This window comes from Arcicella sp. GW458-12-2-14-TSB2 (genome assembly GCF_059423785.1).
In genome coordinates, this window is record NZ_JBWKYN010000018.1 from 1 (window position 1) to 45946 (window position 45946).

Here is a 45946-nt window from a genome sequence, read left to right on the forward strand (position 1 = left end):
GGAAAAAAAGATTCTTTGATGATTCTCTAATGAAATTCCCTTATTTTTATAAGAATCAAATTTCATCAAAATCCCTCATCATGAACAAACTATACGTTACCTTTATTGCCTTACTTTTTTCTATCCATTCCCTTTTTGCTCAGGATATTCCTAAAATTTTAGCGTTAAAAGATAGAGCCGTTTTGCAAGACCAATTGTTGGAAGAACGTTTTAAAACCTTGTTGCCTTCATTAATGCGAAAACAAGGTATTGATATGTGGTTAATCATTGCTCGTGAATATAATGAAGACCCTATTATTAAAACGATGTTGCCATCTACTTGGCTGAATGCTCGCCGAAGAACGATTTTGTTAATTTACGATAAAGGTGAAAAAGAAGGCTTGGAATGTTTGGCCGTTGCTCGCTATAATGTTGGGACAATTTTTAAATCTGCTTGGAAACCCGATGAAGAACCTAATCAATGGAAACGTCTTTCTGCGTTGATTGAGGAACGAAACCCTAAGAAAATTGCGATTGATGTTTCAGAACAATATGCACATTCTGATGGTTTATCACATTCTGAACATGAGGGTTTGGTACAAAGTCTATCCAAAAAAAGTCAAGACAAATTGGTTTCTAGTGAAAAACTCGCTGTTGGTTGGCTAGAAAGCAGAACGCCTCGTGAGATAGCTCTTTACGAAACCCTTGACCGCATTACACATCAAATTATAGCAGAGGCATTCTCTGAGAAAGTAATCGTTCCAGGAGTTACTACTACTGAAGATGTAGTTTGGTATCTCCGTGAAAGAGTAGCCGAATTAAAACTAGATACTTGGTTTCATCCAACGGTGGATGTTCAGCGACCCGACCCTGACAAAACTAATTGGCCTTACGACCGTCGCCCAGCGGAGGATGTAATACTGCCAGGAGATTTATTACATTGTGATTTTGGCATTACTTATCTTCGGTTGAATACTGATGTTCAAGAATTAGCTTATGTATTACGTCCTGAAGAGGTAGAACTTCCTGAATATTTAAGAAAAGCTTTGGTGGCTGGAAATCATTTACAGGATATTATGACGGGCTTCTTTAAAGTGGGCATGACAGGCAATCAAATTCTAGCATTATCCCTCCGCAAAGCAGAACAAGATGGTCTGGTGGCTCAAATATATTCTCACCCAGTAGGCTATCACGGTCATGCAGCAGGAACAACTATTGGTATGTGGGATATGCAAGGGGGCGTTCCGGGGAATGGTGAATATCCTTTGAATGAAAACACTGCTTATGCCATAGAGCTAAACGCTAAAGTAAAAATTCCAGAATGGGGAAATAAAGAAGTGAGAGTAATGCTAGAGGAACAAGGGATTTTTATCAATGGAAAAGTACATTATATCGACGGGCGACAAAAACAAATTCTGACAATTCCTCGAAGAGATAAAATTCAACATTTAGGACAGTGAATTATTGAGTGATTGAGTGAGTTGCGAATTAGTGATTGTTTTCAATTGTTAGTTAGCGAGTTGTGAATTAGTGATTATTTCCAATTGTTAGTTAGTAAGTTGAGAGTTAGTGATTATTCTTAATTGTTAGTTAGTGAGTTTCGAGTTAGTGATTATTTTCTAGTGATTAGTTAGGGTGTTAGCGATTGCTCTTAAAAATAAATAGCTAAGCTTTAACCGAAAGCTGACATCCGACATCTGAAAGCCGAAGTCTAAAAGCAAAAAAAGCCTACAGCTTATAGCCTAAAGCATATAGCTGCATAAAAACCAAAACTGTCTGATTACCGACATCTACCATTTCCACAATATGCGTAAGTTTGTGATATGAATAAAATACAATTACCCCTTTGGCTCATTAAACTTACGAATTTTGAATATTGGACATGGTGGATGTTTTATATTCCACTACTCCCTTATTGGCTTTACCAAGCTACTCGTACTCGCTCGCTTACTTTTTTTACCAATGCCGACCCTTGTATTGACTATGGGGGTTTCTTTGGTGAAAGCAAAATTGAGATTCTTAACCAAATTCCTGCGGAATTTCTGCCTACTTATTTCTTTGTATCAAAAGGGACTTCATTAGCCAGTATTCAACAACAATTGATAGCAAATAAGCTTGAGTTTCCCATCATTTGCAAGCCAAACGTAGGAGAAAGAGGGTCGCAGGTAGAAAAAATAGCTGATGTTACATCACTTGAAAAATACCTGCAATCTGTTCAAGAAGATTTCATTATTCAAGAATTTATCACTTTTGATATTGAATTAGGAGTGCTCTATTATCGTTATCCCAACCAACCCAAAGGTCAAGTAAGCTCTATTACCCGAAAAGAATTTCTTTCAGTAACAGGAGATGGTGAATCAAGCATTGAAGAATTGATGCAAGCAAATACACGTGCCAGATTTCAATTAGAAAATATGCGTATACGTTTGGGCGAAAAAATAAAAGAGGTAATCCCAGCAGGACAAAAACGTTTACTAGAGCCAATTGGCAACCATTGTAGAGGTACAAAGTTTTTAGATAACAACTTCTTGATTAATGAAAAAATTAACCAAGTTTTTGATAAAATTGCCTTACCCATTGATGGCTTTCATTACGGTCGTTTTGATATGAAAGTAAAATCCATTGAAGACTTATACGAAGGACAAAATATCAAAATTATGGAGTTAAATGGTGTCAGCTCAGAACCTGGACATATCTATGACCCCACTAATACAGTTTGGAATGCCTACCGTGATTTAGCCAAACACTGGAAAATTATCGCAGATATTTCTATTCAACAGCAAGCTAATGGAATTATGCCTGTTCCAACTAAAATTATTTGGCGTGTGGCTCGTGACCATTTTGCTTAGAGTAATTTATTCACCAAATAATATTTTGATGCTCTACCTGTCTTTAATCCTTAAAGGATACTGCTTGGTTCTTCAAAAGCTATTTTAAGCTTTATCTTCAATAATCCACTAAGCCCAATTAAACAGATATTTTGTTTTACCTTTGTGGTATGGAAACCAATCAGACAACACAACAAATTCTTCAAAACTTGGGGATTGAAGCTTTGAATCCGATGCAAGAAGCGGCTCAAAAAGCTATCGTTGAAGACAATAATGTACTTTTAATATCACCTACAGGTTCTGGAAAAACCATTGGTTTTTTAATGCCTATTTTGCAATTATTAAAGCCTGATGTTCCTTCTGTACAGTGTTTAATTCTTACTCCATCACGTGAATTAGCTTTACAAATCGAACAGGTTTGGAAGAAAATGTCAACGGGCTATAAAGTAAATGTTTGCTATGGCGGACATGATGTTGGTACTGAAATTAAAAATTTAAGTAATCCGCCAGCAGTATTAATTGGTACTCCTGGGCGAATTGCCGACCATATAACACGTAGGTCTTTTAACCTAGACGGTATCAAAACGTTAGTATTAGATGAATTTGATAAATCGCTAGACCTTGGCTTTCATGAGCAAATGTCTTTTATCATTGGTGGTTTACGAAAACTCAATAAAAGAGTATTGGTATCGGCTACTAAAGGCATCAAAATTCCTGAGTTTACAGGCGTTTCTTCTCCTACTTTATTGAATTTTATCCCAGAGGATAAAGTAGCCGAGGGCTTAGTAATGAAAGTGGTTATTTCAGAACAAAAAGATAAAATTGATGCATTATTCAATCTCCTTTGTTCAATTAATTCTGAATCTGCCTTGATTTTTTTAAATCATAGAGATGCCGCTGAACGTACTTGTGAGCTACTCCAAGATATGGGGATTTATGCTATTTTTTATCATGGTGGAATGGACCAAGACGACCGTGAGCGTGCTTTGATTCAATTTAGAAATGGTAGTGTTCGTTATTTAGTTACGACCGACTTAGCGGCTAGAGGCTTGGATATTCCTGAGATGAAACACGTAATTCATTATCATCTGCCCTTACAGGCTCATGAGTTTATTCATAGAAACGGAAGAACGGCACGTATGAATGCGGAAGGTACGGCCTATTTAATTTTCTCTCGTAATGAACATCGTCCGAGCTATGTAGATGATTCTTTAGAAGAATTAGAAGTGCCAGAAAATAACCCTCTACCCCAAGCTCCTGAGTTTCTGACAATTTATATTAGTGGAGGCAAGAAGAACAAACTCAACAAGGTTGACATCGTCGGGTTTTTCTCTCAAAAAGGCAAATTAGAAAAAGGTGATTTAGGGCTCATCGAAGTAAAAGATTTTACTTCTTTTGCTGCCGTGAAAAAAGATAAGGTAAAAGAATTATTACAAACCGTTCGTGATGAAAAAATGAAAGGTAAGAAGTATAAGATTGAAGTGGCTAGATGATATTGATGGATTTGTAGACTTTAGGACTGGAGGACTTTAAGAAAAAGATTTCCTATCTCTGTTAATCTTTACAAACAAATATTTTGAAATTATTTACTTGTACTTTTAGTCTTCAAGTCCCAAAGTCTTTTAGTCATTTTTCAAAAACTATTCAACATTGAACAATCCTAAAGTTTTTTTAATAACCCCTCCTTTTACGCAATTGAATACGCCGTATCCAGCTACCGCGTATATAAAGGGTTTTTTGAATACTAAACATATTATTTCTAATCAGGCTGATTTAGGAATTGAAGTCATATTAAGCCTTTTTTCAAAAGAAGGGTTATTGAATCTGTTTGCCCAAATTGAAAGTCAAACACTACCATTATCAGACAATTCTCAACGTATTATAGCTCTTAAAGATCACTATATCCATACTATTGATGCAGTAATCCTTTTTTTACAAGGAAAGAATCCTACTTTATCTCATTTAATTTGCCAAGAAGATTTTTTGCCCGAAGCCAGTCGCTTTGCTCAATTAGAAGAACTAGATTGGGCTTTTGGAACAATGGGAACCCAAGATAAAGCAAAGCATTTTGCTACACTTTACCTTGAAGATATTTCTGATATTATTGTTGAATGCGTTGATGCACATTTTGGCTTTAGCCGTTATGCCGAACGGTTAGGTCGCTCTGCCAATAGTTTTGATGAATTATATGAGGCATTATCGCAAGAATACACTTACATAGATGAATTGCTGATTAAGATTTTAGCGACTAGAATGGTCGATTTTAATCCTAATTTGGTAGCGATTACAGTACCTTTTCCGGGTAATTTATACAGTGCTTTTCGTTGTGGGCAATGGATTAAGAAACATTTTCCATCAGTAAAAATTGCCATGGGCGGAGGTTTCCCGAATACAGAATTACGTTCGCTTTCTGATAAAAGGGTATTCGAGTTTTTTGATTTTATTACCTTAGACGACGGTGAAGCACCTTTGGATAATTTAATAGAACACTTAGAAGGCAAGCGAAAACAAGAAGATTTAAAAAGGACTTTTACTTTAGTAGATGGTGAAGTAAAATATATTAATAATAGCCATACACATGATTACAAACAGTCGGCTGTGGGTACGCCAGACTATGCTGATTTACCTTTAGATAAATACATTTCAGTCATAGAAATTGTTAATCCTATGCACCGAATGTGGAGTGATGGCAGATGGAATAAACTCACGATGGCACATGGTTGCTATTGGGGTAAATGTACTTTCTGCGATATTTCACTGGATTATATCAAGCTTTACGAACCAATCTCTGCCAAAATACTCTGTGATAGAATGGAGGAAATGATGGCTCAGACAGGACAAAATGGTTTTCACTTTGTCGATGAAGCCGCCCCTCCTGCCCTGATGCGTTCTTTGGCTTTAGAGATTATCAGGCGAAAACTGACCGTTACTTGGTGGACAAATATACGTTTTGAGAAAAGCTTTACAGCCGATTTATGTCTATTGTTAAAAGCATCTGGTTGTATAGCCGTTTCGGGTGGTTTAGAAGTAGCCTCTGATAGATTACTAGCATTGATTCAAAAAGGTGTGACAGTAGCCCAAGTTGCCAGAGTAACTCGTAATTTTACCGAAGCAGGCATTATGGTGCATTCATATTTGATGTACGGATTCCCTACTCAGACGGCACAAGAAACCATTGACTCACTAGAAATGGTACGTCAGATGTTTGAATTGGGCATTTTACAATCTGGCTTTTGGCATCAATTTGCTATGACGGCTCATAGCCCTGTCGGAATGTATCCAGAACAATTCAAGGTTCAGAAAGAGAGTGCTAAAATTGGTAGTTTTGCCAATAACGATATTTTTCATATTGACCCTACTGGCACAGACCACAGCCTATTTAGCGACGGATTGAAAAAATCTCTGTTCAATTTTATGCATGGTATTGGTTTTGACTTAAACCTTAGTCAGTGGTTTGATTTTAAAATACCTAAAACCAAAATACCCAAAAATTATATTGAGCATGCCGTCAATCAAGAGGAGGAGGTTTCTTTAAAACCTAGTAGTAAAATTGTTTGGCTAGGCACAAAACCAACGATTAAGTATATCACTAAAAATCAAAAAGGTAGGCTCTTGAATCTGGCTAGTTTATCTTTTCATGATAAAAAGGAAAGCTTTAATATTGCTGTCGAACAAAAGCAAGGGGAATGGCTAGTTGAAATATTACCATTGATTTCTGTTTCTAATCCAAAAGTTTATACGTTTCAAGAAGTAAAAACACATTACGAAGCGTATGGGCTAGAAGATTTTGAATTATTTTGGTTCAATAAGCCTGTCAATAATCTCCAGAATTTTGGATTATTAACTTTATAATCGTTTTATTAAAACGCCGATAATTTTCAAAACATTGAAGATTTTTAATTTCTTAATAAACTCCAATATTTACATTTCGTTGGCGGCAGTAGCACTAACGGTAGAAACTCAATTGCAATTGGGGATGGCTCCCCAGTGGCACCCTTATTTGTTCATTATCTTTTTTGCTACCTTATTTGATTACAATTTACACCGCCTTGTTACTTTACTGACCAATAAAGAGGCTTTAAATGATGATAAACACAAATGGCTGAAAGAATACTTAAACCTCTTTTATGCCTTAGTAGTATTTTCTGTAATAGGATTTTTAATTGCCGTATTACTTGCTAAAAAAGAGGTTTTAATCACCTTAGCTCCTTTTGCTTTAATTACTTTTTTTTATTCATTACCGATATTCAAAAATCAAAAATACCTTTTCCGATTAAGGGAAATACCTTTCCTAAAAATATTTCTTATATCAATAGTCTGGTCAGCAACTACTATATTATTACCCATCATTCAATCAGGAAGACATTTTGATTCACAGCACGTTAGCATTATGCTTATCGAGCGGTTTTTGTTTGTTTTTGCCATCACTATTCCCTTTGACATTAGAGATATCCATGCCGATATTCAGTCGGGATTAACTACTATTCCGAATTTTATCGGTAGCAAAAAATCATTAGGAATAGCCAATTTCTTAATGATTTCTTTCTTGTTGATTAGTTGTTTTCATTACTCAAATGCACCTTTTCAGTTTATCCTTCCTGCCTTTATCATTTCTGGAATCAGCACTATCTTTTTTTTAAACATTAAATCTATCCAAAATCTTACTTTTTATCATTATGGTATTTTAGATGGAACTATGCTTTTGCAAGGTATTTTAGTTTGGCTCGCACATACAATACTTGTTTAAAACACAAAAGGCTAGATTCAGATGATTGAATCTAGCCTTTTGTGAAAATATTATTTTATGATTAGTCTACTGTACGAATCAAATCTTTTTTAACAGCGGTTTTGGTTTTGCTGATGGTATATGGGATACATCTAGCAACACCGCAGTCACAAGTTACTTTTTGGATGGTTACAGTATGGTCTGAAAAACAATCATTTGCATTAAATACTCGCACGGTATATTGCTGAACAACCGTTGTTGGATTTGGCACATCAGACCTTAACACTCCGTCAGTTGGTATAGCCGTCGAAGTAGCATATAGTTTTCCTCCTGTATAAGTTGCACCTGCACTAATATCATATCTCAAATTTGTACTAAATCCAGTAAGCTTTATCGTTCCATCATTTTTTACAAGGTCTTGGTCACAAGTTGAATTGGTAGACGTGGCAGTAATACCCAGTGCCCTATCAAAAACAACTAAATTAATCATCGTAGTATTAGAGCATAGTCCATTGCTTACTTCTACACTATAAATTCCACCTTGGCTAACTTGAACATTATTAAGCTGTGGACTTTGAATAGAAGAAGTAAAACCATTAGGACCCGTCCAAACATACGTAGAAGTAGCTGGCGTAACCGAAAGAATAACATTTGTACCTGCACAAACTGGTGAAGTCGAAGTTGATATCACAGGGTCAGGAATAGGGCTAAATGTAGCGACAACTGGTGTTCTACTACCTGCTGGCGATTCACAACCACTCACTAAATCTTTACAAGCAACAAAATATGTTTTTGATGCAGTGACTGGTACAGTGAACGGACTACCTCCTCCTAAGATAACTACTGAACTTTGTGAATCATACCAAATAGGGGTATAACTAGGTGCACAAGTAGCTTTTAAATCAAGGCTTCCAGCACCACATATTAATCCTCCTGCCACCGTCGCTGGTAATGGAGCAGCTGGAGTGCTACTCACAGAAATTGTCAATTGTGTTCTATTAGCCGTTGCCACTCCACAATGATTATCATTTGCTTTACAACCCACAAAGAATGAAATGGTTGAGGTAGCATTAAAAATAAAAGTATTCCCCGTACCCAACACAGTTGTTGAAGTTGCCGAATTATACCATTGTGGGATTAAACCAACTGGACAAGTAGCATTCAAGGTGCCAATACCAGGATTACAAAGAACCGACCCGCTTGACGTTGTTACCTTCGAACTAAAATCTAATGTTTTAAATGTCACATCGTTGTAACAAGCATCGCTACCCGACCAAATACGAACAGTATATTTAGTTCCCGGCTTTAAACCAGTAAATGTAAATGATGTTTGTCCAACACTTAACGTTTGGTTAGCCCCTGCGCCAAAAATTGGTGTTGTACCAAAAGTTTCGCCTTCTTTAATACTAGCTTCAATAACCTTTGATGCATTATAAACAAGGTTAGAAATAGTAGCAGTACCGTTGTTGTTAGGCACAAACCCCGTACAAGTTCCAAGCGTAAAGCTAATATCATTTGCAAGGACAGTAGGTGCATCACAACCAGCACATTTTAAGTTACCACATACGAAGGCAATAGATTTACCTTGTTCCCCAGGTTGATAAGCAATCTCAGTCGTAAATGTGTTAGTCGTAACATTAAATTTTGATACACAGTCACCATAAAATGTAGTAATATATAAATTACCATCAGGTCCAAAAGCTAAATCGTACGCCTCTACATCTCCTACTGTTCCAGTGATAGAAGGAGTTATAAAATCGAATGAAGCAATCAAAGCCCCAGTTGTTCCATTATAATGGAATAGTTTGTCTGGACCCGTAGTTCCTGAGGCAACTGCCCAAAGAGTACCATCCGCACCAAAATTTAAACCACGATAGTTATATCCACTTGGAGCAGTAGTAAACAATGACGAAGGCCCTGCATAGCTTGAATCTACAGATTCAATTGTACTTAAACCACCTCCTGAAAAATAGTTTGTAGCTACAAATACTCTCCCGTTTGCAGGATTAACAGCTACACCCCACAATCCCACATCTTTATTTGTTAAACGGTTAGTGCTATAAATACCTACTACTGTGTTTGTAGTTGTACTAACCTTTGATACACCTTGATAGCTAGTTACATACAAATATTTTCTATCTGTAGACAATACCACATCTAGTAAATCTTGTCCTGGCACTGGTATAGGTGCCAAGTAGGCTCCTTTGGCTAAATCATACACTAAAATTTCTGATCTAAAACAGCAGGTAGCGATATAGGCTACGTTTTTAGTCGGGTCTACTACGATACCTTCTCCACCTCCGCTAATTGAACAACCCACTGGCCCTGCACCAGTTCCACCAAAAGGGTATATCTCTGAACGACTACCCTGTGTAGCATTTGGCAATTCACTAACAATCATGTAGTATTTATCACATCCGAGAGGTGCATTCTGAGCTTTTAAATAAAAAGAAGAGAGCATCGAACACAACAATATTACCAATGAAGTGATGTTGTTTGGAAAACGAGAGGATTGTATTCTCTCATAAGAAAGTAAAGGTTTTATCACAATATTACGATGAATGTTTTGTTGGAAAAATACGCCTACCTTGGTTATCGGTAAGAAAAGGTCGAATAAAGTCTGATTGACTTTACTTAGCCATAATTTAAAATTGTTCATCATTTTATATTTGTATTTTTTCAAGTAATATATTTATCAAATTAGATTAAGCTTATTTTTGAACTTTATTCCAAGGTAATGAATTGATATTCTTTCCTACCTTTTTACCTTCTGCTAAACCGACTTCATTATCTTGTCGGGTATGAATTCCTCCATATAAACGCGACATAGCAGATTCTTCGGCGGCAGCCCAAAAGGATTTAAAACTTCTTGCTTTATAGTCTGTATTCCTCTCTGCATCTCTAGGTCTTCCTACGTGCGAATCATCAACGAAACTAAAATTTGGTCCATATAAATCTGTCAAAATAGTGGCCGTTGATGCACTTTGAACAGCATGCCCAGAATAATAAGCTGGGAAAGGGGGTTCAGGCCAATATAAATCCCAAAGGGTATCAATGTTGAAATAAATAAAAGAATATGGCCGTTGAGCATTATAAATATATTTTGTTTTCCAACAATTAATAAATGAATCAGCCACACCCATTCCAACTCTAGCATACGTTTCAGCCGCTTTAAATAAATCTGGTTTTGCCCCTTGTACAGCAAAATTAGCAATGTTATATGAATGTCCGGGTGGCGAAAATGTTTCCGAAGGGTCGTCTCCCCACCAGTTGGCTATTTCTTTTTCCTCCTGCGTCAATGTCTTCCGTTTCATATAAACCTCATACATATAAGCATAGTATTTTGAATCAGGCCTATAGTCGTAACCAATCATTGTTGGAATTGGCAATACGCCATTTAATGGTGCAAAGGTTCTGTTTTTGCCCCAATATGGATGTAAAGGAAGAGGAATCTTTGATTGCCCTTTAACGGGCGCTTTCCATAAGCCTTTACCTACAGGCACTTTATAAGATGTATCAAAATTCCTTTTATATCCTTCATGACCTCCGTCTGATTTCGACCATTCGAAAATTGCCTGAGCCACAGATAAACCAAAAGCTTTTGAACGTTCAGCTACTTTTTCATCAGTTGTTTTAAGCTCATTGTTATAAATAGCAGTCTCTAAAGAATCTATTGCATTAATGTTTTTCTTAGCAGATTGTTGATATAATTGTTTCAAAAGAAAGGCTTGCCCTGCATTTAGTGATAATACCCAATTGTAAGTCTGCCCAATTGTAGGTTTAGGTAAGTTATTTAATCCTTGTAATTTCCCTGCTAATGAATTTTTCCCAACTGCCCCTGCCACTACACATTCATACATGGTTAAACCTAAATACCCCAAAGAACGTGAGCCATAAGTAGGCGAACCTCCGGGTGTATTTTTCATCGTTGTCAAAGCCATTTTTCCCCATAGAAGAGCTACTTCAGAAGAGACAACTTTTTTTACAGGCTCACTTGTTTGCACTTTATTTTTTGTTGCTTGACCTTGAACACTCGAATAGGACAAACAAAGAATCGACACAAATATAAAAGCTTTTATTAGTCTCTTGTCATAGAATATTTCTTGCTTAATAGGCAAGCACAATGAATTAGTATTAACGTATATATGCTTATTAATTAGGTAAAAAATCATATTTTAAATTATCAACAGAAGAATTTCCAACAAAACAGCATTAGCTAACTGCTAATACAAACTCATTTAAATCATCAAAAGTTATTAAAGTAACGTAGAATTTATTTATCAATTGATAAAAAGCAACTAAAACCATGCCAAATTATTGGCAAATTCGCAATAAAACCTATTCAATTCTTCATTTTAGTGTTTTATTATTAAAATACCCTAAGCATTTATAGAATTATCTATTCAATTTGAGAATTCTAAGACCCACTGATAAAAAAAAGTCCCTTTACTTATTCAGTAAAGGGACTTGCAATATTAATATAATGGATTTTGAATCAGATTGCTATTTTTATTCAGCTCTTCTAACTTTATAGGCAAAAAGTAAGCCCTATCTTTCCAGTTCCTATCTTGTATATCTATCACTTTATAGTTAGGAGTACTTGATGTTGTTTTATCTGGATTTAATGGATACCTAATCTCTATCCCTTTGGCATTATCAAAAGTAGTAGGCGCTATCATCCATCGGCGAACATCAAAGAAACGATGATCTTCAAAAGCCAACTCTACCCTCCTTTCATTTCTATAACGCTCTGACAACGCTTGCCCGCTTTCAGTTATATCTGGCATCCCTGCTCTTTTACGAATCATATTCAAGTATTGGCGAGCTTCGGCATCTTGCCCTAAACCGATACAAGCTTCTACATAATTCAAAATCACTTCGGTATATCTAATATATCTCCAAGGATAATCTTGTTTTACGTATTGAGCATCAATCGTCTGATCAATAAACTTTCGAAGATAATATCCAGAATAAGTACCATTCCAGTCTTCAATAGGGCCTTTCCGCGTATCTAGGCCAGCCACAACATCCACAGCATTAGACGTCGCGTTCCATTTTTCCCAAAAACCCACCTGTATTACTCCTTTAGGGTCTGATGCTGTTACATCTGAGGGACGTTTACGCCACTGAACGCCTTCATAAAGGATAGTAGCATAAAAACGTGGATCACGATTTTTGTATGGATTTTTAGCCTGTGTTGTATTTAACCAACTAAACTTAGAGCCGTCTTTCATTTCATAGGCATCTACCAGTTGCTGTAATGGCGTATTGCTTCCCCAACCATGATAACCATTAGGATTATTAAACAAACCGGGGTTATACCCATCCCAACTATCTTCTGTTTTAGGCAAAAAGAATCTTACGAAAATATCTTCTACGTTTTCTTTCATCAAAAACATTTCTCCATAGTTTTTTGCAGTGGAGTCACCTGCTGAGGGGTTGCCTTTGTAAATACTATACGCACCTAAATCGATTACAGCTTTCGCTGCGTTCTTAGCAGCTAACCATCTTGCATTGCGGTCACCACCAACATAACCAATCAATTCTGGATGTGTATAACTTCCTGCCCAAGTAGGTGCTTTATTGTACAAATCACTTGCTGCATGCAATAATACTCTGGCTTTTAGTGCCAAAGCAGCCCCTTTGGTAGCCCTGCCTTTATCGGCTCCAGTGTTTGCCAATAATAAGTTTTGTGCTGCTTTATCGCAATCGTCAACAATAAATTTGATACAATTTTCATAGGTATCTCTAGGGGGAGTAAAATCATCAGACAATTTGTAAGCTTTCGTAATAATAGGCACACCACCGTAAACTGATACAAGATTATGATATAAATAGGCTCTTAGGAAATATACTTCTCCTATCAATCTTTTCTTTGTATCAGCGTTATCAAAGGGTGTACTTTCTATTTTTTCAAGAAAAAGATTGCAGGCACGTATATACTTGTATACGTTTGCCCAAATCATCCCTTTGTAGCGATTGCCCGACCAGAAATCCCAAACCGAATAGTCACTGGCTGTGACTAAACATTTAGTAACGTTGCTACTTCCAAAATCAGCATTATACATCGACTCATCGCTCAATGATGCCATCATCATATTACTGAAACCATGCGGAATGCCTAAATAAATATTATTGACGAAAGTAGTTACCAAGGCTTGGTCTTTCCAAACGGCATCTTCTGAAAACTGATCTAAAGGCTGAAGATCAAGGTCAGTTTTACACGAAATAGTGTTAAGAAGCACTAAGGCAGTTGTAAGTAAAATATATATTGTTTTTTTCATCTGATTAAATGTTTATGTAATTCCTGCAATGAGTGTTGATTAATCAGCACTCACCAAGAATTATTTGATCTTCAAGAATCAAAATTTAGAATGTAAACGAAAGCCCTGTATTAAGCACTTTTTGAAGTGGATAACCTTGTCCGCTTCCGCTTCCCATTTCTGGGTCAAAGTCTTTATAGTCTGGACTGAACGTCCATAAGTTAAGACCACTCACATAAATTCTCGCTCCTTCTAAACCTAGTTTTTGACTTAGTTTTTTTGGAAGAGAATATCCAAATTGAATGTTTTTCAAACGGATATAATCAGTGTTTTTCAAGAAATAGGTATTTCTATTACTTACCCAATATTCATTACTACGGTTGAAAGTTCTTGGGCCACTAGCATTTGGATTCTCGGGCGTCCAACGTTCGTTATAAAAACTTTTCAAGAAATTACCAATTTCACCCGACTCTGTAGAGATATAATTCACTGCCCCAAAAGCTCCTTGAAACAAAATGCTCAGGTCAAATTGCTTATAGCGAAGATTAGCCGAAAAGCCCGTTGTAAAGCGTGGAATATTACTTTTAGTATTTCTTATACGGTCGTTTCCATCAATTTTACCATCTTTGTTCACATCCTCAAAAATCACATCACCCGGTCTGGCATTATCCCAATGTGGGTAAGCATCCACCGATGCCTGATCTTTAAAAATACCAATAGCATTATAATACAAATCTGCCGTAGGATTTTTGGGGTCAGTAGGAATAGGATATCCTGTAGTTTTTTGATAGTCTGGCGCACCGGGTGCTTCATCCCAGAATACAATTTTATTTTTTGAATACCCTCCGTTAAAACCAAGCTGATAACTGAAATCTCTTGATTTGTTATGATAATTAATATCAAACTCAAAACCTGTATTCGCTACCTTACCAATATTTTCGCTTGGCAATGTTAGTCCCGTTGATGTTGGTACTGAGGCATTTCTTGGCCACAAAATTTGCGAACGAGTATTGTAGAAGTAATCAGCAGAAAACGATAGTTTATCTTTTAACAATTGCATATCAAACCCTACATTGGCCTGATTGGCTACCTCCCATGTTACGTTTAAGTTAGGAATACGTGTTTCATAAAGGGTTTTGTTTTCTTGGTCTATGCCCAAAATAAGTGGCTGAGGAACCCCTCCGCTATTGGCAAAGAAACCATAAGAAGAAAGATATTGCCATTCTGCGATACGGTCGTTACCAGTTTGTCCCCACGATGCCCTCAACTTCATGTTATCAATAAATGACACCTTATCTTTCCAGAATTCTTCTTCTGATAATCTCCATCCTAAAGAAACACCAGGGAAGAAACCATATCGTTTGTCGGCAGGAAAAATGTATGAGCCATCATAACGCCATACAAATTCGGCTAAATATTTTTCTTTATAGTTGTAGTTTACACGACCAAAAAAGTTTCTACGTGCATTCTGTGAAGCTGACCCATTATTGTCTTTCTGTAAATCTCCTCCTGCAAAAAGTTGGTCAATTGCCGTCGAAACAAAGTATCTACGGTAGGCAGAAAATTTGTCCATTTGTCCAGAACGCGTCTCAGTACCAACCATAAACTTCATATAATGATGACTCCCAATCTGTCTTTCATAGTTCAGAATTGAGTTCATCAAAATACTATGATTATCCTCCATTTGTTCTGTTAAACGAGCATCATCAAAGCCTTTTTTACCTTTTACTAACACAGGTTTACCACTAGCATCAACCGTCTGACCATCCCAAGAATACAAATACCAAGGAGTTTCAAATCTCTTATCAAAACGTAGCCCTTTGTCTATACTGGCAGTAGTCAAGAAAGATAAACCTTTCACCCAAGGAATCTGAATATTCAGTTTCATATTACTATTTAGGTAATACCACTTATCTCTATCATATCCTGTAGCATCAGTACTTACTACTGCTGGATTATCACCATATTCAATATCTGGACCAGGGGTTCCGTCTGGCCAATAAGCAGGCAAATTAGGTTTGCCACGCATCACCATTCTAAAAATACTTCCAGCATTACGTGTAGGATAATTTCTATCTTCCATTCTTCCAGAAACATCAAACCCAAAACTTATATTTTTACTAATTTTGGCATCTATATTACTCCTAAAATCATATTGATTGTATTTTGTACCACTGTTTTTATAGTAACCGTCTTGGCTTTTAGCACCGAACGACACAAAGTATTTAAAGTTATCACTCCCACCAGCAATACCAATGTTGGCATAGTTTTGTGAAGAAGATGGTTTTAATACAGCCCCAAACCAATCAGTATTAGGATAACGCCAAGGGTCAGAACCATCTCTAAATTTTTGCACTTCTTGTGCCGTGAATCTACCTGTTCTATTTGCATAAGCATCTATTTCATTGAGCATAGTAGCATACTCTGCTGCATTTGCCATCGCTGGCAAGCGGGTAGGCTGTCCAAAACCTTGATTAAGGTTAAAAGTAATCGTTGGCTTACCACTTGCTCCCCTTTTAGTAGTTACTAAAATAACGCCATTGGCAGCCTGAGCACCATAAATTGCCGCAGAGGCATCTTTCAAGATGGTTATACTTTCTATCGTACTTGGGTCTAATCTTTCAAGCGAACGACCAGGTACACCATCTACTACCACCAACGGACTGCTATCTCCTAGTGTGTTTACGCCCCTGATACGTAATGTTGCACCATCGTATCCTGGTTCACCACTTGATGTTACAGCGACTAGCCCTGGCAAACGCCCAACTAAGCTATTACTGACATTCATAGAGGGAGATTGTACTACCTCTGAACCTTTTACAGATACTACAGAGCCAGTTACGGTTACTTTTTTCTCAGTACCATACCCCACGACTACTACTTCATCAAGCGACTGTGCATCAGTCGACAACGTGATATTTAGTATTGATTTACCACCTACCACTACTTCTCTCTTTTGAAAACCAATTGAGCTGAAAATCAAGACGGCGTTATTATCAGGTACAGATATTTTGTATTGCCCTTTAGCATCGGTAATGGCTCCTCGCTGGGTACCTTTAATTAGGATGTTAACACCCGGCAATACCTGCCCCGTTTCGTCAGTAACGGTTCCTGTTATAGTTTGCTCTAAAATCTCAATACTCAATATATCATCATTTTCTTGGAGCGTATTGGTTGTAGAGGAGCTCCCAGTAGAACGATTGATGATAACCATTTTACCAGAAATCTCATAAGTTAGATGAAGAGGTTTAAACAGATTATCAAAAATTTTTGATAATTGAGCATTTTGAAAATCAACACTAATTTTTCTGTTTGATTGGATAAGCTTTGAGCTAAAAACAAACTTTACATCTGTTTGTTTTTCAATTTGGGTTAGTACACTTCTCATGCCTAACTCCTGAGCTTGCAATGTTACTCGTTGACTTAGAACATTTTGGGCATTAGTATTACTCGCAAAAGTGGAGCTCATAAGCCCGATTGCAAGAAAAACTTGAGTGAGTGTAATTTTCATAGCCGTAAGTAGTAACTTATGGATTTGTAATGTTTTTTTCATACATTTGGAGATGTTTTGTTTAGGTTGAATTTGAGCAAAACAATTCCCGCACTTTACCTAGTAAAGTGTTCATTGGCTGTAACCAAAAAGGGAATTTCAAGGTCGGTAATGCGGGAACATTACCGACTTTTTTTGTGGAGTCGGTTTTTAGTGTTTCATCTAGTTAAATAGTCTTGGTTTAATTAAAATTCAATATTTAGTTTAAGGTTTACTTTATTTGCAGCCTTTGCTATAAATTACAATCTGACCATCCAGAATTTCGTAACGAGCCTCTACGCCTTTACAGATAATATCTAGTTTGTCGAATAGTTGTAAGTCGGTTAACGAAGCTGTCAATGGGCAATTGGATAATAGTTCTTCATCAAAAACGATATCAATACTATAAGCTTTTTCTAGGGTTTGTAATACTTCGCTTACAGGCGTATCTTCAAATTCAAATTGTGGTTTTGTATTCTTTTTGATGGTAATTTTAGGTAGTTCAACCAACAATTTATCCATTCTTACTTCTTCGCGAGCATAAACAATCTTTTGATTAGGGGTCAACACTACGCCTTTCAATTCTCTACTTGTAGCTTTTTCTTCAACCCTCGTATCTGATTGGGCAAAGACTGATACTTTCCCTGTTTTTACTTCTACGGTCACTTCCTTTTCTTTGTCATAAGCACGAACAGTAAAACTTGTACCCAACACTTTGGTAATTAAACCATTCGCATACACTAAAAATGGTTTCTCTGGATTCTTAGTTACTTCAAAAAAAGCCTCTCCCGAAAGGTATATTTCACGATTGTTACCCTCAAATTGCTTTAAATAACTAATCTTACTTCCTTTCTTCAGTAGGACTAAACTTCCATCTACTAGCTGAATTGGCAAAGGGCTTTCATGATCGTTCTTTACTTCTATTAGTTTCTCAGGATTAGCAGCAACGTATTTTTCATAAATTCCTTTTGGCTCGTTTATCTGATTCAATAATTGATGATAAGTAATGCCTAAGCCAATGATTATGGCTATTAAAGCAGCTACTTTAAGCCATTGATTTTTGCTCGTGGTGAACCATCTTATTTTTTTAGTCGTATTATTCTCTTGCTCATCAATTTTTGAAACAGTATTTTTTACTAATTCTTCTACCTCTGTTTTTTCTAATGATAGGTCTTTAATAACCAATGCTTTTACAATTGACTTTGCTTTTTCTACTTGAGGTTTTTTTTCTGGATTTGCCTCTAACCATTTTTCCCAAAAGGCATTCACTTCTCTGTTTGGACTTAATACCCAATTTCGGAAATTAACATCCCACACAAAGTCTTCTGTATTGAAGTCACGATAATTTTTCATATAGCTTAATAATACCTTTCTATATAGCGTTAGACATCAATGGTACACAGATACCATAAATTATTAAAAAAAATATAAAAAAAGTTAAATTAATTATTTTGAGATGTATCCAGAACGAAAAAGTCTTTGTCTTCGTCACTTTGAATTAATAGCAATTCTGCGACTAAGCCTACTATTCCTACTCCTAAATCACTTTCATTAATAGCTAGTAAGTCTAAAATTTTCCCAACACATCCTAAGAGCTGATGGTAAGCTTATATCCTTTGCCACGGATATTAAGAATTTTAACCTCTGGGTCAAATTCCAATTTTTTTCTAAGTTTTGATATGAACATATCCAGACTACGCCCCACAATAACACCTTCATCTTCCCATATCTCTTTTTGCAGTCGGCTTCTCTCTATAGTCTCGTTGGGAGACAATGCAAAAATAAGCAATACACGGGTTTCTGTTGCGGTCAGGTCTATTGTCTTTCCATTTATGATGAGCTTACGATTCTTAGCATCGAACAGCACCGAACCTAAAGTTAACAAGTCTGTATTCTGACCGTCAGGTAATGTTCTCTGAGGCTTAGCAGATTTCAAAAAAATAAAACCAACAAGTACTAAAAAGGGCAAACCGCCTAGCAGAAATTCATTCTTAACTGTATTTATGCTCGACGATTTAAATTTAATGTTGATTATGTAACTTGCTCTGGGTTGCTTTCTCCCTATACAGGCTACAATATCGTCTTTTTTATTTTTGGATATAGCATATCCATAGGCTACACTTGAGTTGCTACTGTTCAGAACTTTGACAACATAATCATCTGCGAGCGGGTCTTTGGCCAACAAACGCTGGGTAGTATTTACCAAGGAGTCCGTTTGGAAAGTTAGATCATTTTCAAAGCTGATTTGATATTCATATTCTGCAATCTTTTTTATCGGAAGCACCCTTGACGTACTGTCGCCCGACTGTAAAAGTAGTTCATGTCCGATTCTGCGGAGCAAAATTTCCCTTCTTTCGATAGCAAAGTCGTCACTATCAGTCATACTGAAAGCTACGCAGATTGCAGAAGTAAACAAAAGCAGTATCAATCCAAAGAGGTACTTGCCTTTCCCAGACAGGAGATTTCGGCTATCAAGCATAGTGTCATTTTTTTATTTACAAAGTTTACATTTTTATTTACAATCCAAATCTCTCAATCCGAAAAATATCCAAGTAGATTCGCTGAACCAATTTTGATGGAATATGAAGATGAAAAAACGTCTTAGTAGTTACCAAAAATGAAATAAGGGAGCCGCATTGACTGCTATTAGAACCGTGCCGCTGTCACCAATATTAAAACAAATAAATTATGAAATACATACACATATAAGCTTTGATGTTAATCTCTGTTTTTTACGCCTCTTGTGGACAAAAGCAAAATGAACCACATAAAGATAATATCAATTACGACATCAAAGACACAGTCACTACCTACGGGCCTAACAGAATGGTTCGTAATGTAAAACAAGGCCGAAATGGCACTATTCTGATTGCTGCATCATTTGCTGGTGTTTTTCGATACGATGGAAAAACATTCACTAATCTCGCAAGTAAAATAGGTTCGCGCAGATACTGGAATGTTCTGGAAGATCGACACGGAAACCTTTGGGTCGCTACTTCTGATTCAGGTGTTTATCATTACAATCCCAAGCGGGAATCCTTTCAACATTTTACAACTAGGGAGGGACTTGTCAATAATGGGGTTTTGTCTATTTATGAAGATAGAGCCGGTAATATTTGGTTCGGCACCGGAGGTGGAGCAAGCCGTTATGATGGGAAATTATTTCAAAATTTTACAACGAAAGAAGGACTTTCTAATAATGGCATTCATACTATCCTTGAAGACAGAACTGGGAAATTATGGTTTGGCACAGGTGGCGATGCTTGTTTTTATGATGGAAAAGCATTTACTGTTTTCAGAAATAAAGACGGTAAGGCATTTCACAACGTTTGGTCGATAATAGAAGATAGAAAAGGTAATATTTGGTTCGGTGCGTCGATAATCGAAGATAAAAAAGGCGATACGTTGGTGATTTCTAATGGTCTTTGGCGGTATGACGGCAATAGCTTTACTAAGGTAACGAAAAGGAGTGCTTCTGCCATCATCGAAGATAAAAAAGGAAACATCTGGACTACTGGTCCAGTCAATCCTAATGGGGTTGGTGACTGGACACTTTCCCGTTATGATCAAAAGTCCTTGTACAATAAAAACCCCGCTGTAACCGAGATAATGTCGTTAAATAAAATGCTTTGTGGAATTTTGGAAGCTAACGATGGCAGTATATGGTTTGGCTCTATGAACGGAGTGTATCGTTATGACGGCAAGACCATCAAGGACTTTAGAAGTAAAAAGGATTAGCAATAATCTGTATTGCTGATTTGTAAAATCATTTGTCAATTATTATTAATCAATATAATTACTGTAGTATGAACAACAAGATATCAATCACTTACTTAATTTTAATAATTGCTCCTTTGGTCTTCGGTTGCCGTGGAACTGTAAAAGAGGAAAACGAAAATGTATCGGCAAGCTCCGTATCCTTACATGTTGGGAATGATAAATACATCATGATAGATACGAAAGAAAGTGTTGTAACATGGAAAGGTTCTAATCTAAATGGTTTAAACACTCAAACAGGGTACGTATATATATCAAAAGGAGAATTGATGATTGACAACGGTCAGCTTATGGGTGGTACAGTTGAAATCGACATGAATACAATTGAAGATAAAAACCATGGGAGTGATAATAACCTTGTTAATCACTTAAAAGATCCTGATTTTTTTGAGGTTAAAAAATTCCCCTTTGCTACAATCGTAATTACCAAGGTTGCATTAATAAATGGGGAGAATAAAAATGTTACAGGGAATCTAACGATTAAAGGTATAACACACTCAGTTACTTTCCCAGCCAAAATGGAAGTAAAGGACGGAATTGTCAAAGCGAATGGCAAGATTGTCATTGATAGGACTCTATGGGATGTTCGATATAAATCAGCAAAGTTCTATGATAATTTAGCTAATCAAACTATGTCGGATTCCATTGAATTCTATATTAATATCGTAGCAAAAAAATAAATATCTCTATAGTTTAAGATGAATTGGTTTGGCCCCCCACTAGTTCAAGTGTTAAGCAAAGCGTCATTTGGACTAAATAAGATTCCCGTTTGAAACTGAAATCAGGAAAAGCCACAATCCAAGCTTTAGTCAGTATATGTCTTATACTTAGCAGTCGGAGACTGCAATTTTATTTGTCGTTTTAAGTCGAATAAAGACTTAGAATAGTAAGTTTTCTATGATTTATGGTAGACATAAATACAAAAATATATATTGAAAATAAGCAAAAATTTATGTAGCTTTAAAAAATAAAACAGAACATCAATGTACGAGATAATGAAGTATTGTATTATTATTTGCTCTTTTTTACTAACATTTTCAATAGTTTCAAATAAGAATAAGCAATGGGAAAAATGTGGAAAGATAGAATATTCTTTAACGAAAAGTTCATGGAATGAAGCAGATACCTTTCAATACGGTTATATCAAATATCATATAGTTGATATAGATAAAGATACGCCTTATTCACTAAGGTATAAGATTTTACCTGACCTGAGCAGAGATGTTGTAAAAATACATTCTGGTACATGGATGTGCAACAATAAAATTTATAAAACAAAATGTGAATTAGTTAAAGATTTATCTTTTCGTAAGGAAGATTATTAGAAAATTGACAGATCCTCTCAAATCATCCACAATCCCCACACCTTTAAAATAAGACAGCTCAATGTTTTGTACTTGCTCAGCGATAAAACTTTGGCTCCGTTTAAGTTGATAGCCTGTTCTTGTCCGTGGTCTGTGGCACACAGAACACGGACAAGGAATTAGTAAGTGATGTAGAAAACCCCTACCCACAATCCACATCCACCACAATCCCCACCCCCTTAAAATCCTTAGACAATTCTATATTTTGTACTTGCTCTGCAATAAATGTTTTGGCTCCTTTTAGGTTGATGGCCTTTTCTAATTTTATCAAAATCTCATACAAATACTGATTGCGGACTCTTTCAACTAATGGCTTTTCGGGACCTAAAACTCTTTGTGTCCCTAGTTTTTCGATTAGCTGTAACGCTAATGCCTTCGCCGCTTTTTCAGCATTTGGTTGGTCGATGTGTTTTAATGTAATCTTGATGATGCGCGTAAACGGTGGATATTGAAAATCTTCTCGCTCTTTAATTTCATCTTGATACAAACCTTCATAATCATTTTCAATGATTTGCTTGAGTATCTTTTGTGTTGGGTTATTCGTCTGTATCAACACTTTTCCCTGCGTTCCTCTTCGTCCTGCTCGCCCTGCTACTTGTGTTAACATTTGGAAGGCTCTTTCAGAGGAACGAAAGTCTGGGAAATGAATCATTCGGTCGGCATCAAAAACACAGACAAGACTAACCTTTTCAAAGTCAAGACCTTTAGATACCATTTGTGTACCTACTAATATATCTACTTCTCCACTTTCTACTTCATTAATTAGTGTCTGGAATGCCGTTTTTGTACGGGTCGTATCCAAATCCATGCGGGCAATTTTGGCAGTTGGAAAAAATAATTGTAATTCCTCTTCTAGCTTTTCAGTCCCATAACCTCTGGTTTTCAATTTAGCAGAACCACAAGCCTGACAAGTCTTCGACATTGGTTCGTGATGTCCGCAATAATGGCAACGTAATTCTTGATTACTGTAATGATAGGTTAGGCTAACATCACAATTAGGACAAGCCACAATTGTATCACAATCTTCGCATTGAATATAAGGTGAATATCCACGACGATTCTGGAATAATATGGTTTGTTGTTTCTTTTCAAAATTTAGCCCCATCGTATCCAACATCATGTTAGAAAAATCGCCTTTCGTCAGCTTCTGTTTACGGGCAGTCTTGATGTCAATCAGTTCAATATCGGGCAACTGAGTATTACCAAAACGCTCTTTCATTTCTACAAAACCATAACGCGCTATTTTAGCATTATAAAAACTTTCGATAGAGGGCGTAGCAGAACCCAACAGCACTTTAGCTTTTTGTCGGTGAGCTATTACTACAGCCACATCTCTGGCATGATAGCGAGGAGCAGGGTCAAATTGTTTATAAGAAGTCTCGTGTTCTTCATCTACAATGATAAGTCCTAAATTATCAAAAGGCAGAAATACGGCTGAACGTACACCCACGATAAATTGAAACTTCCCAGATACTACTCCTTTCCATACCTCAACACGTTCATTATCAGAAAAACGAGAATGATAAATGCCCATTTTATCCCCAAATACTTTTCTAAGTCGCACCACAATTTGGGTAGTCAAAGCAATTTCTGGTAATAAATACAATACCTGCGAACCACTTTCTAATACCTGTTCTATCAGTTTGATATAAACTTCCGTCTTGCCACTACCCGTGATACCATGCAAAAGAGTAGTGTCTTTTTCCTGAAAACTTTGCATGATTTCTGTAAAGGCACTTTCTTGTGCTGAAGACAAAATAGGAGTAGGGGCTTCTACAAAATCAAGGTCTTCCTCGAAGCGACTAACAATTACTTCAAATTGCTCAAGGATGCCATTTTTCAAGAGGGTATTCAATGAACTTTCCGACACTTTAGCTTTAGTCAAGGCACTTTTCTCTAACCCTTTTTTATTTAATGCTGGGGTGCGTAATACGGGGACATATTTTAAATAATTCAGAATGACATCCAACTGCTTGGGTGTTTTTTCTAATTCACCAATGAGTGCTGTTAGATAGTTAGTATCTTCATAAAATGCATTGAGCCTGATTTTTTTTAGAATTTTAGGGGAATATTTTTCACGTACTTCTTCAAAAACAATAATTGCTTTTTTCTGAATTAATGACTTGATGATATGATAAACATTTTTGACTTCAGCAAAACGGGCGAGTTCATCATAATTTAAGGATTGATGTTTTTTGAGTTCTTCAATGATTTCTCCTTCACGTTCAGTCAATAATTCAGGCTTGTCAAATTCAGGATTAAACTGCACTTTCGATAAGCTAGAAATCTTTAAACCCGAGGGCAAAGCGATGTTCATCACTTCTCCTACAGTACACATATAATAGTCGGCTACCCAATAAAATAGTTCTATTTGCTTAGTATTTACCAAAGGTGCGTCGTCTAATACTTCTAAAATATACTTGGCATGATATTTTTCTGGAGGTTTATTATGAATGCGAGCAATAACAGCAGTTACTACTTTGGTTTTGCCAAATTGCACAATTACTCTAAGACCAGTAGTGATACTGGTAGCATATTCACGTGGTACACGATATGTAAAAGTATTAGGTACTGCTACGGGAACAATTACATCGGCAAAAAGGGTGATTTCTTCTGTATAGGATGATGTTTGATTATTTTCTGAGGATTGCATTTGCTTGATTGATGCCTTCTTGTTATTCAAACAGGAATAAAATGGATGCTAATATTAAGCTCGGTGTTGCCGATATTATATGCAATTTACGGGAAATAATGTTTTGGTAATACAGCCGACAAACCCGAAGTAAAGAAATATAGTAGTTTTGTTTAATAACAATTTAAATAATCTAAACGTATTACTGTCTTATGAAAGCACTTATTATTTTCTCCGTCACTACTATCATTAGTTTTTTAGGTTCTTTTCACCCTGGCCCATTGAATATGTCGGTGATTCAAGCTACCCTCAGAAAAAGCCTAATAGCAGGTCTATGGATGACTGTCGGAGGTGTGCTTCCTGAAATAATTTATGGTTATTTAGCCGTAGAGGGCTTAAAAGTATTTGATAAATACCCGCAGGTTTTTGAAATTATGCAATGGGCTATATTACCTGTTTTACTATTGATAGGGTGGAAGTATTTAAAACCAAAACAAATGCAGGAAGAGCTTTCTAAGTCTGAAGAAATAAATGTAGATATTGAAGTAACTTCTTATTGGGGCGATTTTATTAAAGGATTTTTATTGTCATTTCTTAATCCTCCGATAATGGCTTTCTGGTTAGTTATCTTAATCAATTATCAAAACTACGAATACTTAAAAGTTGAATTTTTATTGGATAAAATTGCTTTTGTGTTAGGTGCAAGTACTGGTGCTTTTATACTAAATTATTTATGTGCTTTGGTTGCCATCAAAAAGAAGGGAGCGATTTTTCAATATTTATCGCAGAATATGTTTGATAAGATTATGGGTTGGACTTTTTTTTTAATTGCTTTTGTTCAAGTGATAAAATTGTTGGTATTTTAATAAAAAAAAAGTTTCATAATATTTTTTGAGAGTTTTAATATTATGAGTAACTATGCTATAATTTATTAAGCCACGAACAAATTTAACTCTTACATGTCACCTATTTTTACACCTCACAAGTGTATCCTGTTTATCGCTTGTGTTCTACTAAGTTTTTGTATTAATGCCCAAACGCCAGCTATCCCAATCACCTTTGGGAGTATCGATTTGAAAGATCTTCAGATGAAGACTTACGAAAAAGACACGTCCGCTGAAGCCGTTGTATTATGTGACTATGGCGAATATTCCTATTATTTTGGGAATGATTTGCCCAAAGTACATTACAAAAGACATATCCGAATTAAAATCTTAAAAAAGGCTGGCTTTGGTTTTGCAAGCCAAAAAATCCCTTTTTATATATCTTCTGATGGAAACAAATCAGAATCGGTAACTGACCTAAAAGCTATTACTTGGAACCTTGAAAATGGCTCACTAGTGAGCTATACAATGTCTGAGGAGGATTTTTTTGAAGAGAAAGGAAGTAGTAATACGTACTATAAAAAATTTACGTTCCCACAAGTTCGCGAAGGCTCTGTGCTAGAATTCATTTATGAATTAGAATCTGGCATGTGGTATAACCTTCGTCCGTGGAATTTTCAGACAAACATCCCTACTATCTGGAGTGAAATAAGGGCTGAGATTCCTGCTTATTTTGATTTCAAAATAACATTGCTAAGCTTTATCCCCCTAAAAGTAAAGGAAACAAAACAAGATTCCCGCAATTTTATACGTAGTAATATTCGTGACCCTTATCTTTCATACAGGTTTGCTTTGGCAGATGCGCCAGCCCTCAAACCTGAACCTTTTATAACGACCATTGAAAATTATCGGTCTAAACTAGAATTTGAATTAGCCTCTACTTTTTTCCCTAATCAGGGAAAAATAGATTACTCTCAGACTTGGGAAGCTCTTAATGAAACACTTTTAACGAGTGACTATTTCGGAAAGCAAATCAAGAAATATGATGAAGCCCAAAAGATAGCTGAAACCTTAAAAAGCCAAACCAAGGATTCATTGTCGTTATTAACAGCCGCTTATCAGTATATCCAAAATTCGATGCAATGGGATGGTGATAATAGAGTGTTCACGTCAGGTACTAACCTCAATAAAGTAGCAGAGAAAAAAATAGGTAACTCGGCCGAGATTAATTTGATGTTGGTAAGATTGCTCAGAGAGTGCGGTTTTGAGGCTAATCCTGTTATTTTAAGTACACGTGAAAATGGCTTTCCTACAGATTTAGTATTATTAGATAGGTTTGATTTTACTATTGCTCATGTGGTACTAAACGGGAAAGATTTGTTATTGGATGCTACTAGTAAACTCACCAAAGTTGGACAATTACCCTTACGTTGTTTGAATGATAAAGGGAGGTTGATTGTTCGGAAAAATAGTCGTTGGATACCTATGCCTGTACCACAAACAAGTAGAAAGGTAGTTTTAATGGAAATGGATATTCTGCCTGACCAGCAACTCAAAGGGAATGTTGATATATCATACTTAGGGCATGAAGCTATCTATTTCAAATCGGCGGTGCTTGCAAAAGGAAAAGATGCTTATTTAGTTGACTATAAAAAGAATAAACCTAATTATGATTTTAGTAAAATAGCGATAACTGGTGTTGACTCAGCTGAAACGATGCCTCTGTTAAAACTAACAGCTAGCGTGAATGAAGCCTATTCGATAGCTGGCGACCGAATCTACCTGTCACCCATGCTTGGAATGGGCGAAGATACCAATCCATTTAAAACGCCTAATAGAAGTTATCCAGTGGAATTTGGAATACCTCAAGAAGAAATATTTAGTGCACTTTATAAACTTCCAGCAGATTATACAGTAGAAGAATTACCTAAATCAGAGAGTATCGCTTTGCCTGATAATGGAGGACGCTTTGACTTTAGATTGACTGTATTAGAAGGGGGCTTTAAAATAGATAGTAAAATAGTCTTGAAAAAGCCCATATATTCTAGTGAAGAATATGGAGCGTTAAGAGAGTTTTACAATAGAATTGTTTTTAAGCATGCAGAAAAAATTATTTTGAAGAAAAAGTAAAGAATTATCCTACCAGCTATTTAAACTACTACAAACAAATATACCCACATGATTAACCAACACTTAAAAGTTGTGAGAAAACCACTATTTTTTTTATTGCTGCTATTAACTTTTGCTAGCTATGCCCAAAACAGTCCCATCAAATTTGGTAAAGTAGAGATTGCAGATTTACAAAGTAAAAGCTATGATAAAGATACTGCTGCTGAAGCCGTAGTCCTTTGTGATTTCGGAACCCATGATTATACCTTTCAAGGGGAAAATTTGAAAGTAATTTTTACAAGACATAGAAGAATTAAAATCCTCAAGAAATCAGGCTATGATTGGGCTACCCATTCATTCGGACTAAGTAGTGCTAAAAATAGTAGTGCTAAAGAGTACGCCACTAATATTAAAGGAGCTACCTATAATCTTGTCAATGGTAAAATTGAAGTGACAAAGCTAGAGAAAGAATCTATCTTTCTAGAAAAGAAAAATGAATATTATAGTATTAAAAAGATTACATTACCGAATGTAAAAGAAGGGTCTATTATAGAGTTTTCTTATATCATTGAATCTGATTTTGACACCGAAGTTCGTCCTTGGGAATTTCAAAGAAGTATTCCTACAGTTTGGAGTGAATACCAAGTAAAGGTGCCTGAATTTTATCAATTTCAAGTAATAACGCAAGGATATCAGCCCTTCCTTGTTGCAAGCAATACGCAAGAATCAATAAATCTTGGTGCGGGCATAGGAACAATCAACGCCACATATTACAGATTTGTTCAAAAAGATGTGCCAGCATTAAGAGAAGAACCTTATATCACGACCATTGATGACTACCGAACACAAGTAGAGTTTGAGATTTCGGCATATACGCCAAGAGGTGGAATTCACAAGAATTTTTCATCAACATGGAATGACTTTTCTAAAACTTTAAATGAATATGAACGCTTCGGCAGATTATTAAATAAAGGAGGTTTTTTGAAGGATGTTGCAGCTACTATAAAGTTGACTGCTAAGGATAGCCTATCAAAAATACAAGCAGCATATGACTATGTTTCAAAAAATATGACATGGAACCAAAACGAAAGCTTTTTGGCTACAAGTAACTTGAAAAAAGCCTTTGAAACGAAAACAGGTAATGTTGCTGATATAAATTTGATGCTGATTGTTTTATTGAGAGAATTAGACATAGAAGCTGACCCTGTTGTGATGAGTACTAGAACTAATGGGAGAGTCTTGGACCATTATGTACTAGAACGAAAATTCAATTATGTGATTGCTGCGATTGCTTATCAAGGAAAATGGCTACTAATAGATGCTACTGAACCAATGATGTCTTTGGGTATTTTACCAATACGTTGTTTGAATGGACAAGGGCGTTTAATTCATGGTGATTCGGGTGATTGGGTGAAGTTGGAAAGTAATGATAAACTAGCCAAAACTGTGATAGCCAATTTGGAGATTACCCCTGAGGGACAATTACAGGGACAGTTAAGCATAAACCACATGGGATATTTAGCACATGATGAAAGGGTAAGTGTTGTAAAAGATACTAAAGCAAAGTACATAGAAAATCTAAAGAAAAAACATTCAGCTTGGGAGATAAAGACTGTTGATATTGAAGATGAAAAAGATATTACCAGACCCCTACAAATAAAATTAGACCTGAATATTACTGAAGGTGTAGGGGTAGCTGGGGAAAGAATTTACATTAGTCCAATGATTGGACAAGGAGAAGATAAGAATCCTTTTACTACGCTTGAGCGGAAATATCCAGTGGATTTTGCTGCCTTGATTGAAGATAATTTTATTGCTACCTATCAAATCCCGAAAGGATATGTCGTTGAAGAAGTGCCTAAAAGTATGAAAGTGAATTTACCAGAAGACTCAGGGAGATTTACGTTTTTAGTGGGCAAAGCCGACGACAGGATTTCTATTTCTAGTAAAATACAATTAAAGAAGACTATGTATTATGCTGAAGAATATGAATTGTTGAAGAGGTTCTTCGACCAAATTATTGCAAAACACGCCGAACAAATTGTTTTAAAGAAAGCTCAATAAAATGATGAAATCATTCATAATAAGTTCGCTACTATTCATTGCTACGCTGAGTAATTCTTTTGCTCAGAATACTTGGACGGTGGCCAGTATTCCTGCTGAATTAAAGGAAAAGGCTCATGCTGTTATCAGAAATAGTGAAACAGTTTTTATCGTAAAAAACTTAGGTGAAGCCATAGAAAAACAGCATACAATTATTACAATCCTTGATGAACAAGGATTGCAGTATGCCTCTATGAATTTATTTTATAATAAACTTCAAAAAGTAAACAATTTTGAAGGGGTATTGTATGATAGTAATGGAGAGAAAGTAAAGAAACTCAAGAAAGATGATATTCAAGACGGAAGTGCGAACGGTAACGGAACACTTTTTGGCGATAATCGTTATAAACACGCTGAATTTCGATATGCTCTTTACCCTTTTACAGTAGAGTTTATTACTGAGACACTTAACAAAAATTTGCTCTTTTATCCAATGTGGTTCCCGCAAGAAGATGAGGAAAATGTGACAGTTGAACAATCTTCATTGAAAATACAAATGCCAACAGGTATGCCATTGCGTTATAAAAGCATTAATGGGATGGCTGAACCTACTGTGGAAAACAAGCCAGAAGGTACTACTTATAATTGGCAAGTAAAGGGGATGAAAGTTTATGAAAATGAAACATATTCCCCTAAATGGACACGCTATGGAAAAGGAGTATTAACTGCTCCGAATGAATTTGAGGTGGAGGGCTTTAAGGGAAGTTTGAAAACTTGGAAAGACATCGGTTTGTTTGATAACACTTTGTGCGAAGGAAGAGATATTTTACCTGAAAATATTCAACAGGAAGTAAAACAATTGGTAGCCAATATTACAGACCCAAAGCTAAAGGTTAAGAAAATATATGAATATTTACAGTCTAAAACGAGATATATTTCTATCCAATTGGGTATTGGAGGGTGGCAACCATTTGAAGCTAGCTATGTAGCTGAAAAAGGCTATGGCGATTGTAAGGCACTCTCCAACTATACAAAGGCATTATTGAAAAATGTAGGAATAGAATCATTTTATGCTTCTATTAGAGGAGGTAGTAATGAAAGAGATATTCAGACAGACTTCCCTTCTCAGCAATTCAATCATGTAATTGTTTGTGTACCTATGAAAACGGATACTATATGGTTGGAGTGTACTTCACAGGATAATGCCTTTGGCTATTTGTCTGATTTTACCAGTGATAGATACGCTTTGTTGGCAACACCAGAAGGAGGAAAGTTAGTCCACACCCCTGTTTATAAAGCAAAAGATAACCAGCAAAATAGAAATATAAAGGTAACTTTAGCTGAAGATGGCAATGCTACTGCCGAGGCAATTTCAGAATATACTGGGCTGTTATCGGATGATTATGTGGAGATTAAAAATCTATCCAGTCGGGATGAACAACAAAAACAGCTTTATAAAAGTATTAGCATACCAAGTTTTGAATTGAATGATTTTTCTATACAAGATAAAAAAAGCATGATACCTGTGGCAACAGTAAAGCTAAATTTGAATGTTAGAAAATGTGCTTCTAAAAGTGGAACAAGGTTGTTTTTAACACCAAACTTGATGTCGATTACTCATATTATTCCACCCGCCCTAGATAAGCCACGTCAAACAGAAATAGTACTAAAAACGGCCTATACTGAAACAGATTCAGTATTATATCAATTACCTAAAAATGTAGCCCTAGAGTTTAAGCCAGAAGGGGTAAAGTTTGAAAATAAATTTGGTTCTTACCAATCAGAATTTCAAATGAAAGATGGAAGCTTATTATATATTAGAAGGTTTGTTAGAAATCATGGAAAGTTTCCTGCTGAGAGTTACGCTGAATTTGTTGAATTCTACAAGAAAGTAAGCAAAGCCGATAGAACACAGGTGGTGTTGAAGCTTTAAATTTTTACTTAGAATATAAGTGGGAAAAATAACGAATTCAATCTTAAGCTATTACTCAATAATCTAAGATTGAATTCGTTGTATGTTCTGCCAAATCAAACTTTATTTTATATGCTTCACAAAACTAAAAACATAGCAATTGTTGGATTGCTTTTTACGATTGCTTGGTTCTCTTCCTGCAAGAAAACAGAGGACAATGTCATTAGTAATGCTACAAAAGATGTAAGGGATAGCGTTTATGCTATTTCACAGGAATTGTACCTCTGGAATACGAATTTACCCGGTTCAGCTATATTTAACCCGACGAGCTATCCAACCGCTGATTCGGTAATGAGAAAGATAAGAACATATAGTCCTTTTGTAAATGGTAAATATCAAGATAGATGGAGCTTTGCCATTGAAAAATCTGTATGGGATAATTACGTAAGTGGTAATAGTACTGATACTGGCATACAGTATGCCTTTGTGAGTGCTACAGACTTAAGAGTTAAATTAGTCTATTCACAGTCTCCAGGGGGATTATTGGGTATAAAACGTGGGTGGCAGGTATTAAAAATTAATGGAATTGATGCCATTAGTGCTAATATTAATCAATTAAATACAGAGCTTGCCAAAAGTACTCAAACGACAGTTTTCCTTAAACCAGATGGTACACAACAAACACTAACGCTTACTGCGGCGGCTTATAAATCAGACTACGTAATAAACCCGAAAGTGTTTTCTGTAAATGGTGTAAATATAGGTTATTTTAATTTTGATTCATTTTTAGGAGATGCAATCAATGGTAAAACGGCGCAATCTACGCTTAATGTATTAGACCAAACATTTGCTGATTTCAAGTCAAAAAATGTAACAGAATTAATTTTAGATTTGAGATACAATGGAGGAGGCTATGGGTTAGTGTCTAATTATTTAGGAAATTTAATTGCTCCAGCCTCTGCAATTGGGAAGGTATTTGCCAAAACGGAACATAATAGCAATTATACACAATACAACAGCACTGATTATTTTACTAATGCTACTAATGGCTTGAAATTAAGTAGAATAGTAATCATTGTGAATAAAGGAACGGCGTCGGCAAGTGAAGAATTAATAAATGCTTTAAAACCAGTCATGACTGTTAAATTGATAGGAAATGCTACTCATGGCAAACCGGTAGGCTATTATGCTATTCCTACGATGGACTATTATGCTTTTCCTGTCGCTTTCAGAAATGTTAATTCAGCAGGTACGGGTGATTTTTACGAAGGTTTTGCGGTAGATAAAGTTCAAACAGATGATTTTACCAAAGACTTAGGTGATGCAGATGAAGCGTGCTTGAAATCTGCTTTAGAATATTACAGAACAGGTGTGTTACAATCTACTCCGCAATCAGCCAGAGTCAGTGCTGAAGTAGAGCTATTGAATACTAAAATAACAAAAGAGCGCCTAAAACTAACAGTTTATGATTTACCTAAAAAGTAAAATCATACGTGTTTTCAGGTCTTCATAATAAAAATCTTTACCCCACAAGATGCAAGCAATCTTGTGGGGTTTATTTATGTCTTCTATTTTTTGTTTAACTTTGCATTTCCGAGAAATTTTTAAAAGAAAACAATTCTCAATCACGAAATCTTACATTGCATTTAGAATGAAAATCTCCCTTAATTGGCTTAAACAATTTGTAGAAATAACAGAGTCGGCTCAAGAATTAGATAGTCTCTTAACTGGAACGGGCTTAGAAGTAGAATCCATCGAGCGTCACGAAGCAATTTTGGGCGGTTTAGAAGGTTTTGTAGTAGGTGAAGTACTTACTTGCGAACGATTTATGGTGAAAGAAAAGCAACTAAGTTTAACCACTGTTGATATTGGTGCTGAAACACCTTCGCAAATTGTTTGTGGGGCGGCTAATGTAGATGCTGGACAAAAAGTAATTGTAGCAACAGTTGGTACTACACTTTATGACCATGCCAAAGGAGTAGAGATTTTTAAAATCACTAGTAAAAAAACCTACGGACATCTTTCAGAAGGGATGATTTGTGCAGAAGATGAACTAGGAATTGGTACTTCGCATGATGGTATTTTGATATTGGATACTGATTTACCAAACGGTACGCCCGCTACTCAATACTTTAATTTAGAAGCAGATTTATTAATCGAAATTGGACTAACACCCAACCGTGCAGACGCTGCATCGCACTGGGGAGTAGCACGTGATATTAAAGCTAAAACGGGTCGTGCTATTACTTTGCCTTCCATAGAAGCTTTTAAAGTAGATAATACTAATTTCCCGATAGAATTAATCGTAGAAGACCCAGAGGCTTGTCCACGTTTTTGTGGTGTTACGATTGATGGCGTAAAAGTGCAGGAGTCACCAGAATGGTTGCGTAAATCATTAGAAACAATAGGCTTGCGTTCAATTAATAATATTGTAGATATTACCAATTACATCTGTCATGGCTTGGGGCAACCAATGCATGCTTATGATTGGAATGCTATTGCTGGTCAGCAAGTAATTGTAAAAACACTTCCAGCAGGTACTAAATTTACCACGCTTGATGAGGTAGAACGTACTTTAGGCGAAACCGATTTGATGGTTTGTAATGGCGATGAACCAATGGGTATCGCAGGTGTTTTTGGCGGAACAAAGTCTGGTATTAAGCCTGAAACTACTCGTGTATATTTAGAAGTAGCCTATTTCAACCCAGCTTCTGTGAGAAAGACTGCACAACGTCATGCTTTGAAAACAGATGCTTCGTTCCGTTTTGAACGTGGTACAGACCCAAATGCTAAATTATACGCATTAAAATACGCTGCTTTGTTGATTCAAGAATTGGCTGGCGGTGTAGTTGCTTCGGAAGTAAGTGATTTTTATCCAAATCCAATTGCAGATTTTACGATTCCAGTGTTATACAAAAACGTAAACCGTTTGATTGGTAAAACATTGGATACAGGCTTGGTAAAATCTATTCTTGAATCGTTAGATATTCAGATTCAAGGAGAAGATGAAAATGGTTTTACAGCCATTGTGCCACCTTATCGTGTAGATGTTACGCGTGAAGCTGATATTATCGAGGAGGTACTAAGAATCTATGGTTTTGAAAATGTAGAGTTGTCAGAAAATTTGGGTACTGAATTTTTATCTGGTTTCCCTCAGAAAGATAGAGAACAATTGCAGTTAAAAATCTCTCAGGTTTTAGCCGCAAATGGTTTCAACGAAATCATTACAAATTCTTTAACAAAACCTGCTTATTCAGCATTGGTTAAGGCTGATTTGCCAAATGATGATGTTGAAATCTTGAATAAATTATCAGAAGATTTAGGTGTGATGCGTCAGACGATGGTATTTTCTGGACTAGAAGTATTAGCTCATAATATCAATCGCCGTCAGAAAGATTTAAAAGTGTTTGATTTTGGTAAAACCTATCACAAAATCAATGACAAATACGTTGAAAAACGCCATTTAGCATTGTACGTAACAGGAAATACTGAAAATGAAACATGGCAATTGAAATCGCAAAAAGTAGCATTTCATACTTTGGCAAGTGCTGTGAATAAAGTGTTGGGTAGTTTAGGTTTCAAAAATTTAGACACAAAACCATTAGAAGGCACTGCTACTTTTGAATATGGACTAAGCTATGTATTAAATAAAAAAGAAGTAGTGAAAGTAGGATTAGTAAAACCAAGTGTAGCCAGAAAGGCAGAAGTAAAGCAGCACGTTTTCTTTGCTGATTTTGACTGGGATTATTTATTCAAGCAATATAACGACAAAGCTGCTTTTGTAGAATTACCTAAATTCCCAGAAGTACGTCGTGACCTTTCATTAGTGATTGACAAAACAGTTACTTTTGACCAAATTCAAAAGTTGGCACGTAATTACGAGAAAAACTTGTTGCGTCAGATTAATGTTTTTGATGTATATCAAGGCGAGAATTTAGGAGCAGATAAAAAGTCATATTCAGTAAGCTTTATCCTTCAAGATTACGAACAGACATTGACTGATAAAGTAATTGATAAAACTATGGAAAAACTAATGGCAGCTTTTGAAAAAGAAATCGGAGCGGTGATTAGAAAATAATTATCATATTGTCCTCTTAAAACGCCACGAGAATCTAAATCCTTGTGGCGTTTTTGTTTTTAAACGATTAAAAGTTCCCATAGTTTACTTGTAAACAAGCCAAGCCTAGTTCGTTTCTCCATAAGTCAACGATTTGATTACGGTCGTCTAAAACGAATTCTACGAAAAAAACATTTTTGATATACTGCTCATAAAACTCTTTCTTAATTTCCGCATCTTTACGACTATCACCTGTTTTTCTCATGTAAAGGGCATCATATTGAATCCGATTATAATGTAACCAATTAATCGTTTGACTTTTTGCATTATCTTCTCTGCCCGATATCAAGATGATTTTTGACCCTTTTTGGTAATAGGTTTTTAATATTGATGAAATAGGTTCATTCAATAAATCTGTTTCACAGCTTTTTGAATCATAAGGACTTCTATCATGAATAATGGCTAAAGTACCATCTAAGTCACAAATGATAGCGTGTGGTAATGTCTCGTCTTGTACTTCATAAAATGGCCCACGTTCTCTAGCACTTGATTTTGATGGTTTTATGGTGTCGGTAGTTGTATCAGTTTGTTTCAACATATATTGATGATAAAACTTCATAATCACTTCGCGACCTACCTTTTTCTCTCTTCTTTCATCTCGAATAATACATTCCTCTAAAGACGTATCAAATTCTTTAAACTCTATCGTTACTTTTTTGCCAGTCTCTTTTACATATTTTTGTGCAACTTTACGAATTGTTTCAATGGATTTTTCAGAAAGATTTGTATCGTCTAGTACTACATTTTTGCCTTCTTTCAATGCTTCAATAAGCATCACATTGCGAACAGTATCCACAAATTTTTCATTATCTAGCGAATACACCGAATTATCTAACATGTCTCTTAACTCATCTTTGTTAAGTCTTTTCCATGTACCCTTATTGTCTTTAATTAACTTTCGTGCGAAAGTGGATTTTCCACTCGCTGGTAAGCCTCTTAATATTAATATTTTCTTCATAAAATCACTATAAATTTACTGCCTCTCTTACTGCTAGTAATAGCGAATTGACAAAAGGCATTTCTACATCATCTGGTAACGTAGATATATCATAAAGTTGGTATAACTGTTGAATGTCATACTCTGTATTTTCTATAAAAGCATTCAAATTAATTTCTCCATGCCTTATTTTTAACAGTTCTTTAGCATTTGGCCGTCGAACATTAATTGTTCCTTCTGTCGCAATTTCACGGGCAATATCTAATAATCTTCGGCAATGCAAGAGGTTTTTACCATCTATTTGTTGCCCATGATTGTTTATATCAACATATCTTTGGGTATTTCTATTGGTCAGCCATTCATTATACTGGTTGTATTCGCGGCAATGAGCTGAATATCCTTCCTGATTATAATATAAAATAGTCACTGGTTGTTCTCCTTGTGGAATAGAAGATAATTTTAATGCATTTCCTTTTTCAGTTACAATGCCATGATATCCTAAAGTATTCTGAGCATCATAATACAAAGAAAAACAATCTTTAAAATGGTTTAAAGCAACTAATCCACACTGGTTTTCAAGAAGTTGATTAATACCTAAGTACGTTAATAATGAAATAGTTTTACCGTTTTCGTACACATAACAAAAATCGTAAGGAGACTTTCTCTTTACTTTATCATGTTCCCAATTCATCTTTTTTTGTAAGCCTCTAGCTTTTTTTATTTGTGCAATAGCATAGCCTCCAAAAGAATGTAAACATTTTTTTGTCAGGAATTTATCTCTTTCACGAATGATTAAATCGAAAGCAGAATGTTTTTCAATGATACAATCTTTGGGCATAAACAACAACTCCAACATTGTTGGGTTGGCAGATTGAAGTAATTGTAAATATCGCCTAACTTCATAATAACATTCATCTTTATTTACATCAATTTGTTCAAGATAGTTAAACCCAATCAGTTCTTTGGTCGATTGGGCATATACGCCTTTATAATCAATATCTGAATTTACTGTATTGGTGCCATAGGCTTGGCTACCTACTATAGTTTTAAATAGTATGTTCATTTGCGATAAACTATTTATTACTTTCCAGAAATAAATAGTTGTTTTAATGGGTCTAGTACTTGGCTGAGTAAAATAAACAATTTTATTGAATTGATAATGTCAATACTTGATTTATCATAAATTAGAAACCCTTAATGAGAATCTACTTGAAGCAATGACAAGTTTTTTAACGATACAAAGTTGAATAGCTAATACGCAAGGTATTTGCGTAGATGAAATTATTTTAAAACTATTTAGATTTGATTTTTGAAAGCCTTGATTCACATACAACATACATAAATCATTCTCTACTGTTTTATTAAGAATTTTGTACCTTTGTATTCTAACTCAAAATTGTATAGAAATGACTTGTCACAAAAATAAATCTGAGATAAAAACATCTTTAGATGTTGGATTAGTTTTGATGATGAAAAATACAAATCGTTCTGAAAAAAGTCTAGGAGTGTCAATAATGACTAAACTTTGTAAAAAATAATTTTGAGCAAAATCATACAAGAAAAATTAGAAGCAATAGATAAAAATGTTTGAGAATTTAAGCAGTAAAATAACCACCGCAATGCGTACCCTGAAAGGTAAGGGACGTATCACGGATGTCAATGTAGCAAGTACTGTCAAGGAAATCCGCAAGGCTTTGATGGATGCCGACGTTAACTATAAAGTAGCTAAAGAAATCACTGACCGTATCAAGGAAGAAGCAATGGGACAAAAAATCCTTATTGCCGTTGACCCTGGACAAATGTTGGTGAAAATTGTGCATGAAGAGCTCGTTAAATTGATGGGTTCGTCGGTACAGGCTATTAATTTAAAACCAGACCCAGCCGTTATTTTAATTGCAGGTTTACAAGGTTCTGGAAAGACTACTTTCTCAGGTAAATTAGCACAATACCTTAAAAAGAGTGGTAGAAATGTGTTGTTAGTTGCTTGTGATATTTATCGTCCTGCGGCTATCGACCAATTGAAAGTATTAGGGGAACAAGTAGGCGTAGATGTATATGCTGAACCTGAGAATAAAAACGCTGTTGAGATTGCCCAAAATGCCATTTCTTATGGACGAAAAATGGGTAAAAGAGTAATCATTGTCGATACTGCTGGTCGTTTGGCGGTAGATGAGGCAATGATGAATGAAATTGCAGCAGTTAAAGATGCTATCAAACCTTCAGAAATCCTTTTTGTAGTGGATTCGATGACGGGGCAAGATGCTGTAAACACTGCTAAAACATTCAACGAACGCCTGAATTTTGATGGGGTTGTATTGACTAAATTAGATGGTGATGCCCGTGGTGGTGCGGCGCTTTCTATTCGTCATATTGTAGATAAACCAATTAAGTTTATTTCTACAGGCGAGAAAATGGATGCCCTTGATCAATTCTATCCTGATCGTATGGCGAGCCGTATTTTAGGAATGGGTGACGTACTTTCTTTGGTTGAAAGAGCACAAAATGCTTTTGATGAAGAAGAATCAGAACGTATCAACAAGAAAATCCGTCAGAACCAATTTAGTTTTGAAGATTTCTATTCGCAGTTACAGCAAATCAAGAAAATGGGTAACCTCAAAGACTTGATGGGTATGGTTCCGGGAATGTCGCAAGCTGTGAAAGATGTAGATATTCCAGACGATGCGTTTAAATCTATCGAAGCTATTATTCAGTCAATGACGCCGAAGGAACGCCAGAAGCCTGAAATTTTAGATATGTCTCGTAAGAAGCGTATTGCAACTGGTTCAGGAACGTCTGTCACTGAGATTAATAATTTAATCAAACAGTTTGACGGAATGCGTAAAATGATGAGAATGATGAACAATGTGCAAGATGGCAAAATGAAAATGCCTAACATGGCAAATATGATGCGTAAATAGCTGTCAGCTTTGAGTAATTAGCTTTGAGCTTTATCAAACAAAAAGGGTTAAGAAGATTTATCTTTTTAACCCTTTTTGTTTGATATCAATATGAAGCCAATAAAAAAGCCTTAACATTTCAAAATGTTAAGGCTTGACTTGTTTGATGGTGGTCCCACTAGGATTCGAACCTAGGACCCCCTGCTTGTAAGGCAGGTGCTCTGAACCAGCTGAGCTATGAAACCAAATCCCTTTCTTTTAAGGTGGTGCAAAATTACGCTTTATTTCCTTACTGTGCAAATCTCAACGAAGAAAAAAATCAATACTTTTTTGTAAAAAATGATAAGTGTTTTATTATCAATAAGTTAAATTATAAGAAAATTTGCATATTTTTTTATTCTTTTATAATCAGCATGCGACCTTTGTAAAGTAAGGCTAGATGAGGCTTTAAAAAAGAAGAACTCATCAAAACGTTCATGCCATTTTTGGGATAAACTGTAGTGATTTTTAACCTTTCATAACAATAGAGGTTTTGTTTATTGGCTAAACTGAATAAATTTGTGTAATCAAATTATTTAAACCAAAACTAAAATGTCAGAATTATTTACAGCAGGGGGTATTATAAGTTTACTTACACTTACTTTTTTAGAAATCGTTCTTGGAATAGATAACATCATTTTTATTTCAATTGCAGCCAATAAATTAGCGAAGAAAGACCAAGCAAAAGCTAGAAATATAGGTTTATTATTAGCAATGCTTTTTAGAATTACCTTATTGTTTGGTATTTCATTCATTATTTCATTACAAGAACCTTTTACTTTCATCAATTTAGGTTGGTTTAATGCTGGGATTTCTGGACAGAGCTTAATCTTATTTGTCGGAGGATTGTTTTTACTATTTAAAGCTACTTCAGAGATTCATGAGAAACTTGAGGTAGGAGAGGAGCATGATGTAAAAGTACCTAAAGGTTCAGCAGCGGATAAATTGACGGCTGTAGTGCTTCAAATCGCATTGATTAACATTGTATTCTCGATAGACTCTATCCTTACTGCGATTGGTTTAACACATAATTTACCAATTATGATTATTTCAGTAGTACTGTCTATTGCTATTATGATGGGCTTTTCTGGGCCAGTTGGTGATTTTGTAAACCGTCACCCTTCTATTCAAATGTTAGGTATGGCATTTTTGATTATGATTGGCTTTATGTTAGTTGCTCAGGCTGCCCATGATGCTAACGTTTCTTTCTTTGGCTCAGAGGTAGGTGAGGTACCAAAAGGATATTTATACTTTGCTATTGCATTCTCATTGTTGGTAGAAGTATTAAACATTAAGATGAGGACAAAACAGGAAGTTGTTAAGTAAAATTTATGCTATCCACCGATTCATCAAAATAGCGCAATAGATTTTATAAGCACTTCAGTTACTAATAAAAAAGCCGTGACTTTGTTTGAGACAAAATCACGGCTTTTTTATTTTCTCAAAAATATTACTTTACAAATTTTTTCGCTTGTGCTAAAATTACATTGGCAGCATTCGGAATAGGGTTAGGAACACCTACCATAATCGTTTTAGGCTTACCGTTGCTATCAATAAAATAAATTGATGGGTATGCATCTACTGGATATTTTTGAGCAACTGCTGGGCCTTCGCCATTCTCATAATCCATGGCTACACAAATATATTTTTGGTTCATGTAATCTCCCAAAGCTTTATCAGTAAATACTTGATTTTTCAAGATTTTGCATGGTCCACACCAAGTAGTGTAGCAATCCATCATAATCATTTTGTTTTCTTTTTTGGCCTTTGCTAAAGCTTGTTTAAAAGTACCTTTGAAAAATTGAATGCCTGTAGCAGCAACTGGGTCTTTTGAAAGAGTTGGTTTAGCATTTACACCGATGGCAAAAAGGATTAATAAAGCAGATAAAATTCTAGTTTTTAACATTTTATTAAGATTGATTAAGTTTGATACAAAACGTTTAAATTGGTTATAATAGTTTAGCTGATGAATAATTCTTTAACTGTTAATTGAATAACAAAGTTTGTCATTAACAATCATTAACATTTTAAAACTAAAAAGGCGTAAGAATAAAACTCTCACGCCTTTTTTCGATTATATTTTTAATTATGCATAAGTATTAAGCATAACTGGCATTACTAACATTAAAATATCTTCGTCAGCTTTTTTGTCAGCAGGAATAATCAAACCAGCACGGTTTGGCTGAGACATTTCTAGCGAAATCATGTTTGAAGTAAGGTTGCCCAACATTTCAATCATGAATTTAGCATTAAAGCCAATTTCCATTTCATCTCCTTCATAATCACACATTAATCTTTCATTAGCTTCGTTAGAATAATCCAAATCCTCAGCCGAAATCACTAAATCGTTGTTTGATAGTTTTAAACGAATTTGATGAGTTGTTTTGTTTGAATAGATAGAAATACGTTTCAAAGAACCTAAAAACTCTGAACGGTTGATTGTCAAAACATTTGGATTGTTTTTAGGAATAGCATTTTCATAATCAGGGAAACGCTCGTCGATTAAACGACAAATCATTCTCACATTATTGAAGCTGAAGAAAGCATTAGATGTACTAAAATCTGAAGTAACGGTAGTATCGTCAGAAGGCAATGATGATTTCAATAGATTCAATGCTTTACGAGGAATAATCATCGTAGAATCATACTCAGACTTTACATCGCTTCTTTTATAGCGAATCAAACGGTGACCGTCTGTTGCTACAAAATTGGTATATTCAGGTGACAGTTGTACATAAACGCCTGTCATTGCTGGACGTAAGTCATCGTTTGAAACAGCAAAAATAGTATTTGAAATGGCTGCGCTTAGTACTTCAGCAGATATTTGTACTGACAAACTCTTTGTCACTTGTGGCACTTTAGGGAAATCGATTGGATTCTCGCCTGATAGCTTATAACGACCATTTTCGGTGATGATTTCAGTACCAAAAGTGTCTTTATCAACTTTAAACGTAATTGGCTGATCTGGTAACCCTCTGAGAGTATCCAACAATAAACGAGCAGGAATAGCGATTGCTCCGTTGTCTGAAGATTCAATTGCTAGCGTCGTAATCATTACCGTCTGTAAATCAGAAGCAGTCACTGTCAGTTGAGTTTGATCAATTTGGAATAAGAAGTTTTCCAAAATAGGTACAATCGGATTATTAGCAATAACGCCATTAACTGTCGATAGTTGTTTCAATAAAACTGATGAGGATACGACGAATTTCATTATCTTGAGGAATATTTTTAGTTGAGAATGACTATTACATTATCAAAACGCATCGGGTTTTGATATTGAGTACTTTATTTTTAAAAATTACAACAAAACTACGAATAAGCCCCGACTTTTAATTATTTTTCACCAAAATTCGCTAAGAAGAAAGATTTTTTTTGCAGTTAAAAATATATTATCGTGTATATTTTCTTTGTCTCCAAAAGTTTCTGGCAAGCCCAAGAACCACTAAAATGATTACGGGAACAATTAAATTGATTGATTGCCAGTAGGTTCTTTCATCTTGCAAGGCCGCTTTGTCTAAAGGTCTTAGTTTAATTTCTTTGTTTCGGGCTACTATTACGCCATTATCATCCAATAAATAATCAATAGCATTTAATACAAAATCTTTGTTGGCAAATGTATTGCCAGAGTATTTATCAAAACCAAGGGGTAGGGGAGCATTGTGTTTTTGATCAAAATCATTCACAGGAATGTCTCCATCTGAACAAACGATTATTTTAGAATCCTTACCCTCTGCTTTAAAGGTAGCAAAACGAGAATCGCTAGGCAAAATTCTATTTTTGAATAAAGACTCGAATTTACCTTCAAGCAATATACCCACTGTTTGAACACCCCCTTTGTATTGATTCGCATTCAAATCTTTACTAGCGAAATTATAGCTCATAATCGCTGGAGCGTGCAATAACTGCGTATATTGAGATGTCATTAACAATGGTACTTTAGTAATGCCATCGGCACGAACAGTATCTAATGAACCTACATATTTAGTATAAATAGCATCCAGATTTCTAACAATTGGCGACTTCCCAAAAGTGTTGATTAAAGGATAATATTGCCATTGAACAAGCTGAATATTAGAACGGTCGCCAAAATTTCCAATGTCCAAAGGAATAGCCGCACTCATTTGGGCATCCTTAATTAAATTAGGATTTAAACGGACACCATATTTAAACAATAAATCTTCTAATCCAACATTTTGAATTTGAGCCATATTCCCTTCGCGAGCGACAGAATCCACCTTTACTGCATCAACAAAGAAAATCGCCTTGCCTCCGTTTATAATAAATTGGTCAATTTTGTATTTATCATCATCGTTGAAAAGCTGGTCGGGCTTTAACACAAAAATAGCATCTAAGCCATCCAACGTAGGGGAATTTCTTAAATCAACAGGATATAATTCATAGTTGGGCTTTAAAGCACCAATTAAGTCTAGCTGATTAACCGCAGGAAGCGATGTATAATTAATAAAAAAGCCAATTTTCTTTTTTTGAGTAGCTGTTACTCTTTTGATGGCAGAAGCTAACTGATACTCAACACCTTCGTAAGACTGGTTCAAAATTTCTTGTGGAGAGGATAATTTATTCCCTTTTAATAATAAAGTAGCAATTTCCTTGCCTTTATAAGTGATAATTGCACCGGGTAGAATCAAACTTTGCGTTTTTTTCCCATCTTCATTATTGTAAACATTAGTAGGCGTAATTCCCTTTTTAGCGATAGCCGCTATTCTCTCATTTCTTGTTTTCTCGTCTCTATATTCAGCATTCAAATCAACAAAGGTGTATTTCACGTTTGAACCACCATAAATCCTAAATTCATCCAGCGTCTCTTTAACAGCATTTTCTAAGCGCTTAAAACCAGCAGGAATACCTTTTCCTGTTAAATATACTTTTATATATACTTCATCATCAAGGTTTTGTAATAAATTCTTGGTAGCATCAGCAATCGTATACCGTTTTTCTTGGGTTAAATCTAACCGAAAAAAGAAATGGCTTGCCAATAAATTAACGCCAATTACTGCTATAAAAATGATTATAAATTGAATGCTTTTATTTTTCATTTAATTTTTAGAAAATTTTCTTCTCACTGTTTTTGATATAACAGAGACTGAAATGTATTGATGTTTTATACAAGCCTACAAAATTAGTATTAATCTTTTATTAATTCATTTAAAACGAAGGTTGAAACAAAACGGTATTCATAAATAAAAAAATAAAAGATTTTGTTACCATCATAACGCCTTTCTACGACTAAACTGACAGGAACTTGAATAGTTTTTCTAACCACCAACTATAGATAGCGTATGTCACTTTTAATACCTCGCCCAAAAATACAACTAACCGTTGATTTAAAAAGAAAGATATTCATAGGAATAGATAGGATAATTATGTTGGAAGCCAGCGGGAATTATACCCTAATACACTTGAAAGATGGAACAAATTCCTTGTTTGCAAAGTGTATTAATGCCTTTGAAGATGAATTGAATGCTCAGGGATTTCTAAGAGTACACAAGTCATATATCATTAATCCTAAATACGTTGTGAAATATATTAGTAAAGATAATACCATCATCATGGACAACAATTTGTATGCGCCTATTTCCAGAAGAAAAATGAGTATGATTAAATCCTCCTCTATCAGAAAAATTGTGGGGAAATATACCAAGTAAAAAAAATCTCTAAATCTATATATTATATTTTTATTAAGCAGTAGTCCTTTTGATTGGATTACTGCTTTCTTATGTTTGGTAGAAAGTAACGTAACAAGGCACTAAACTAAATAAATCAACTATTTTTTTGTTTACCCTCTTTTAAAGAGATAATATAATGCCCTCTGAAATATAAATTTTGGTATCGATTTCGTTATTTAATTGATAGCCTGATTTTGGAAAATTAAGTTTTGAGGTTTATCTTTGAAGTAACTGCTTTTAGGTATAAAAAAATAAATTTTATACCAATCATGAAAACCGTTTTTAG

The 45946-nt window shown here is 35.4% G+C and carries 30 protein-coding genes and 1 tRNA gene; 18 read left to right on the forward strand and 13 right to left on the reverse strand.

Annotation, left to right across the window (positions count from 1 at the left end):
• Window positions 1-80 precede the first annotated feature (80 nt).
• From AC07XN_RS04365 to AC07XN_RS04385, 5 genes are all read left to right on the forward strand, one after another.
• Window positions 81-1439, forward strand: coding sequence for a M24 family metallopeptidase (locus AC07XN_RS04365; protein WP_494742153.1), 1359 nt, complete (start codon window positions 81-83; stop codon window positions 1437-1439).
• A 363-nt stretch (window positions 1440-1802) separates the two neighbouring features.
• On the forward strand, window positions 1803-2828 hold the full coding sequence (locus tag AC07XN_RS04370; RefSeq protein WP_494742154.1) for an ATP-grasp domain-containing protein: 1026 nt from the start codon (window positions 1803-1805) through the stop codon (window positions 2826-2828).
• Window positions 2829-2977: 149 nt separating this feature from the next.
• Window positions 2978-4300 (forward strand): DEAD/DEAH box helicase, encoded by a 1323-nt coding sequence (locus AC07XN_RS04375; protein ID WP_494742155.1) that lies wholly within the window; start codon window positions 2978-2980, stop codon window positions 4298-4300.
• A 157-nt stretch (window positions 4301-4457) separates the two neighbouring features.
• Window positions 4458-6659 carry a B12-binding domain-containing radical SAM protein gene (locus AC07XN_RS04380; RefSeq protein ID WP_494742156.1) on the forward strand — a complete coding sequence of 734 codons (2202 nt, stop codon included), beginning with the start codon at window positions 4458-4460 and terminating at the stop codon, window positions 6657-6659.
• A 34-nt stretch (window positions 6660-6693) separates the two neighbouring features.
• Window positions 6694-7554: a UbiA family prenyltransferase gene (locus AC07XN_RS04385; protein ID WP_494742157.1), complete on the forward strand. Its 861-nt coding sequence runs from the start codon at window positions 6694-6696 to the stop codon at window positions 7552-7554.
• Between the two features lie 61 nt (window positions 7555-7615).
• On the opposite strand, the gene AC07XN_RS04390 is transcribed toward AC07XN_RS04385, so the two are convergent.
• From AC07XN_RS04390 to AC07XN_RS04415, 6 genes are all read right to left on the reverse strand, one after another.
• The gene (locus tag AC07XN_RS04390) at window positions 7616-10195 is read right to left on the reverse strand and encodes an Ig-like domain-containing protein (protein WP_494742158.1); all 2580 of its coding nucleotides are present in this window, start codon (window positions 10193-10195) and stop codon (window positions 7616-7618) included.
• A 49-nt stretch (window positions 10196-10244) separates the two neighbouring features.
• Complete coding sequence (locus AC07XN_RS04395; RefSeq protein WP_309912081.1) at window positions 10245-11537, reverse strand: vanadium-dependent haloperoxidase; 1293 nt, start codon at window positions 11535-11537, stop codon at window positions 10245-10247.
• Between the two features lie 471 nt (window positions 11538-12008).
• The gene (locus AC07XN_RS04400) at window positions 12009-13817 is read right to left on the reverse strand and encodes a RagB/SusD family nutrient uptake outer membrane protein (RefSeq protein WP_494742159.1); all 1809 of its coding nucleotides are present in this window, start codon (window positions 13815-13817) and stop codon (window positions 12009-12011) included.
• Window positions 13818-13902: 85 nt separating this feature from the next.
• Window positions 13903-17349 (reverse strand): TonB-dependent receptor, encoded by a 3447-nt coding sequence (locus AC07XN_RS04405; protein WP_494742160.1) that lies wholly within the window; start codon window positions 17347-17349, stop codon window positions 13903-13905.
• 213 nt (window positions 17350-17562) lie between these two features.
• The gene (locus AC07XN_RS04410) at window positions 17563-18678 is read right to left on the reverse strand and encodes a FecR family protein (RefSeq protein WP_494742161.1); all 1116 of its coding nucleotides are present in this window, start codon (window positions 18676-18678) and stop codon (window positions 17563-17565) included.
• Window positions 18679-18913: 235 nt separating this feature from the next.
• Complete coding sequence (locus AC07XN_RS04415; protein ID WP_494742162.1) at window positions 18914-19666, reverse strand: winged helix-turn-helix domain-containing protein; 753 nt, start codon at window positions 19664-19666, stop codon at window positions 18914-18916.
• Between AC07XN_RS04415 and AC07XN_RS04420 the strand changes: the two genes are divergently transcribed.
• The 4 genes from AC07XN_RS04420 to AC07XN_RS04435 all read left to right on the forward strand — a co-directional run bounded on the left by AC07XN_RS04420 (window position 19646) and on the right by AC07XN_RS04435 (window position 22427).
• Complete coding sequence (locus AC07XN_RS04420; RefSeq protein ID WP_494742163.1) at window positions 19646-19930, forward strand: hypothetical protein; 285 nt, start codon at window positions 19646-19648, stop codon at window positions 19928-19930. The two genes, AC07XN_RS04415 and AC07XN_RS04420, sit on opposite strands and share 21 nt — an antisense overlap.
• A 110-nt stretch (window positions 19931-20040) precedes the next feature.
• On the forward strand, window positions 20041-21063 hold the full coding sequence (locus tag AC07XN_RS04425) for a ligand-binding sensor domain-containing protein (protein WP_494742164.1): 1023 nt from the start codon (window positions 20041-20043) through the stop codon (window positions 21061-21063).
• A gap of 68 nt (window positions 21064-21131) precedes the next feature.
• The gene (locus AC07XN_RS04430; RefSeq protein WP_494742165.1) at window positions 21132-21782 is read left to right on the forward strand and encodes a YceI family protein; all 651 of its coding nucleotides are present in this window, start codon (window positions 21132-21134) and stop codon (window positions 21780-21782) included.
• A gap of 315 nt (window positions 21783-22097) precedes the next feature.
• Window positions 22098-22427, forward strand: coding sequence for a hypothetical protein (locus AC07XN_RS04435; RefSeq protein ID WP_494742166.1), 330 nt, complete (start codon window positions 22098-22100; stop codon window positions 22425-22427).
• Between the two features lie 181 nt (window positions 22428-22608).
• Here the strand turns inward: AC07XN_RS04435 and priA are convergent, their stop codons facing one another.
• On the reverse strand, window positions 22609-25119 hold the full coding sequence (gene priA, locus AC07XN_RS04440; protein WP_494742167.1) for a replication restart helicase PriA: 2511 nt from the start codon (window positions 25117-25119) through the stop codon (window positions 22609-22611).
• A 191-nt stretch (window positions 25120-25310) separates the two neighbouring features.
• Between priA and AC07XN_RS04445 the strand changes: the two genes are divergently transcribed.
• The 6 genes from AC07XN_RS04445 to pheT all read left to right on the forward strand — a co-directional run bounded on the left by AC07XN_RS04445 (window position 25311) and on the right by pheT (window position 36064).
• The gene (locus tag AC07XN_RS04445; protein WP_494742168.1) at window positions 25311-25964 is read left to right on the forward strand and encodes a LysE family translocator; all 654 of its coding nucleotides are present in this window, start codon (window positions 25311-25313) and stop codon (window positions 25962-25964) included.
• A 93-nt stretch (window positions 25965-26057) separates the two neighbouring features.
• Window positions 26058-28052: a DUF3858 domain-containing protein gene (locus AC07XN_RS04450; RefSeq protein WP_494742169.1), complete on the forward strand. Its 1995-nt coding sequence runs from the start codon at window positions 26058-26060 to the stop codon at window positions 28050-28052.
• 72 nt (window positions 28053-28124) lie between these two features.
• Window positions 28125-30095, forward strand: coding sequence for a transglutaminase family protein (locus tag AC07XN_RS04455; RefSeq protein WP_494742170.1), 1971 nt, complete (start codon window positions 28125-28127; stop codon window positions 30093-30095).
• A gap of 1 nt (window position 30096) precedes the next feature.
• On the forward strand, window positions 30097-32007 hold the full coding sequence (locus AC07XN_RS04460; protein WP_494742171.1) for a DUF3857 domain-containing protein: 1911 nt from the start codon (window positions 30097-30099) through the stop codon (window positions 32005-32007).
• Window positions 32008-32118: 111 nt separating this feature from the next.
• Window positions 32119-33471, forward strand: a complete 1353-nt coding sequence (locus tag AC07XN_RS04465; RefSeq protein WP_494742172.1) for a S41 family peptidase — start codon at window positions 32119-32121, stop codon at window positions 33469-33471.
• Window positions 33472-33637: 166 nt separating this feature from the next.
• Window positions 33638-36064, forward strand: coding sequence for a phenylalanine--tRNA ligase subunit beta (gene pheT, locus AC07XN_RS04470; RefSeq protein WP_494742173.1), 2427 nt, complete (start codon window positions 33638-33640; stop codon window positions 36062-36064).
• 67 nt (window positions 36065-36131) lie between these two features.
• On the opposite strand, the gene AC07XN_RS04475 is transcribed toward pheT, so the two are convergent.
• Window positions 36132-37061: a phosphatase domain-containing protein gene (locus AC07XN_RS04475; RefSeq protein ID WP_494742174.1), complete on the reverse strand. Its 930-nt coding sequence runs from the start codon at window positions 37059-37061 to the stop codon at window positions 36132-36134.
• A gap of 7 nt (window positions 37062-37068) precedes the next feature.
• Window positions 37069-38184, reverse strand: a complete 1116-nt coding sequence (locus AC07XN_RS04480) for a DNA polymerase beta superfamily protein (protein ID WP_494742177.1) — start codon at window positions 38182-38184, stop codon at window positions 37069-37071.
• 439 nt (window positions 38185-38623) lie between these two features.
• Here AC07XN_RS04480 and ffh point away from each other — a divergent pair, with 439 nt between their 5' ends.
• The gene (ffh, locus tag AC07XN_RS04485; protein ID WP_309912049.1) at window positions 38624-39958 is read left to right on the forward strand and encodes a signal recognition particle protein; all 1335 of its coding nucleotides are present in this window, start codon (window positions 38624-38626) and stop codon (window positions 39956-39958) included.
• A 146-nt stretch (window positions 39959-40104) separates the two neighbouring features.
• Here ffh and AC07XN_RS04490 read toward each other — a convergent pair.
• Window positions 40105-40182: transfer RNA gene (locus AC07XN_RS04490), tRNA-Val, on the reverse strand.
• Between the two features lie 346 nt (window positions 40183-40528).
• Between AC07XN_RS04490 and AC07XN_RS04495 the strand changes: the two genes are divergently transcribed.
• Window positions 40529-41302, forward strand: coding sequence for a TerC family protein (locus AC07XN_RS04495; protein WP_494742175.1), 774 nt, complete (start codon window positions 40529-40531; stop codon window positions 41300-41302).
• A 124-nt stretch (window positions 41303-41426) separates the two neighbouring features.
• Here AC07XN_RS04495 and AC07XN_RS04500 read toward each other — a convergent pair whose 3' ends face one another.
• The 3 genes from AC07XN_RS04500 to gldG form a co-directional block, all read right to left on the reverse strand.
• The gene (locus AC07XN_RS04500) at window positions 41427-41882 is read right to left on the reverse strand and encodes a thioredoxin family protein (protein ID WP_309912047.1); all 456 of its coding nucleotides are present in this window, start codon (window positions 41880-41882) and stop codon (window positions 41427-41429) included.
• Window positions 41883-42062: 180 nt separating this feature from the next.
• Window positions 42063-43187, reverse strand: coding sequence for a DNA polymerase III subunit beta (gene dnaN / locus AC07XN_RS04505; protein WP_309912046.1), 1125 nt, complete (start codon window positions 43185-43187; stop codon window positions 42063-42065).
• A 178-nt stretch (window positions 43188-43365) separates the two neighbouring features.
• Window positions 43366-45030, reverse strand: a complete 1665-nt coding sequence (gldG, locus tag AC07XN_RS04510) for a gliding motility-associated ABC transporter substrate-binding protein GldG (RefSeq protein WP_494742176.1) — start codon at window positions 45028-45030, stop codon at window positions 43366-43368.
• A 243-nt stretch (window positions 45031-45273) separates the two neighbouring features.
• Here gldG and AC07XN_RS04515 point away from each other — a divergent pair, with 243 nt between their 5' ends.
• Window positions 45274-45639, forward strand: a complete 366-nt coding sequence (locus AC07XN_RS04515) for a LytR/AlgR family response regulator transcription factor (RefSeq protein ID WP_309912044.1) — start codon at window positions 45274-45276, stop codon at window positions 45637-45639.
• The last annotated feature ends 307 nt before the right edge of the window (window positions 45640-45946 follow it).

What these genes read in the sequence shown, in the direction of transcription:
- AC07XN_RS04365 (WP_494742153.1), top strand. Translation starts at nt 81, where the DNA reads ATGAACAAACTATACGTTACCTTTATTGCCTTACTTTTTTCTATCCAT.
- AC07XN_RS04370 (WP_494742154.1), top strand. Translation starts at nt 1,803, where the DNA reads ATGAATAAAATACAATTACCCCTTTGGCTCATTAAACTTACGAATTTT.
- AC07XN_RS04375 (WP_494742155.1), top strand. Translation starts at nt 2,978, where the DNA reads ATGGAAACCAATCAGACAACACAACAAATTCTTCAAAACTTGGGGATT.
- AC07XN_RS04390 (WP_494742158.1), bottom strand. Translation starts at nt 10,195, where the DNA reads ATGATGAACAATTTTAAATTATGGCTAAGTAAAGTCAATCAGACTTTA.
- AC07XN_RS04400 (WP_494742159.1), bottom strand. Translation starts at nt 13,817, where the DNA reads ATGAAAAAAACAATATATATTTTACTTACAACTGCCTTAGTGCTTCTT.
- AC07XN_RS04405 (WP_494742160.1), bottom strand. Translation starts at nt 17,349, where the DNA reads ATGAAAAAAACATTACAAATCCATAAGTTACTACTTACGGCTATGAAA.
- AC07XN_RS04410 (WP_494742161.1), bottom strand. Translation starts at nt 18,678, where the DNA reads ATGAAAAATTATCGTGACTTCAATACAGAAGACTTTGTGTGGGATGTT.
- AC07XN_RS04420 (WP_494742163.1), top strand. Translation starts at nt 19,646, where the DNA reads ATGTCCGATTCTGCGGAGCAAAATTTCCCTTCTTTCGATAGCAAAGTC.
- AC07XN_RS04425 (WP_494742164.1), top strand. Translation starts at nt 20,041, where the DNA reads ATGTTAATCTCTGTTTTTTACGCCTCTTGTGGACAAAAGCAAAATGAA.
- AC07XN_RS04430 (WP_494742165.1), top strand. Translation starts at nt 21,132, where the DNA reads ATGAACAACAAGATATCAATCACTTACTTAATTTTAATAATTGCTCCT.
- AC07XN_RS04435 (WP_494742166.1), top strand. Translation starts at nt 22,098, where the DNA reads ATGAAGTATTGTATTATTATTTGCTCTTTTTTACTAACATTTTCAATA.
- priA (WP_494742167.1), bottom strand. Translation starts at nt 25,119, where the DNA reads ATGCAATCCTCAGAAAATAATCAAACATCATCCTATACAGAAGAAATC.
- AC07XN_RS04445 (WP_494742168.1), top strand. Translation starts at nt 25,311, where the DNA reads ATGAAAGCACTTATTATTTTCTCCGTCACTACTATCATTAGTTTTTTA.
- AC07XN_RS04450 (WP_494742169.1), top strand. Translation starts at nt 26,058, where the DNA reads ATGTCACCTATTTTTACACCTCACAAGTGTATCCTGTTTATCGCTTGT.
- AC07XN_RS04460 (WP_494742171.1), top strand. Translation starts at nt 30,097, where the DNA reads ATGATGAAATCATTCATAATAAGTTCGCTACTATTCATTGCTACGCTG.
- AC07XN_RS04465 (WP_494742172.1), top strand. Translation starts at nt 32,119, where the DNA reads ATGCTTCACAAAACTAAAAACATAGCAATTGTTGGATTGCTTTTTACG.
- pheT (WP_494742173.1), top strand. Translation starts at nt 33,638, where the DNA reads ATGAAAATCTCCCTTAATTGGCTTAAACAATTTGTAGAAATAACAGAG.
- AC07XN_RS04475 (WP_494742174.1), bottom strand. Translation starts at nt 37,061, where the DNA reads ATGAAGAAAATATTAATATTAAGAGGCTTACCAGCGAGTGGAAAATCC.
- ffh (WP_309912049.1), top strand. Translation starts at nt 38,624, where the DNA reads ATGTTTGAGAATTTAAGCAGTAAAATAACCACCGCAATGCGTACCCTG.
- AC07XN_RS04495 (WP_494742175.1), top strand. Translation starts at nt 40,529, where the DNA reads ATGTCAGAATTATTTACAGCAGGGGGTATTATAAGTTTACTTACACTT.
- AC07XN_RS04500 (WP_309912047.1), bottom strand. Translation starts at nt 41,882, where the DNA reads ATGTTAAAAACTAGAATTTTATCTGCTTTATTAATCCTTTTTGCCATC.
- dnaN (WP_309912046.1), bottom strand. Translation starts at nt 43,187, where the DNA reads ATGAAATTCGTCGTATCCTCATCAGTTTTATTGAAACAACTATCGACA.
- gldG (WP_494742176.1), bottom strand. Translation starts at nt 45,030, where the DNA reads ATGAAAAATAAAAGCATTCAATTTATAATCATTTTTATAGCAGTAATT.
- AC07XN_RS04515 (WP_309912044.1), top strand. Translation starts at nt 45,274, where the DNA reads ATGTCACTTTTAATACCTCGCCCAAAAATACAACTAACCGTTGATTTA.